This window comes from Streptomyces sp. CB02980 (assembly GCF_014451325.2).
Taxonomy (GTDB): domain Bacteria; phylum Actinomycetota; class Actinomycetes; order Streptomycetales; family Streptomycetaceae; genus Streptomyces.
This window is the reverse complement of sequence record NZ_JACSCH020000007.1, coordinates 236,215-291,582: the sequence shown is the minus strand read 5'-3', so window position 1 is coordinate 291,582 and position 55,368 is coordinate 236,215. Positions and strand designations below refer to the sequence as shown.

General features: G+C 72.6%; 52 protein-coding genes, 3 pseudogenes and 1 riboswitch (2 of these 56 cut by a window edge). Of the genes and pseudogenes, 27 read left to right on the top strand and 28 right to left on the bottom strand.

From position 1 onward, the window contains the following. Nucleotides 1–1,496, bottom strand: the 5' portion of a protein-coding gene (locus tag E0F75_RS17685) for a glycoside hydrolase family 20 protein (protein ID WP_187623464.1). It extends 127 nt beyond the left edge of the window; 1,496 of the gene's 1,623 nt are visible here — the first part of the coding sequence; its start codon is at nucleotides 1,494–1,496; the stop codon falls past the left edge of the window. Between the two features lie 228 nt (nucleotides 1,497–1,724). Here E0F75_RS17685 and E0F75_RS17680 point away from each other — a divergent pair, with 228 nt between their 5' ends. The 6 genes from E0F75_RS17680 to E0F75_RS17655 all read left to right on the top strand — a co-directional run bounded on the left by E0F75_RS17680 (nucleotide 1,725) and on the right by E0F75_RS17655 (nucleotide 6,517). Next, the gene (locus tag E0F75_RS17680) at nucleotides 1,725–2,294 is read left to right on the top strand and encodes a 2-oxo-4-hydroxy-4-carboxy-5-ureidoimidazoline decarboxylase (protein ID WP_187623547.1); all 570 of its coding nucleotides are present in this window, start codon (nucleotides 1,725–1,727) and stop codon (nucleotides 2,292–2,294) included. Between the two features lie 192 nt (nucleotides 2,295–2,486). Next, nucleotides 2,487–2,867 (top strand): succinate dehydrogenase, cytochrome b556 subunit, encoded by a 381-nt coding sequence (sdhC, locus tag E0F75_RS17675; protein ID WP_015035721.1) that lies wholly within the window; start codon nucleotides 2,487–2,489, stop codon nucleotides 2,865–2,867. Between the two features lie 8 nt (nucleotides 2,868–2,875). Next, nucleotides 2,876–3,355 carry a succinate dehydrogenase hydrophobic membrane anchor subunit gene (locus E0F75_RS17670; RefSeq protein WP_073910267.1) on the top strand — a complete coding sequence of 160 codons (480 nt, stop codon included), beginning with the start codon at nucleotides 2,876–2,878 and terminating at the stop codon, nucleotides 3,353–3,355. A 25-nt stretch (nucleotides 3,356–3,380) separates the two neighbouring features. After that, nucleotides 3,381–5,135: a succinate dehydrogenase flavoprotein subunit gene (sdhA, locus tag E0F75_RS17665; RefSeq protein ID WP_187623463.1), complete on the top strand. Its 1,755-nt coding sequence runs from the start codon at nucleotides 3,381–3,383 to the stop codon at nucleotides 5,133–5,135. Next, nucleotides 5,135–5,893 (top strand): succinate dehydrogenase iron-sulfur subunit, encoded by a 759-nt coding sequence (locus tag E0F75_RS17660; protein ID WP_187623462.1) that lies wholly within the window; start codon nucleotides 5,135–5,137, stop codon nucleotides 5,891–5,893. The genes sdhA and E0F75_RS17660 overlap by 1 nt, the downstream gene beginning before the upstream one ends. Nucleotides 5,894–6,004: 111 nt before the next feature. Beyond that, on the top strand, nucleotides 6,005–6,517 hold the full coding sequence (locus E0F75_RS17655) for a hypothetical protein (RefSeq protein ID WP_030318428.1): 513 nt from the start codon (nucleotides 6,005–6,007) through the stop codon (nucleotides 6,515–6,517). Between the two features lie 94 nt (nucleotides 6,518–6,611). Here E0F75_RS17655 and E0F75_RS17650 read toward each other — a convergent pair whose 3' ends face one another. Beyond that, on the bottom strand, nucleotides 6,612–7,217 hold the full coding sequence (locus E0F75_RS17650; RefSeq protein WP_229312714.1) for a MarR family winged helix-turn-helix transcriptional regulator: 606 nt from the start codon (nucleotides 7,215–7,217) through the stop codon (nucleotides 6,612–6,614). A gap of 85 nt (nucleotides 7,218–7,302) precedes the next feature. Here E0F75_RS17650 and E0F75_RS17645 point away from each other — a divergent pair, with 85 nt between their 5' ends. Continuing rightward, a complete protein-coding gene (locus tag E0F75_RS17645; RefSeq protein ID WP_187623461.1) occupies nucleotides 7,303–8,520 on the top strand; it encodes an MFS transporter in 1,218 nt (405 codons plus the stop codon). A gap of 3 nt (nucleotides 8,521–8,523) precedes the next feature. Here E0F75_RS17645 and E0F75_RS17640 read toward each other — a convergent pair whose 3' ends face one another. After that, nucleotides 8,524–9,291, bottom strand: a complete 768-nt coding sequence (locus tag E0F75_RS17640) for an alpha/beta fold hydrolase (protein WP_187623460.1) — start codon at nucleotides 9,289–9,291, stop codon at nucleotides 8,524–8,526. Nucleotides 9,292–9,427: 136 nt separating this feature from the next. Between E0F75_RS17640 and E0F75_RS17635 the strand changes: the two genes are divergently transcribed. From E0F75_RS17635 to E0F75_RS17625, 3 genes are read left to right on the top strand one after another with little or no spacing between them, the layout of a single operon-like run. Beyond that, nucleotides 9,428–9,862, top strand: a complete 435-nt coding sequence (locus E0F75_RS17635) for a hypothetical protein (RefSeq protein ID WP_187623459.1) — start codon at nucleotides 9,428–9,430, stop codon at nucleotides 9,860–9,862. 12 nt (nucleotides 9,863–9,874) lie between these two features. Next, the gene (locus tag E0F75_RS17630; protein ID WP_187623458.1) at nucleotides 9,875–10,309 is read left to right on the top strand and encodes a DCC1-like thiol-disulfide oxidoreductase family protein; all 435 of its coding nucleotides are present in this window, start codon (nucleotides 9,875–9,877) and stop codon (nucleotides 10,307–10,309) included. Nucleotides 10,310–10,319: 10 nt separating this feature from the next. Next, nucleotides 10,320–11,087, top strand: coding sequence for a TetR/AcrR family transcriptional regulator (locus tag E0F75_RS17625; protein WP_187623457.1), 768 nt, complete (start codon nucleotides 10,320–10,322; stop codon nucleotides 11,085–11,087). A gap of 22 nt (nucleotides 11,088–11,109) precedes the next feature. On the opposite strand, the gene E0F75_RS17620 is transcribed toward E0F75_RS17625, so the two are convergent. The 3 genes and pseudogenes from E0F75_RS17620 to E0F75_RS17610 form a co-directional block, all read right to left on the bottom strand. Next, a complete protein-coding gene (locus E0F75_RS17620) occupies nucleotides 11,110–12,663 on the bottom strand; it encodes an ABC transporter substrate-binding protein (RefSeq protein WP_187623456.1) in 1,554 nt (517 codons plus the stop codon). Nucleotides 12,664–12,855: 192 nt separating this feature from the next. Next, entirely contained in the window at nucleotides 12,856–14,133 is a 1,278-nt protein-coding gene (locus tag E0F75_RS17615) for a metallophosphoesterase (RefSeq protein ID WP_187623455.1), read from the bottom strand. A gap of 43 nt (nucleotides 14,134–14,176) precedes the next feature. Beyond that, a pseudogene (locus E0F75_RS17610) lies at nucleotides 14,177–14,349 on the bottom strand (SCO4848 family membrane protein); the annotation flags it as partial. A 100-nt stretch (nucleotides 14,350–14,449) separates the two neighbouring features. On the opposite strand from E0F75_RS17610, the gene E0F75_RS17605 reads away from it, so the two are divergent. Together E0F75_RS17605 and E0F75_RS17600 are read left to right on the top strand one after the other, a co-directional pair. Then, entirely contained in the window at nucleotides 14,450–14,686 is a 237-nt protein-coding gene (locus E0F75_RS17605; protein WP_229312713.1) for an SCO4848 family membrane protein, read from the top strand. Between the two features lie 405 nt (nucleotides 14,687–15,091). Beyond that, nucleotides 15,092–16,360, top strand: a complete 1,269-nt coding sequence (locus E0F75_RS17600) for a D-alanyl-D-alanine carboxypeptidase family protein (RefSeq protein ID WP_187623454.1) — start codon at nucleotides 15,092–15,094, stop codon at nucleotides 16,358–16,360. Here E0F75_RS17600 and E0F75_RS17595 read toward each other — a convergent pair. Beyond that, on the bottom strand, nucleotides 16,284–17,240 hold the full coding sequence (locus tag E0F75_RS17595) for a YihY/virulence factor BrkB family protein (RefSeq protein WP_187623453.1): 957 nt from the start codon (nucleotides 17,238–17,240) through the stop codon (nucleotides 16,284–16,286). The genes E0F75_RS17600 and E0F75_RS17595 overlap by 77 nt on opposite strands. Before the next feature lie 234 nt (nucleotides 17,241–17,474). On the opposite strand from E0F75_RS17595, the gene E0F75_RS17590 reads away from it, so the two are divergent. Both E0F75_RS17590 and E0F75_RS17585 read left to right on the top strand, forming a co-directional pair. Beyond that, the gene (locus E0F75_RS17590; protein WP_187623452.1) at nucleotides 17,475–17,612 is read left to right on the top strand and encodes a hypothetical protein; all 138 of its coding nucleotides are present in this window, start codon (nucleotides 17,475–17,477) and stop codon (nucleotides 17,610–17,612) included. Nucleotides 17,613–17,620: 8 nt separating this feature from the next. Further along, nucleotides 17,621–18,376 (top strand): decaprenylphospho-beta-D-erythro-pentofuranosid-2-ulose 2-reductase, encoded by a 756-nt coding sequence (locus E0F75_RS17585; RefSeq protein ID WP_187623451.1) that lies wholly within the window; start codon nucleotides 17,621–17,623, stop codon nucleotides 18,374–18,376. 106 nt (nucleotides 18,377–18,482) lie between these two features. Here the strand turns inward: E0F75_RS17585 and E0F75_RS17580 are convergent, their stop codons facing one another. Both E0F75_RS17580 and trpS read right to left on the bottom strand, forming a co-directional pair. Beyond that, complete coding sequence (locus E0F75_RS17580) at nucleotides 18,483–19,073, bottom strand: 2'-5' RNA ligase family protein (protein ID WP_187623450.1); 591 nt, start codon at nucleotides 19,071–19,073, stop codon at nucleotides 18,483–18,485. Nucleotides 19,074–19,164: 91 nt separating this feature from the next. Further along, complete coding sequence (gene trpS / locus E0F75_RS17575) at nucleotides 19,165–20,178, bottom strand: tryptophan--tRNA ligase (protein ID WP_187623449.1); 1,014 nt, start codon at nucleotides 20,176–20,178, stop codon at nucleotides 19,165–19,167. A 56-nt stretch (nucleotides 20,179–20,234) separates the two neighbouring features. Here trpS and E0F75_RS17570 point away from each other — a divergent pair, with 56 nt between their 5' ends. Together E0F75_RS17570 and E0F75_RS17565 are read left to right on the top strand one after the other, a co-directional pair. Beyond that, complete coding sequence (locus E0F75_RS17570) at nucleotides 20,235–20,843, top strand: RNA polymerase sigma factor (protein ID WP_187623448.1); 609 nt, start codon at nucleotides 20,235–20,237, stop codon at nucleotides 20,841–20,843. Next, nucleotides 20,836–21,633 carry a hypothetical protein gene (locus E0F75_RS17565; RefSeq protein WP_187623447.1) on the top strand — a complete coding sequence of 266 codons (798 nt, stop codon included), beginning with the start codon at nucleotides 20,836–20,838 and terminating at the stop codon, nucleotides 21,631–21,633. Before E0F75_RS17570 ends, E0F75_RS17565 begins: the two co-directional genes overlap by 8 nt. Before the next feature lie 22 nt (nucleotides 21,634–21,655). Here E0F75_RS17565 and glyA read toward each other — a convergent pair whose 3' ends face one another. After that, entirely contained in the window at nucleotides 21,656–22,933 is a 1,278-nt protein-coding gene (gene glyA, locus E0F75_RS17560) for a serine hydroxymethyltransferase (protein ID WP_187623446.1), read from the bottom strand. A gap of 73 nt (nucleotides 22,934–23,006) precedes the next feature. Continuing rightward, a riboswitch (ZMP/ZTP riboswitch) is annotated at nucleotides 23,007–23,097 on the bottom strand. Between the two features lie 254 nt (nucleotides 23,098–23,351). Between glyA and rocD the strand changes: the two genes are divergently transcribed. Together rocD and E0F75_RS17550 are read left to right on the top strand one after the other, a co-directional pair. Continuing rightward, entirely contained in the window at nucleotides 23,352–24,560 is a 1,209-nt protein-coding gene (gene rocD, locus E0F75_RS17555; protein ID WP_187623445.1) for an ornithine--oxo-acid transaminase, read from the top strand. A 91-nt stretch (nucleotides 24,561–24,651) separates the two neighbouring features. Continuing rightward, the gene (locus E0F75_RS17550) at nucleotides 24,652–25,347 is read left to right on the top strand and encodes a polysaccharide deacetylase family protein (protein WP_187623444.1); all 696 of its coding nucleotides are present in this window, start codon (nucleotides 24,652–24,654) and stop codon (nucleotides 25,345–25,347) included. Nucleotides 25,348–25,443: 96 nt separating this feature from the next. On the opposite strand, the gene E0F75_RS17545 is transcribed toward E0F75_RS17550, so the two are convergent. After that, the gene (locus tag E0F75_RS17545; RefSeq protein ID WP_187623443.1) at nucleotides 25,444–26,628 is read right to left on the bottom strand and encodes a glutathionylspermidine synthase family protein; all 1,185 of its coding nucleotides are present in this window, start codon (nucleotides 26,626–26,628) and stop codon (nucleotides 25,444–25,446) included. A gap of 14 nt (nucleotides 26,629–26,642) precedes the next feature. Then, entirely contained in the window at nucleotides 26,643–26,942 is a 300-nt protein-coding gene (locus E0F75_RS17540) for a hypothetical protein (RefSeq protein WP_187623442.1), read from the bottom strand. A 91-nt stretch (nucleotides 26,943–27,033) separates the two neighbouring features. On the opposite strand from E0F75_RS17540, the gene E0F75_RS17535 reads away from it, so the two are divergent. After that, nucleotides 27,034–27,954 carry a hypothetical protein gene (locus tag E0F75_RS17535; RefSeq protein ID WP_229312712.1) on the top strand — a complete coding sequence of 307 codons (921 nt, stop codon included), beginning with the start codon at nucleotides 27,034–27,036 and terminating at the stop codon, nucleotides 27,952–27,954. A gap of 158 nt (nucleotides 27,955–28,112) precedes the next feature. On the opposite strand, the pseudogene E0F75_RS17530 reads toward E0F75_RS17535, so the two are convergent. Beyond that, a pseudogene (locus E0F75_RS17530) lies at nucleotides 28,113–29,642 on the bottom strand (PLP-dependent aminotransferase family protein); the annotation flags it as partial. Nucleotides 29,643–29,688: 46 nt separating this feature from the next. On the opposite strand from E0F75_RS17530, the gene E0F75_RS17525 reads away from it, so the two are divergent. Together E0F75_RS17525 and E0F75_RS17520 are read left to right on the top strand one after the other, a co-directional pair. Next, complete coding sequence (locus E0F75_RS17525) at nucleotides 29,689–30,222, top strand: carboxymuconolactone decarboxylase family protein (RefSeq protein ID WP_187623440.1); 534 nt, start codon at nucleotides 29,689–29,691, stop codon at nucleotides 30,220–30,222. Then, nucleotides 30,219–30,998: an isocitrate lyase/phosphoenolpyruvate mutase family protein gene (locus E0F75_RS17520; protein WP_187623439.1), complete on the top strand. Its 780-nt coding sequence runs from the start codon at nucleotides 30,219–30,221 to the stop codon at nucleotides 30,996–30,998. Before E0F75_RS17525 ends, E0F75_RS17520 begins: the two co-directional genes overlap by 4 nt. A gap of 227 nt (nucleotides 30,999–31,225) precedes the next feature. On the opposite strand, the gene E0F75_RS17515 is transcribed toward E0F75_RS17520, so the two are convergent. The 5 genes from E0F75_RS17515 to E0F75_RS17495 form a co-directional block, all read right to left on the bottom strand. Next, nucleotides 31,226–31,600 (bottom strand): hypothetical protein, encoded by a 375-nt coding sequence (locus E0F75_RS17515; protein WP_187623438.1) that lies wholly within the window; start codon nucleotides 31,598–31,600, stop codon nucleotides 31,226–31,228. 167 nt (nucleotides 31,601–31,767) lie between these two features. After that, nucleotides 31,768–32,757, bottom strand: coding sequence for a malate dehydrogenase (locus E0F75_RS17510; RefSeq protein WP_187623437.1), 990 nt, complete (start codon nucleotides 32,755–32,757; stop codon nucleotides 31,768–31,770). Nucleotides 32,758–32,957: 200 nt separating this feature from the next. Continuing rightward, nucleotides 32,958–34,121 (bottom strand): XRE family transcriptional regulator, encoded by a 1,164-nt coding sequence (locus E0F75_RS17505; protein WP_187623436.1) that lies wholly within the window; start codon nucleotides 34,119–34,121, stop codon nucleotides 32,958–32,960. A gap of 255 nt (nucleotides 34,122–34,376) precedes the next feature. Then, the gene (locus tag E0F75_RS17500) at nucleotides 34,377–34,934 is read right to left on the bottom strand and encodes a DUF3017 domain-containing protein (protein ID WP_187623435.1); all 558 of its coding nucleotides are present in this window, start codon (nucleotides 34,932–34,934) and stop codon (nucleotides 34,377–34,379) included. Nucleotide 34,935: 1 nt separating this feature from the next. After that, entirely contained in the window at nucleotides 34,936–35,796 is an 861-nt protein-coding gene (locus E0F75_RS17495; RefSeq protein ID WP_187623434.1) for a bifunctional methylenetetrahydrofolate dehydrogenase/methenyltetrahydrofolate cyclohydrolase, read from the bottom strand. 250 nt (nucleotides 35,797–36,046) lie between these two features. Between E0F75_RS17495 and E0F75_RS17490 the strand changes: the two genes are divergently transcribed. Further along, a complete protein-coding gene (locus tag E0F75_RS17490; protein ID WP_187623433.1) occupies nucleotides 36,047–36,649 on the top strand; it encodes a hypothetical protein in 603 nt (200 codons plus the stop codon). 59 nt (nucleotides 36,650–36,708) lie between these two features. Here E0F75_RS17490 and E0F75_RS17485 read toward each other — a convergent pair whose 3' ends face one another. After that, nucleotides 36,709–38,163, bottom strand: a complete 1,455-nt coding sequence (locus E0F75_RS17485) for a DUF2079 domain-containing protein (protein WP_187623545.1) — start codon at nucleotides 38,161–38,163, stop codon at nucleotides 36,709–36,711. A 198-nt stretch (nucleotides 38,164–38,361) separates the two neighbouring features. Between E0F75_RS17485 and E0F75_RS17480 the strand changes: the two are divergent. Continuing rightward, nucleotides 38,362–38,751, top strand: a pseudogene (locus E0F75_RS17480) (FHA domain-containing protein); the annotation flags it as partial. A 176-nt stretch (nucleotides 38,752–38,927) separates the two neighbouring features. Here the strand turns inward: E0F75_RS17480 and purH are convergent. Next, nucleotides 38,928–40,493 carry a bifunctional phosphoribosylaminoimidazolecarboxamide formyltransferase/IMP cyclohydrolase gene (gene purH / locus E0F75_RS17475; protein WP_187623432.1) on the bottom strand — a complete coding sequence of 522 codons (1,566 nt, stop codon included), beginning with the start codon at nucleotides 40,491–40,493 and terminating at the stop codon, nucleotides 38,928–38,930. Next, a complete protein-coding gene (gene purN, locus E0F75_RS17470) occupies nucleotides 40,468–41,097 on the bottom strand; it encodes a phosphoribosylglycinamide formyltransferase (RefSeq protein WP_187623431.1) in 630 nt (209 codons plus the stop codon). Before purN ends, purH begins: the two co-directional genes overlap by 26 nt. Nucleotides 41,098–41,372: 275 nt before the next feature. On the opposite strand from purN, the gene E0F75_RS17465 reads away from it, so the two are divergent. Then, entirely contained in the window at nucleotides 41,373–42,146 is a 774-nt protein-coding gene (locus E0F75_RS17465; protein WP_187623430.1) for a hypothetical protein, read from the top strand. A gap of 16 nt (nucleotides 42,147–42,162) precedes the next feature. On the opposite strand, the gene E0F75_RS17460 is transcribed toward E0F75_RS17465, so the two are convergent. Beyond that, a complete protein-coding gene (locus E0F75_RS17460) occupies nucleotides 42,163–43,710 on the bottom strand; it encodes a DUF6350 family protein (protein ID WP_229312711.1) in 1,548 nt (515 codons plus the stop codon). Between the two features lie 119 nt (nucleotides 43,711–43,829). Between E0F75_RS17460 and E0F75_RS17455 the strand changes: the two genes are divergently transcribed. Then, nucleotides 43,830–45,188 carry a helix-turn-helix domain-containing protein gene (locus tag E0F75_RS17455; RefSeq protein WP_187623429.1) on the top strand — a complete coding sequence of 453 codons (1,359 nt, stop codon included), beginning with the start codon at nucleotides 43,830–43,832 and terminating at the stop codon, nucleotides 45,186–45,188. A 113-nt stretch (nucleotides 45,189–45,301) separates the two neighbouring features. On the opposite strand, the gene sucD is transcribed toward E0F75_RS17455, so the two are convergent. The 6 genes from sucD to E0F75_RS17425 all read right to left on the bottom strand — a co-directional run bounded on the left by sucD (nucleotide 45,302) and on the right by E0F75_RS17425 (nucleotide 53,277). Beyond that, a complete protein-coding gene (gene sucD / locus E0F75_RS17450; RefSeq protein WP_187623428.1) occupies nucleotides 45,302–46,186 on the bottom strand; it encodes a succinate--CoA ligase subunit alpha in 885 nt (294 codons plus the stop codon). Nucleotides 46,187–46,205: 19 nt separating this feature from the next. Further along, nucleotides 46,206–47,384: an ADP-forming succinate--CoA ligase subunit beta gene (gene sucC, locus E0F75_RS17445; protein WP_187623427.1), complete on the bottom strand. Its 1,179-nt coding sequence runs from the start codon at nucleotides 47,382–47,384 to the stop codon at nucleotides 46,206–46,208. 397 nt (nucleotides 47,385–47,781) lie between these two features. Next, nucleotides 47,782–48,945: a VWA domain-containing protein gene (locus tag E0F75_RS17440; protein WP_187623543.1), complete on the bottom strand. Its 1,164-nt coding sequence runs from the start codon at nucleotides 48,943–48,945 to the stop codon at nucleotides 47,782–47,784. Between the two features lie 152 nt (nucleotides 48,946–49,097). Further along, a complete protein-coding gene (locus E0F75_RS17435) occupies nucleotides 49,098–51,479 on the bottom strand; it encodes a DUF5682 family protein (RefSeq protein WP_229312709.1) in 2,382 nt (793 codons plus the stop codon). Continuing rightward, nucleotides 51,476–52,633: an AAA family ATPase gene (locus E0F75_RS17430; RefSeq protein ID WP_187623426.1), complete on the bottom strand. Its 1,158-nt coding sequence runs from the start codon at nucleotides 52,631–52,633 to the stop codon at nucleotides 51,476–51,478. Before E0F75_RS17430 ends, E0F75_RS17435 begins: the two co-directional genes overlap by 4 nt. A gap of 230 nt (nucleotides 52,634–52,863) precedes the next feature. Then, nucleotides 52,864–53,277 carry a hypothetical protein gene (locus tag E0F75_RS17425; protein WP_187623425.1) on the bottom strand — a complete coding sequence of 138 codons (414 nt, stop codon included), beginning with the start codon at nucleotides 53,275–53,277 and terminating at the stop codon, nucleotides 52,864–52,866. A gap of 159 nt (nucleotides 53,278–53,436) precedes the next feature. Here E0F75_RS17425 and E0F75_RS17420 point away from each other — a divergent pair, with 159 nt between their 5' ends. Further along, nucleotides 53,437–54,783: an SWIM zinc finger family protein gene (locus E0F75_RS17420; protein ID WP_187623424.1), complete on the top strand. Its 1,347-nt coding sequence runs from the start codon at nucleotides 53,437–53,439 to the stop codon at nucleotides 54,781–54,783. 38 nt (nucleotides 54,784–54,821) lie between these two features. Further along, nucleotides 54,822–55,368: the beginning of a DUF5691 domain-containing protein gene (locus E0F75_RS17415; RefSeq protein WP_229312708.1), read on the top strand. 1,142 nt of this gene lie beyond the right edge of the window; 547 of the gene's 1,689 nt are visible here — the first part of the coding sequence; the start codon lies at nucleotides 54,822–54,824; its stop codon lies off the right edge, out of view.

The following is a 55,368-nucleotide window of genomic DNA, read 5'->3' as shown; positions in this document are numbered from 1 at the left end:
TGGGCCGCCGACAGGTCGCACCAGACCGCGAGCCGGGCGCCCAGGATCTGGGGGGCGTACCGGGCGGCGACCGGGGTCGTGCCGCGCAGCACCAGGGGGGTCCACTGCTCGTAGATGCGGCGGCCCGTGGGGTACGTGAACTGGTTGGGCTCGCCGAGCACGTAGTACAGGTACTCGTCGTTGAGGTTGACGACCTTGCGGCCCTCGGCCAGGTACTCGGCGGGCGGGCGGGCGCCGAGCTCCTTGCCCGTCCAGTACTCGACCTCGATGCGCTGGTCCGCGGTGACGACGCCGCCGCGGAAGAAGCCGTCGTTCCAGGCCTTGGCCGTCTTCCCGGCCGCGCGCACGACGGCGGCACGGTCGTTCAGCCAGCCCTCCGCCAGGTCCTGGACGCCGGCCTGGGGCCCGTACTTCTGCCGGGCCGCCGCGGCCAGCTGCGGGTACGAGGCGGAGGGGCTGCGGACGGTCAGCGCCTGGTACTCGTCGGCGCCGACGTGGAACCAGCCGCCGGGGAAGAGCGCGGAGTACTCCCTCAGCAGGTCGTCAACGATCTGCGCCGACGCGGGCTTCGAGATGTCGATGGCGCCCTGCCGCGGGACTCCCTGGACGTTGCGCAGCTGGAGGTCCGGGTGGGCGCGCAGGACGGCGCCGAGGTGTCCGGGCGAGTCGATCTCGGGCACGACGGTGATGTGCAGGCTCTGCGCGAGGGCGAGGATCCGGCGCACCTCGGCCTTGCTGAGGTGCTGGGCGGAGACGATCTCGGGGTGGGAGTCCGAGGCGATCCGGAAGCCCTGGTCGTCGGAGAAGTGCAGACCGAACTGGTTGAGCTTGAGGTCGGCCATCTCGCGGAGCCGGTCCTCGATCCAGCCGGCGGTGAAGTACTTGCGGGCGATGTCGACGTTCAGTCCGCGCTGGGGCTTCGCGGGCGCGTCGGTGACGACGCCCTCGGGCATCGCGCCGGTGCCCTTCACCGACTGCTTGAGGGTGCGGGTGCCGTAGAAGACCCCGGCCTCGTCGGGGCCGGTGATCCGGACCCGGTTGTCACGGACGGTCAGGGTGTACGACTCGCGGGCTCCGGTCCCGCCGAGCGCCAGCTCGACGTCCCCGGGCCCGGCGGCGACGGTGCCGCGGTACGGGATGCCGAGCTCCCCGGCGAGGAGCCTGCCCTCGTCGGCGAGGCCCGCGCTGTTCGCCGCGACGACGACCCCGGCGGGGGCCGCGGGCTTCCAGCCGGGTCCGCGGGCGGCCTCGTGGTCGCGGACCGCGGGGATGGTGCGGGGCGCGGTGGAGAGCGGGTAGGTCCGGGTCGGCGTGGGCGTCGGGCTGGGCGGTGCGCTGGTGGGCGCCGCGCTCGCGGACGTACCGGAGGGGGCGGCGGCGGACGTGCCCGAGCCGGAAGGTGATCCGCCCGAGCAGGCCGCCACGGTGGCCAGTGCCACCGCCGTCGCCAGGAGTGCGGGGCCCTTGTGGGGCCCTCGTATGGAGTACCGCATCATTCGGAATCCTCCCGTACGGCGGGCGGTCCGGCCAATCGGGGGACACGACGGCCCCGCGACCGGAACGCATTCGTCCATCACCTGTTCCGAAACTCTCCCTTCCGGGTGAAATTCGCGCATCCGTCGGACACTTCCCTCGTCCCGTCGATAACGTTGCGTCACACCCACCCCATCGCGCCCGTCCCGCGCGCGAGCCGCCCCACCCGTCCCGGAGTACCGGAGCCCACGCTGACCAGCGACACCCACGTTCCCTGCCGCAAGCCGGGCTCCACGGACACGCCTGCCATACCCGCCCAGAACCAGGGCCCCTCCGTCCGCGGCCTCGCGGGCTTCAACGCCGCCTCGCCCGTCGAGGCCGAGGCCCTGCTCCTGTCCTGCTGCCACAGCCTCCGCTGGGCCGAGCGGGTGGCGGCGCACCGTCCGTACCCCACCGTCGACGCGCTGCTCGCCGCCGCCGACGAGGCCGGGTACGACCTGTCCCGCGCCGACCTCGACGAGGCCCTGGCCGCCGAGTCCTCGGCCCTGCCGCACCCCGACGCCCCACCGGCGGCGCGGACCGCGCTGCGGGCCGCCCACGCCGCGTACGAGAGCAGCTTCGGACACGCGTTCGTCATCAGCCTCGACGGAGTGCGGCCCGGAGAGCGCCTCGACCAGGTATTGGCAGGCATTCGGTCACGTCTCGGCAACGAACCGGAGGAGGAACGCGTGGTCGCCGCCGACGAACTGAGGCGGCTCGCCCGCGCCCGGCTTGCATTCCGACTCGCGGAGGCCCTCACGCCGCGACACTCCGGGCCGTGAATCCGTCCGGAATACGGCGATTCCGGCCTGTGCGATAGTCCGTCCGTGCCTGTTTGATCACACCGATGGACCCCGCGCGAGCGAACCGACAAGTCGTCGCTACGATGACCGGGGCCGGTGGACCGTACCCGGCCGGGTCAGACCGACAGAGAAGCCGGCCGACCCTGATCCCCGCTCCCGGAGGGTTTTTCCGTGCCGGCTGGAACGCTGTACCGCGGCCGGGAAGGAATGTGGAGCTGGGTGGCTCATCGAGTCACCGGCGTCCTCATCTTCTTCTTCCTGTTCGTACACGTGCTGGACACCGCTCTCGTCCGCGTCTCCCCCGAGGCGTACGACGAGGTCGTCGCGACCTACAAGACGCCGATCGTCGCTCTCCTCGAGTACGGCCTCGTCGCTGCCATCCTCTTCCACGCGCTGAACGGTCTCCGTGTCATCGCCGTGGACTTCTGGTCCAAGGGCCCGCGCTACCAGAAGCAGATGCTCTGGACCGTCGTGGGCATCTGGGTCGTGCTGATGGCGGGCTCGCTGTACCCCGTCCTCGGCCACGCCGCACGTGAACTGTTCGGGAGCTGACGCCAGATATGTCTGCTGACACCACCTCCACCACGATCGGTCCCGTCGAGGGCGGCGCCCACTACGACGTGGACAACCCCGCGCCGTACATCGAGGCCCCCCGCAAGCGCACCGGCAAGACCCCGCGCGCGACCCGCGGCAACTTCGAGATGGCCGCGTGGCTCTTCATGCGCCTCTCGGGCGTGGTCCTCGTCGTCCTGGTCCTCGGCCACCTGCTGATCCAGCTCTTCCTGGACGGCGGCGTCTCCAAGATCGGCTTCGCCTTCGTGGCCGGCCGCTGGGCGTCCCCGTTCTGGCAGGTCTGGGACCTGCTGATGCTCTGGCTCGCCATGCTGCACGGCGCCAACGGCCTCCGTACCGTCATCAACGACTACGCGGAGCGGGCCAACACGCGCCTGTGGCTCAAGGGCCTGCTGTACACCGCCACGGTGTTCACCATCCTTCTGGGCACGCTGGTGATCTTCACCTTCGACCCGAACATCCGCTAGGCACGGGGCTGAGGTAATCCACGACATGAAGATCCACAAGTACGACACCGTCATCGTCGGCGCCGGTGGCGCCGGCATGCGCGCCGCCATCGAGTCGACGAAGCGCAGCCGCACCGCCGTGCTGACGAAGCTCTACCCCACCCGGTCCCACACGGGCGCCGCGCAGGGCGGCATGGCCGCCGCGCTGGCGAACGTGGAGGAGGACAACTGGGAGTGGCACACCTTCGACACGGTCAAGGGCGGTGACTACCTGGTCGACCAGGACGCCGCCGAGATCCTGGCGAAGGAGGCCATCGACGCCGTCCTCGACCTGGAGAAGATGGGCCTGCCGTTCAACCGGACCCCGAACGGCACCATCGACCAGCGCCGCTTCGGCGGTCACTCCCGCAACCACGGCGAGGCGCCGGTCCGCCGGTCCTGCTACGCCGCGGACCGCACCGGCCACATGATCCTCCAGACGCTGTACCAGAACTGCGTCAAGGAGGGCGTGGAGTTCTTCAACGAGTTCTACGTCCTGGACCAGCTGCTGGTCGAGGAGGACGGCGTCAAGAAGTCCGCCGGTGTGGTCGCCTACGAGCTGGCCACCGGCGAGATCCACGTCTTCCAGGCCAAGTCCGTGATCTACGCGTCCGGCGGCACCGGCAAGTTCTTCAAGGTGACCTCCAACGCGCACACCCTGACCGGTGACGGCCAGGCCGCGTGCTACCGCCGCGGTCTGCCGCTGGAGGACATGGAGTTCTTCCAGTTCCACCCGACGGGCATCTGGCGCATGGGCATCCTGCTGACGGAGGGCGCCCGCGGTGAGGGCGGCATCCTCCGCAACAAGGACGGCGAGCGCTTCATGGAGAAGTACGCGCCGGTCATGAAGGACCTCGCGTCCCGTGACGTCGTCTCCCGCTCCATCTACACGGAGATCCGCGAGGGCCGCGGCTGCGGTCCCGAGGGCGACCACGTCTACCTGGACCTGACGCACCTTCCGCCGGAGCAGCTCGACGCCAAGCTCCCGGACATCACCGAGTTCGCCCGTACGTACCTCGGCATCGAGCCGTACACGGACCCGATCCCGATCCAGCCCACCGCGCACTACGCCATGGGCGGCATCCCGACCAACGTCGAGGGTGAGGTCCTGTCGGACAACACCACCGTCGTCCCGGGCCTGTACGCGGCCGGCGAGGTCGCCTGTGTCTCCGTGCACGGCGCCAACCGTCTGGGCACCAACTCGCTGCTCGACATCAACGTCTTCGGCAAGCGGTCCGGCATCGCCGCCGCCGAGTACTCCGCCAAGCACGACTTCGTCGAGCTTCCGGAGAACCCGGAGTCGCTGGTCGTCGCGCAGATCGAAAAGCTGCGCAACTCCACGGGCAACGAGCGGGTGGCCGACATCCGTCGCGAGCTCCAGGAGACGATGGACGCCAACGTGATGGTGTTCCGTACGGAGCAGACCATCAAGACGGCCGTCGAGAAGATCGCCGAGCTGCGCGAGCGCTACGAGAACGTGTCCATCCAGGACAAGGGCAAGCGCTTCAACACGGACCTCCTTGAGGCCATCGAGCTGGGCAACCTGCTCGAACTGGCCGAGGTCATGGCCGTCTCGGCCCTGGCGCGCAAGGAGTCCCGCGGCGGTCACTACCGCGAGGACTACCCCACCCGCGACGACGTCAACTTCATGCGCCACACCATGGCGTACCGCGAGGTCGGCGAGGACGGCTCCGAGACCGTCCGTCTCGACTACAAGCCGGTCGTCCAGACCCGCTACCAGCCGATGGAGCGTAAGTACTGATGGCTACCCCCGTACTGGACAAGGTCGAGGCGGAGTCCGCCGCCTCCCCGTACATCACGGTCACGATGCGGATCCGCCGCTTCAACCCCGAGGTGTCGGACGCGTCGGTCTGGGAGGACTTCCAGATCGAGATCGACCCGAAGGAGCGTGTGCTCGACGCCCTCCACAAGATCAAGTGGGACGTCGACGGCACGCTGACCTTCCGTCGCTCGTGCGCGCACGGCATCTGCGGCTCGGACGCGATGCGGATCAACGGCAAGAACAGGCTCGCCTGCAAGACGCTGATCAAGGACATCAACCCGGAGAAGCCGATCACGGTCGAGGCCATCAAGGGCCTCACGGTCCTCAAGGACCTCGTGGTCGACATGGAGCCGTTCTTCCAGGCGTACCGGGACGTCATGCCGTTCCTGATCACCAAGGGCAACGAGCCGACGCGCGAGCGTCTGCAGTCCGCCGAGGACCGCGAGCGCTTCGACGACACCACCAAGTGCATCCTGTGCGCCGCGTGCACGTCGTCCTGCCCGGTCTTCTGGAACGACGGCCAGTACTTCGGTCCGGCGGCGATCGTCAACGCGCACCGCTTCATCTTCGACTCGCGTGACGAGGCCGGCGAGCAGCGCCTGGAGATCCTGAACGACAAGGACGGCGTGTGGCGTTGCCGCACGACGTTCAACTGCACGGACGCCTGCCCGCGTGGCATCGAGGTCACGAAGGCGATCCAGGAAGTGAAGCGGGCGCTGATCACGCGTCGCTTCTGATCACTTGTTTCCAGGAGCCGGGTTTTCCGGCTCCTGGTTCGGTGTTTCGGCCCGCTTCTGTACGCTGCGGCGTGCAGGAGCGGGCTTTTTCTTCGTGAAGGACGGGGACTGATGAGCGAGCCGAACCCTTACCGGTCGGAGGAGTACGAGTGGGGCCCCGGGCAGCAGCAGCCGGGCCAGCCCGCCTACGGCTACCCGCACCCTCCGGCGTACCAGCCGACCCTGCCGGGCGGGGTGCCGGTGCCGCCGCAGCAGGTGCCCGGCGTGCCGCAGGGCGGCGGCACGCCACTGCTGAGCCTCGGTGACATCACCGTGGTGGGCGACCAGATCATCACGCCGGCCGGCGCGATGCCGCTCAAGGGCTCCGTGTGGAACGCGATGGACATGTCGCGGACCGAGGAGAAGATGCCGACGGTAGCGATCGTGCTCGCGGTCATCTTCTTCATCTTCTGCCTGCTGGGCCTGCTGTTCCTCCTGATGAAGGAGAAGACGACCACCGGCTTCATCCAGGTCACGGTGACCAGCGGCGGCAAGCACCACGCGACGATGATCCCGGCGCGCGGCCCGGACACCATCCACTGGGTGATGGGCCAGCTCAACTACGCGCGGTCGCTCAGCATGTGAGTGGCCGTCATCGGCGAGGGGGCGCCCGAGGGCGCCCCTTCGTCGTGTCCGGGACCGGCTCCGGCTCCGGGACCGGGACCGGGACCGGTGGGGCCTACCAGTGGCGGGTCGGCTCCGTGGACTCCGCCTCGACCATGACGCGCCGCAGCATGCCGTTGAGGAGGACGCGCTCCTCCGGGGAGAGGACGCCGAGCAGGCGGTACTCCTCGTGGCCGAGGACGTCCATCGCGCCGAGCCAGGTCTCGTGGCCGGCGGCGGTGAGTTCGACGACGACCCGGCGGCGGTCGGTGGTGGACTGGGTGCGGCGGACGAAGCCGCGCTTCTCCAGGGCGTCGAGGCGGCCGGAGACGGAGGCGGGGGCCAGGTCGAGGTCCTGGGCTAGTTCGGAGGGAGCGGCGCTGCCGCCCCGGCCGGCGATCTTGTGCAGGGTGTCGAACTCGTGGCGCTCCAGGTCGAAGTCGACGAGCGACTGCTCCCTGACCCGGCGCAGATGGACGGAGAGCTTCTTCATCCGGGTGACGGCGCCTTCGACGACGGGGTCGAGGTCGGGCAGGACGGGCTGCCAGCGGGCGACGTGCTCGTCGGTCCAGTCGCGCGCGGTACTCGCTCCGCGTGCAGCACTCGGCTCGCGCGCGACGTCACTCGCTCCGCGTGCGGCACTCGGCTCGCTCGGAGTACGCGGTTCCTCGGGTTGCGCCATGGGGTGATCGTACGTCGGCGGGCGGGGAACCACCCGAGAAGTATTTCGTTGACGAATTATTCGGCACCGAAATACTCTTCGGGTCATGACTGCTGTCACCACCACGGCACCACCGCCCGCCCCGCACCCCCTGCGCACCCGTTCCTTCCGGCTGCTCTTCACCGGCCGCGCCCTCTCCCTCCTGGGCGACGCCGCCATCCCCGCCGCCCTCGCCCTCGCCGTCCTGGAGGCCACCGGATCCACCTCGGCGCTCGCCCTGGTCCTCGGCTGCGCGATGGTGCCCAAGCTGCTCCTGCTGCCGCTCGGCGGCGTGGTCGGCGACCGGTTCGACGCCCGCACGGTCGCGCTCACCACGGATCTCGTGCGCTGCGTCACCCAGCTGGTCGTCGGGGTCCAACTCCTCGGCGGTGCGCCCAGCCTGGCCGTCCTCGCGGTCTCCGAGGCGCTCGGCGGCGCGGCCGGGGCCTTCGCCATGCCGACCATCTCACCACTGGTGAAGGGCACGGTGGCGGCCGAGTCGCTGCACCGGGCCAACGCCGCGATGAGCGTCGCCCGGAGCGCCTCCCGGCTCGGCGGCCCCGCGCTCGCCGGCACCCTCGTCCTGACCGTGGGGCCCGGCTGGGCGTTCGTCCTCGACGCGGCGACCTTCGCCGTCAGCGCGCTCATCCTGACGGCCGTGAAGGTGAAGCGGGTGCCGATCCCGCGCCGCTCCATCCGCGCCGATCTGGCGGAGGGCTGGCAGGAGGTACGGTCCCGCGACTGGTACTGGACCAGCCTGATCGGCCACAGCGCCTGGAACGGCGCCGCGGCCGTCCTGATGACCATCGGACCCGCCATCGCCGTGCAGCGGCTCGGCGGCGGCGCCACCTGGGTCGTGCTGCTCCAGGTCGGCGCCGTCGGCTTCCTCCTGGGAGCGCTGCTCGCCGACCGGGTCACGCCCCGGCGCCCGGTCCTCACGGCGAACCTCGGCCTCGCCACGTACGCGCTGCCGCTGGTCCTGCTCGCCGTCGCCGCGCCCGCGCCGCTGACGATCGCGGCCTACGGGATCGCGCAGGCCGGCCTCGGATTCCTCTCCCCCGTCTGGGAGACCGCCGTCCAACGGGCGGTGCCCGCCCACGCACTGGCCCGGGTCACCTCGTACGACTGGCTGCTCTCGCTGGCCGCGATGCCCCTGGGCTACGCGCTGGCGCCGCTCGCGGCCTCGGCCTGGGGCCCGGAGGTGCCGCTGCTCGTCGCGGCCGTCGCCGTGGGCGGCTGCTGCGCCGCGACGGCACTCGTGCCGGGGGTACGGCGCTTCCGCTGAGGCCTACCGCCCCGTCTCCGCCAGGAAGGCGGTGAGCAGCCGGGCCGTCTCGGCCGGGCGTTCCAGGGCGGGGAGGTGCCCGGCCCAGTCGAGGTCGACGCGGCGGGCGCCGGGCAGGAGGCGGGTGAGGTCGTCGGCGACCGCCCGGAAGTCGGGGAGGTCGTGGGCGCCCACGGCGACGAGGGCGGGGACCTCGATCCCGGCGAGGTCGTCGGCGGTGACCTCGGGGGTGACGGGGTGGAACTCCTCGGGGACGGCGAGCTGGACCTCGAAGGCGTGCCGCTGCATCTCCCGGACGAGCGCGCGGGCCTCGGGGCCGGCCTCGGGGCCGAGCCAGGTGTCGACGTTGAGCTCGACGGCCCCGTCGAGGTCGCCCGCTTCGAGCAGTTCGTCCTCACGGTCGTCCCAGGCGCGCAGTTCGTCGCCGGGCGCGAAGCCGGGGATGCCGGAGGCGAGCAGGGCGAGGGCGGAGACGTGTCCGGGGTGGCGGACGGCGAGTTCCAGGGCGACCTTGCCGCCGAAGGAGGAGCCGACGACGGCCGCCCGCTCGACGCCGAGGTGGTCGAGGAGCTCGCGCACGTCGTCGGCGTGGGTGTGCGCGGCGTCGACGGGGGTGTCGCCGAAGCCGCGGAGGTCACAGCGGACGACCCGGTGCCCGGCCTCCGCGAGGGCGTGGAACTGCCCGTCCCACATCCGGCGGTCACAGACCCCGGAGTGCAGCAGGAGAACGGTCGTGGGGCCCTGGCCCGCCAGGTCATGAGAGAGCGTCATCCGGCCGACCCTAGGCGGCGGGACCGGCGGCGGCCAGCGGGTTTCCATCCCACTCCACCAGCGACTTGAACACGTTCAAAGAGAGGTCTACAGTCATGACCAACAGCTTTTGAACGCGTTCAAGGGAGGGTGGGGCATGGACCTCACTGTCGTCGCGTACATCGTCTATCTGCTGATCAGCGTGGCTCTGACCATCTGGGTCGCACGCACGCTCAGCCGCAACGGAAGGATCTTCCTCGCGGACGTCCTGCACGGGAACGAGAAGCTCGCCGACGCCGTCAACCACCTCCTGGTGGTCGGCTTCTACCTCGTCAACTTCGGCTTCGTCGCCCTCTATCTGAGCCAGGACGCCGCCGTCCTCGACGCCCGCGCGCTCTTCGAGGCGCTCTCCGTGAAGCTCGGGGTCGTCCTGCTCGTCCTCGGCGTCATGCACCTCGGGAACGTCTACGTCCTCAACAAGATCCGGCGCCGCGGGGTCATGGAGCGCGAGCAGGTCCCGCCGGTCGGCCCGCAGGGCTGGACCCCGACCCCCAAGGGCGGCCCCTGGGCCCCGCCGGCGCCCCAGGGCTGAGAGGGGCGCGCCGTGCCGACCCCCGTGGGACGTCTGACCGTGCTGTACGACGCGGACTGCCCGCTCTGTGTGCACCTCAGGCACTGGCTGCTGCGCCAGCGGCAGCTCGTCCCGCTCGACCTCGTACCGGCCGGGTCGCAGGAGGCCCGGCGCCGCTTCCCGGAACTCGACCACACCGCGACCCTGCGGGAGATCACCGTGGTCGGGGACCGGGGCCAGGTCTACCGGGAGACCTCCGCCTGGATCGTCTGCCTCTGGGCACTCGCCGACCACCGGGCCAAGGCCCACTGGCTGGCCACCCCGGCCGGGCAGCCCTTCGCCCGGATGACCGTCCTGGCGGCGGCGAAGTGGCGCGAGGCCCTCAAGGGTCCGGACCACGAGGCCGGGCCGTCCGAGGCCGGCCGCTGCGAGGACGGGCGCTGCGAAGCGCCCGGCCCGCCCGACTAGGCTCGTCCGTGTGACGGACGTGAAGGAAGACAAGAAGGCCCCGAAGAGCGAGCAGACCCGCACGCTCATCCTCGAAACCGCGCTCCGGCTGTTCAAGGAGCGCGGTTACGACAAGACGACGATGCGGGCCATCGCCCAGGAGGCCGGGGTCTCCGTGGGGAACGCGTACTACTACTTCTCGTCCAAGGAACACCTCGTCCAGGGCTTCTACGACCGGATCGCCGAGGAGCACCAGGCCGCCGTCGAGCCCATCCTGACCGGTGGCGAGAAGGACCTCACGGCCCGGATCCGGGGGGTCTACCTCGGCTGGCTCGACATCGCGGAGCCGTACCACGAGTTCGCGTCGCAGTTCTTCAAGAACGCCGCCGACCCGGACAGCCCGCTCAGCCCCTTCTCGCCCGAGTCGGAGGGCCCGCGCGAGGCCGCGATCGAGGTCCACCGGCGGGTCATCTCCGGCGCCTCGGTGAAGGTCGACCCGGAACTCAGGGAAGCCCTCCCGCAGTTGCTGTGGCTCCAGCAGATGGGTCTGGTCCTCTTCTGGGTGTACGACCGCTCCGAGGGTGCGGCCAACAGCCGCCGGCTGGTCGAGCGGCTCGCGCCGGTCACCGCCCGCGCGATCTCGCTCTCCCGCTTCCGGATCCTGCGCCCGCTTGTCAAGGAGACGCACGAGCTGCTCTCCGACTTCATGCCCACCGCAGCGGGAATGGCGGCCTCGGGCAAGCCCAAGAAGAAGGCAGGCCCGAAGCCGCCGGAGCCGGACGGGACGCCGGAGTCGTAGACCCCGGCCCCCACCGCGAGTCCTAGATCCAGCTGAGCTCCCACAGGCGCCAGATGCCCGTACCGTCCGTCAGGTACTGGGAGCCGGCGACCGCCTCGGTGGCGAGGACGTAGTCCTTCTTCTGCCACAGCGGGACGAGCGGCACGGCGGTCGCGACCTCGCTCTGGATCTGCTTGAAGTCGGAGGTCGCCCGGGAGCGGTCGCTGAACTGCTGCGTCGAGGAGATCAGCTCGTCGATCCGCTTGCTGGAGAACCCGTTGTGCAGGGTGTTCTCGGTGCCGACGAGCGGCGCGGTGAAGCTGTCGGAGTCGGGGAAGTCGGGCAGCCAGCCGACCGTGTACGCGTCGAAGGTGCCCTTCGCGTACTGCTTCTGGAACTCCGTCCACTTGACCTCGACGGTCTCGACCTCGAAGAGGCCGGTCTCCTCCAGCTGCCGCTTGATCTCGGCGGTCTCGGCGCCGTAGGTGGCGTCCGCGCGGTAGCCGAAGGTGAACTTCACCGGGGTCTTGATGCCGGCGTCCTTGAGGAGCTTCTTCGCCCTCTTGGCGTTCGGCTCCGGGTCGATGTCATAGAACGCGGTGCTGTGCCCGACGAAGCCCTGCGGGATGAGCGAGTACAGCGGCTCGACCGTGCCCTTGTAGGCGCCGGTGGTGATCGCCGGGCGGTCGAGGACCGCGGCGACGGCCTGCCGCACGGCCTTGTCGGCCATGGGCGAGCCGGGCCGCACGTTGAAGTTGAGGTTGCGGATCTCGGCGCTCTCGGCCTCGGTGACCCGGGTCCCGTCCTCGGGCTCCAGGGCCGAGATGAACTCCGGCGGCAGCTGCCGGTGCGTCACCTCGATCTCCTTCGCCTTCCAGGCCTTGGCGAGTTCCGCGGACTGGCCGTAGTACTTCACGAGCACCGGACCGCCGCCCTTGGTGATGGCGCCGCGGTACTTCGGGTTCGGCTCCAGGAGCGCGGACTCGCCCGGCTTGTACTCCTTGAGGACGTACGGCCCCGAGCCGTCGACCGCCGAGTCCGCCCGCAGCGCGTTCGCCGGGTAGTGGTCCTTGTCGACGATCGAACCCGCGCCCGTGGCCACCTTCAGCGGGAACGTGGCGTCCCGGCTGCTCAGATGGAAGATGACCTGCCGGCCCTGGGCCGAGACGCTCTTCAGGGTCGGGAAGAGGGGCTGCGGACCGACGTCCGTCTTGATGCGCAGCATCCGCTCGAACGAGTACTTGACGTCCTCGGCCGTGATCTTGCGTCCATGGGCGAACGTGAGGTCGTCGCGGAGCGTGCACTGGTAGGTCGTGAGCTTCGAGCCCTCGAACTTGCAGCTCTCCGCCGCGTCGGGAACGGGGGTCGTGAACCCCGGCTTGAACGTCAGCAACGACTGGAAGACGTTGCTGTACATGGCCCAGGAACCGGCGTCGTACGCGCCGGCCGGGTCCAGTGAAGTGACCTCGTCGGTTGTGCCGACGCTGATCGGATCGGTCCGGCCGCCGTCGGAGGGCAGGAGTTGCCAGCCCCCCACTCCGGCGGCCACCAGTACTCCACAAGTGATGAGGATCCGCAGACGGACCGTCGACCGCATTGCCGTGCTTCCTTTATTCGTCCACCCCAGCTGCGACGGCCCCCGGAAACGTCGCGATGGCGTCATCCCATCACACGTATTTCACAAGTGGAAGAGAAAACTTTCACACCACAGGTATATGTCCGGGAAATGCGAATTTAAGTCGATGAGCAGCACGTATCGGGCTCGGTGCGGGGAGTGACCCCGTCCCGATTACGCCTGTTTCGAAGCGAGTTCGACGATGGTGATGTCCGAGGGCGCCCCGACCCGGACCGGCGGTCCCCAGGCGCCCGCGCCGCGCGAGACGTACAGCTGGGTGTCTCCGTACCGTTCGAGTCCGGCGACGGTCGGATTGGCCAGTTCGGCGAGGTAGTTGCCGGGCCAGAGCTGGCCGCCGTGGGTGTGGCCGGAGAGCTGGAGGTCCACGCCGTGGCGTACGGCGTCGTGGACGACGATCGGCTGGTGCGCGAGGAGCACCGCGGCGCGGGCCCGGTCGCGGTCGCCGAGCGCCCGTCCGAAGTCGGGGCCCTGTCCCTCGCTCTCCCCCGCGACGTCGTCGACGCCGGCGAGGTCGAAACCGGCCGCCACCTCCACGCGCTCGTTGCGCAGCGGGCGCAGTCCGAGCTCGCGGACGTGGTCGACCCACGCGTCGGCGCCCGAGAAGTACTCGTGGTTGCCGGTGACGAAGAAGGAGCCGTGCCGGGCGCGGAGCCGCGCGAGGGGCTCGGCGGCGGAGCCGAGGTTCTCGACGGTGCCGTCGACGAGGTCGCCGACGACCGCGATCAGATCGGGCTGGGCGGAGTTGATCGTGTCCACGATGCGCTGGGTGTGGGCGCGGCCGAGGATCGGCCCGAGGTGGATGTCGGAGACGACGGCGATCCGGTAGCCGTGGGCCGCGCGCGGGATCTTGGCGAGCGGGACGGTGACCCGCTTGATCCGGGGGCCGCGCAGCACGCCGTACGTGCCGTAGCCGACGGTCCCGACGGCGGCGGTGGCCGCGGCGCCGCCGACGACCCGGGAGACGAAGAGCCGCCGGGAGACCTCGGCGGGGGTCGCGGGGGCGGGCTGCGGGGGCGCTTCGGCCGGCTCCTCGGGGGCGGCCGAAGCGTGTTCCGGAACCGGCACCGGTACGGGCGCCGCCGCCGGCGCCGCCGCGGGCGCCTCGGCCCGCGCACGGCGGTCGAGCCGACGGAAGAGAAGGGGCCTGACCGCCTCGCCGACGGCCAGGGCGAGGGTCACGTACAGCAGCAGCGCGAGCCACAGGAAGCCGGGCCAGGCGACCACCTGCTGGAGCACGAACGGGGCTCCGGCGCGGGACGAGGCGAGGGCCGCGAACGACAGCAGCGGCAGCACCACGACGGCGGCCGTGCCCAGACGGCGCGGCAGGCTCCCCCGCGTCGTGACGTCACGTACGAGGCGCCGCCACACGTACCAGTGCACGGCGCCGAGCAGCGCGAGCACGACGACCAGAACCAGCAGGAAGACGACCACGCCCCGGAACCCCTCTTCTACCGCTCGCGCGGTTCTCACCGATGTCGCGGCGCGCGGCGCGCACCCCACGCAACCCGAGCACTCCGATCACGTCCCCAGGACGAAGGGCGTGACGGCAGGCAGCAGATGACCCCGGAAGTGGGCCGTCGGGTCGCCGGCGCCGTCCCGCGCGAGGCCGCTCCCGTCGTTCCACAGGTTCTTGACGAAAGTGATCCATGCGCAGCCGGCCACCAGCGTACAGAGACCCTGCCGCAAGAGCGCCGCAGGCCCGTTCGATACTGGCAGGGCACGGCCACCCCACTCCGAAGGACACCCCATGAAGCTCAGCCGCCGCGTCTCCTGGTTCCTGCTCGCGTTCGGCGTCTGGTCCTGGGTGATCTGGGTGACCTTCGCAAAGAACCTCTGGAAGGACGGGAGCGGTCTCGCCTTCGACGACGCCGGCGACCCGACTGCGTACTTCTGGGTCCACCTCGCCCTCGCTGTCACGTCGTTCATCCTGGGGACGGTCGTCGGCGCGATCGGCTTCCGGGGCGTCCGAGCGGGCAAGAAGTAGGACTCCGCCCGTGGCATGAGGGCAGCGTGCGCGTGCGCTGCCAGGTTGCCGATCCTCTCGGACACCGGGCGGATCGCATGTGGATCCCAATCGGACCTTCCGACGTCTTTGAAGGCGTGAACGAGCTCCCACCCCCGCCTCGCCGCCTGTGCCGCGCCGGGGTCAGGACCACTCACCTGCCTCTTTTCCGTCGTTGAAGCGCTACCGGTCAGCCAGATACAGAGAGTGATCCAGATGAACCAGCTCCACGCCCCGAACGCGAGCAGGATCAAGGAGACCCGACGGCTGAACTTCACGCCCCCACGATCACCGTCCGTCCCACCGGCTCCGCGGACGGGTGGACGAGCCCGGCCGCAGCGCCAGCCGGGGTTCGGATCCTTGTTCCGTACCTGTACGTTCACGACCGTGTCTGCTTCGAAGAAGACCGCTTGGGCGGTCACTGCTGCCGTGTTCCTGCCGCTCGTCGTCGCCGTGCCCGCGCATGCGGACACCAAGGACGAGAAGGACAAGCAGCCCAAGCCCCCGAACGCGATGTCCTCGCTCGGCGGCCCGCTGCTCGGCAACCCCGGTACCCAGGTGAAGCTGGGGCCCGGCGCCCCGGTGCTGCCGAAGGAGCTGTCCGGACGCTCCTGGATCGTCGCGGACGCCGAGAGCGGCCAGATCCTCGCCGCGCACAACGCGCACTGGCCGCTCGCCCCGGCCTCCACGCTCAAGATGCTCTTCGCGGACACCCTGCTGCCGAAGTTCCCCGACGCCAAGCTCAAGCACCTCGTCACCAACGCCGACCTGGCCGGGATAGGAGCGGGCTCCAGCCTCGTCGGCGTCAAGGAGAAGCAGACCTACACCGTCCACGACCTGTGGCTCGGGGTCTTCCTCCGTTCGGGCAACGACGCCGTGCACGTCCTGACCAGCATGAACAGCGGCCTGCGCCAGACCGTGAAGGAGATGAACGACCACGCGGCCGAGCTCCAGGCGCTCGACACGCACGTGGTCTCCCCGGACGGTTACGACGCCCCGGGCCAGGTCTCCTCCGCGTACGACCTGACGCTCATCGCCCGCAGCGGCATGCAGAAGCCGGCCTTCCGCGAGTACGCCGCCACGCCCCGCGCCGCCTTTCCCGGCGAGCAGAAGCCGGGCAAGAAGCGCGAGACCTTCGAGATCCAGAACACCAACCGGCTGCTCACCGGTGACCTCGGCGTCGCCCCGTACCAGGGCATCGCCGGCGTCAAGAACGGCAACACCACGCACGCGGGTGCCACCTTCACGGGCGTCGCGGAGCGCAACGGCAAGGTGCTGCTCGTCACCGTGATGAACCCCTCGTCGAAGGAGCAGCACGCGGTCTACCGCGAGACCGCCCGGCTGCTCGACTGGGGCTTCGCCGCGTCGGGGAAGGTGACCCCGGTCGGCGAGCTGGTGCCGCCGCGGTCCGCCCGTACCGGGACGACCGCCCCGGACGACGGTTCGGTCCCGGCGCCCGGCAAGAACGCCCCGGACGACACCGTCCAGGCGGCCGCCGAGGGGCGGTCCGGGGGCATCGGGACCGCGCTCGGCGTGGCCGGCGGGGTCCTCGTGCTCCTCGCCGGTGCCGTCTTCCTGGTCAACCGCCGCTGGCCGCTGGCCGGGGCGGCGGGACGTCGTCGCCGTTCCCGCCGGAACCCGGACGTGAACCCGTAGCGGACTCGGACCGGTCGTCGGCCACGGACTCCCGTCGGGAGTCGGTGGCCGTCCACGCGGCGCAGTACAGCAGCAGCTTCGCGGTGAAGTTGATCCAGAGCAGCAGGGCGACCGGCACGCCGAACGCCCCGTACATCGACTTCGCCGCGACGCCCCTCATGTAGCCGCCGAGCAGCAGCTTCAGGAGCTCGAAGCCGACCGCGCCCATCAGCGCCGCCACGACGAGCCGGCGGCGCGGCGGGTGCACACCGGGCAGCAGCGTCAGGACGTACAGCAGGATCAGGAAGTCGGCGACGACGGCGACCAGGACGGCGGCCGCCTGCAGGAAGTAGCCGCCCGCCCCCTCGCTGGAGATCCCGACCCGGTCGGCACTCCAGCCGACGGCGGTGGAGCCGAGCCAGGACGCGGCGAGCGAGGCGAGGGCCACGCCGCCGAGGCCGATGAGGATGAGCCCGTCCTTGCCCTTGAGCAGGATCGGGTTGCCCTCGATGTCGTCGAGCCCCCACACGGCGCGCAGGCAGTCCCGCATGGACCCGACCCAGCTGATGCCGGTGACCAGCAGGATCGCGCCGGCGACGAGCCCGACGGTGCCGGCGTTGGCGACAAGCCCGCTGATGTTGAGCTGGTCGGAGATGCCGGGCACCTGGTCGCTGATCTTGTCCTCGATCTTGTCGAGCTGGTCCTTGCTGAGCAGCGCGGCCCCGACCGCCGCGGCGACCGTGATCAGCGGGAAGAGGGCGAGGAAGGACACGAAGGTGATCGCGGCGGCGAGCCGGGTCCAGTGGGCCGCGTCGAGGGTCTCGTACGAGCGCCAGGCATGGGTCCGCATGAGCCGGGCGACCCAGGGGCCGATGACGGGGAGCTTGGTCAGCCAGTCCATGTCGTACGTCTGCCCCTCGATCCGTTCGGGTGCGCGGAGAGCGCAGTACGAGAATCCCCCGCCGGGGCCCGTGTACCCGCGAGCGACATCCCGCACCGCGCGAGCGGCATCCCGTACATCGCCGTCCTTCGGAGGCTTCGGGGATTCTTTCCCGACACTCCTTTAATCACCCATTTCGACGAACCGCTCTGCAATGCCGACATAAGCGACAGGCGCGGCTATACGGTCATCCTCGTGGCTGTCGAGACCCTCGTCCTGGACGACGACCGCGAAGCGATCACCGGCTGGACGCTCGCCCTCGACCTGCCCATCGGCCTGCCCGGACTCGGCGCCTTCCTCGCCTCGGACCTCTCCCGCCGCCTCGACCTCTAGGAGCCCCCATGAAGGACGCCTTCGGTGCCCCGCAGTCCCTGCTCGTCCTCGGCGGCACCTCCGAGATCGGGCTCGCCACCGCCCGCCGGCTGATCGTCCGCCGCACCCGTACCGTCTGGCTCGCCGGGCGCCCCTCCCCCGCGCTCACCGCCGCGGCGGACTCGCTGCGGGCGCTGGGCGCGGAGGTGCACACCGTCCCCTTCGACGCGCTCGACACCGAGTCGCACGAGGAGCGGCTGGGGAAGGTCTTCACCGAGGGCGACATCGACATGGTGCTGCTCGCCTTCGGGATCCTCGGCGACCAGGCGCGCGACGAGTCCGACCCGGTCGCCGCCGTTCGCGTCGCGCAGACCAACTACACGGGAGCGGTCTCGGCCGGCCTGGTGTGCGCGGCCGCGCTCCAGGCTCAGGGGCACGGCTCGCTGGTGGTGCTCTCGTCGGTGGCGGGCGAGCGGGCCCGCCGCGCCGACTTCATCTACGGCTCGTCGAAGGCGGGGCTCGACGCCTTCACCCAGGGCCTCGGGGACGCCCTGCACGGCACCGGGGTGCACGTCATGGTCGTACGGCCCGGGTTCGTCCGCTCGAAGATGACGGCCGGGCTCGCGGAGGCGCCGCTCGCGACCACGCCGGAGGCGGTCGCGGGCGCGATCGAGCTGGGGCTGCGGCGGCGCTCGGAGACGGTGTGGGTGCCGGGGGCGCTGCGGGTGGTGATGGCGGCGGTACGGCACGTGCCGAGGCCGCTGTTCCGGCGGCTTCCGGTGTGACGTACCGGCGTGACGGCGTGACGGCGTCCTGACGTGCCGGCGTGACCGCGTCCTGACGTGCCGGCGTGACCGCGTCCTGACGTGACCGCGTGCCGACGTGCCGGCTCTAAGCCGTGGGCGTCGGCGTGTCCACCGGGCTGCCGCCCTGCGCGGGGACCGCCGAGATGGGGCGGCCGCTGCCGAACTCGTAGTCGTAGAGCTTCCGCCAGACCCCGTCCGGGCCCTGCTCGTACAGCGCGAACGAGCGGCAGGTCCAGGCCGCCTCGTACCCGGCGAGCTCCTCGAACGCCCGGTCCATCCCCTCCTCGGAGATGCCGTGCGCCACGGTGACGTGCGGGTGGTACGGGAACTGGAGCTCGCGCGCGAGGGGGCCCGCCTCGTCCCGGATCCGGTGCTGGAGCCGGTTGCAGAGGGGCACGCCGTCCTTCAGCTTCACGAAGACGACCGGGGAGAGCGGGCGGAAGGTCCCGGTGCCCTTGAGGCGCACGGGGAACGGCTGGTGGTCGGCGGCGACACCCGCGAGGTGCGCCTCGATCTCCGGCAGCCGCTCCTCGGCGACCTCCGTCGGCGGGACCAGGGTGACGTGCGTGGGGATGCCGTACGCGGCAGGGTCCCCGAAGCCGGCGCGCCGCTCCTGGAGCAGGCTGCCGTAGGGCTCCGGGACCGCGATCGAAACGCCGAGCGTTACGGTCCCCACGTCGTTCTCCTCCGTCGTCGGTCGACTTGTGTCGAGTGGTGCAGCCGCCAGTGTGCGGCCTGCACCACCCTTTGGGCCAGGGTCCTTGGTCTCAGTGCTTGGCAGGCAGGAAGCCGATGCGCTCGTACGTCTGCGCCAGCGTCTCGGCGGCGACCGCGCGGGCCTTCTCGGCTCCCTTGGCCAGGACCGAGTCCAGCGTCTCCGGGTCGTCCAGGTATTCCTGGGTGCGGGTCCGGAACGGCGTGACGAAGTCCACCATGACCTCGGCGAGATCCGTCTTCAGCGCGCCGTACATCTTGCCCTCGTAGCTCTTCTCCAGGTCCTCGACGGAGGTGGAGGTGAGCGTGGACATGATGGTGAGCAGGTTGGAGACGCCGGCCTTGTTCTCCGGATCGAAACGGATCACCGTCTCGGTGTCCGTGACCGCGCTCTTGACCTTCTTCGCGCTGACCTTCGGGTCGTCCAGGAGGTTGATGAGCCCCTTCGGCGTCGACGCCGACTTGCTCATCTTGATCGCCGGGTCCTGGAGGTCGTAGATCTTCCCGGTCTCCTTGAGGATGTACGGCGCGGGGATCGTGAACGTCTCGCCGAAGCGGCCGTTGAAGCGCTCCGCGAGGTCGCGGGTCAGCTCGATGTGCTGACGCTGGTCCTCGCCGACCGGGACCTGGTCGGCCTGGTAGAGCAGGATGTCCGCGACCTGGAGGATCGGGTACGTGAAGAGGCCGACGGTGGCGCGGTCGGCGCCCTGCTTGGCGGACTTGTCCTTGAACTGGGTCATGCGGGAGGCCTCGCCGAAACCGGTGAGGCAGTTCATGACCCAGCCGAGCTGGGCGTGCTCGGGGACATGGCTCTGGACGAACAGGGTGCAGCGCTCGGGGTCGAGACCGGCGGCGAGCAGCTGGGCCGCGGCGAGCCGGGTGTTGGCGCGCAGCTCGGCGGGGTCCTGCGGGACGGTGATCGCGTGCAGGTCGACGACCATGTAGAAGGCGTCGTGGGTCTCCTGGAGGGCGACCCACTGGCGGACGGCGCCGAGGTAGTTGCCGAGGTGGAACGAGCCTGCCGTGGGCTGGATTCCGGAGAGCACGCGGGGACTGTCAGAGGCCATGCACATCATTCTCTCAGGTGTGGGAACCGATCCCGGACTGCCGGTGTATCAAGAGTGTGAGGACGCGGGAGGGGGGCCTGGTCGACGACGAGGCCGCGGTGATCGCACGGGTACGCGCCGGGGAGCCGGAGGCGTACGCGGCGTTGGTCCGCGCGCACACGGCGGTCGCGCTGAGAGCCGCGGTGGCGTGCGGCGCGGGCGCGGAGGCCGAGGACGTGGTGCAGCAGGCCTTCTTCAAGGCGTACCGCTCGCTCGGGCGCTTCAAGGAGGGCTCGGCGTTCCGGCCGTGGCTGCTGCGGATCGTCGTCAATGAGACCAGGAACACAGTGCGGTCGGCGGGTCGGCAGCGGGCCGTCGCCGACCGGGAGGCGGACCTGCTCGGGGGTGAGCCGCGGATACCGGAGTCGGCCGACCCGGCGGTCGCGGCGGTGGAGCAGGAGCGGAGCAGACGGCTCCTCGACGCGCTCGACGGACTGAGCGAGGACCACCGGCAGGTGGTGATCCACCGCTACCTCCTCGAGCTGGACGAGACGGAGACGGCCCAGGCGCTCGGCTGGCCGAGGGGGACGGTGAAGTCCCGGCTGAGCCGGGCGCTGAAGAAGCTGGGCCTTGTGCTCGGCGAGAGCCTGACGGAAGGACCGGAGGGAGGTGAGGGGCGTGGCTGACGAGGGTCTGCCGGACGAGCTGAGAGAGCTGGGACGGCGGCTGCGGGTGCCGGACGTGGACGGGGAGTCGATGGCCGAGCGGGTGCTCGCCCGGCTCCTCGCCGAGCAGGTGCCGACCCCGGTGCCGGTCCGCCGTCGACGGGACGGGTGGGCGTCGGTACGGGGCTGGGCGCGGGCGCGGTGGCGGGCGCTGGTGGCGGGCCTGACCGGGGTGCTGATCGTCCTGGTGCTCACTCCGCCGGTGCGGGCGACGGTGGCGGAGTGGTTCGGCTTCGGCGGGGTCGCCGTGCGGTACGACCCGGACGGGCGGCACGTCCCGGCCGGGGGCCCGGTGCCGGGGTGCCCGGAGCCGGTGCCGCCGGCGGAGGCCGGGCGGCTCGCGGGCTTCGAGCCGCTGATACCGAGGGCGCTCGGCGCGCCGGACGCGATGACGGTGACGGGCTCGGCCGAGCGGGGCCGGGCGGTGATCAGTCTGTGCTGGCGCGACGGGGAGCGGACGGTCCGGCTGGACGAGTTCCCGGCCCGGCTGGACATCGGCTTCGCCAAGCAGGTGCGGACGCAGCCGGAGTGGGTCGATCTCCCGGACGGCGCGCAGGGCTACTGGTTCGCGGCCCCGCATCTGCTGACGTTCCCGATGACGGACGGGACGGGCACGGCCTGGACCCATGAGGTCCGCACGGCGGGCCCCACGCTCCTCTGGACGAGGAACGGGGGCGCGCTCACCTTCCGCCTGGAGGGCATACCGGACCGTGAGCAGGCCCGGCGGACGGCGGAGTCCGTCGGCGGCTGACGGGCGGGGCCCGCCGCACGGGTCAGACCGGGAGGCCGGGGGCCGGGAAGGCGGTCAGCAGGTCGGCGACCTCCGCGCGGACGGCGGCGAGGGCCTGCTCGTCGCCCGCGCCGGCGGCCGCGACACCGCGGTCGATCCAGTCGGCCACCTGGTCCATGTGCTCCGTGGTGAGGCCTCGGGAGGTGAGGGAGGGGGTGCCGATGCGGATGCCCGAGGGGTCGAACGGCTTCCTGGGGTCGTAGGGGACGGTGTTGTAGTTGACGACGATGCCCGCCCGGTCGAGGGCCTTCGCGGCGATCTTGCCCGGGACCTGCTTGGGGGTGAGGTCCATCAGGATCAGGTGGTTGTCGGTGCCGCCGGAGACGAGGTCGAAGCCGCGGGCGAGGAGCGCTTCGGCGAGGGCCTTGGCATTGGCGACGACGGCGTGGGCGTAGTCACGGAAGGAGGGCAGGGACGCCTCGCGGAGGGCGACGGCGATGGCGGCGGTGGTCTGGTTGTGCGGACCGCCCTGGAGGCCGGGGAAGACGGCCTTGTCGAGGGCCTTGGCGTGCTCCTCGCGGGACATCAGCATGGCGCCGCGCGGGCCGCGCAGGGTCTTGTGGGTGGTCGTGGAGATGACGTCCGCGTGCGGGACCGGGGACGGGTGGGCGCCGCCCGCGATCAGGCCGGCGATGTGGGCGACGTCGGCGACGAGCACGGCACCGGCCTCGCGGGCGATCTCGCCGAAGGCGGCGAAGTCGATCGTGCGGGGCAGCGCGGTGCCACCGCAGAAGATCACCTTGGGGCGCTCCTTGAGGGCGAGCTCGCGGACCTCGTCGAAGTCGATGAGGCCCGTGTCCTGGCGGACGCCGTACTGGACGCCGCGGAACCACTTGCCGGTGGCGGAGACGCCCCAGCCGTGGGTGAGGTGGCCGCCCATGGGCAGGGCCATGCCCATGACGGTGTCGCCGGGCTCGGCGAAGGCGAGGTAGACGGCGAGGTTGGCCGGGGAGCCGGAGTAGGGCTGGACGTTGGCGTGGTCGACGCCGAAGACGGCCTTGGCGCGCTCGACGGCGAGGGTCTCGACCTGGTCGATGTTCTGCTGGCCCTCGTAGTAGCGGCGGCCGGGGTAGCCCTCGCTGTACTTGTTCTGGAGGACGGTGCCGGAGGCTTCGAGGACGGCGGCGGAGACGTAGTTCTCGCTGGGGATGAGGCGCAGGGTCTCGGCCTGGAGGAGTTCCTCGGCGCCGACGAGGGCTGCGAGCTCGGGGTCGGCGGCGGCGAGCGCGGGGTGGGTGTACTGGTGCTGCGGCGTGGTCATGGTGGTGTCCTCCGGGCGTCGGTGGGTCCCGGGGCACTGCGTGAGAGGCGCGGCGCCACGCGGGACTTCGGTCCCGTGACGCCCAGGCGGGCGGCGTCTCGTGTGGTCTGCCGCGCACGGCTCCCCCGGGGTCGCTTCCCCGTGCGCCAGTCGCCGTGCGTGTTTTCAGAGTAGCGGGTGCCTCGTCGGTCAGGCCGGATCAGGGAGCGGGGTCTCCGGATCAGGAAGCGGGGTCCGGCGCATGGGGTCCCTCCGGGCCCCTTGGGGCCGAGGGGACGCGCTGCAAGGCGGAGGAGCACCCGCGAAGGGCGCGCCGCGCGCGAGGTTTCCCGGTCCGGCATCCGAGCGACGATAGAAACAGGGGCCACATCCCCTCGTCGGGGGTCACCCCCCGAGCCGCAGGACGAACGGAGATCCCGTGTCGAGCACACAAGACGCGATCGCTTCGGCAGAGGCGCACAGCGCTCACAACTACCACCCCCTGCCGGTCGTCGTCGCCTCGGCGGACGGCGCCTGGATGACCGATGTCGAGGGGCGCCGCTATCTCGACATGCTCGCCGGCTACTCGGCGCTCAACTTCGGGCACGGCAACCGGCGTCTCATCGACGCGGCGAAGGCCCAGCTGGAGCGGGTGACGCTGACGTCGCGCGCCTTCCACCACGACCGGTTCGCCGAGTTCTGCACCCGGCTCGCCGAGCTGTGCGGGAAGGAGGCGGTGCTGCCGATGAACACCGGCGCGGAGGCGGTCGAGACGGCGGTGAAGACCGCCCGGAAGTGGGGGTACGAGGTGAAGGGCGTGCCGGACGGGCACGCGAAGATCGTGGTGGCGGCGAACAACTTCCACGGCAGGACGACGACGATCGTCAGCTTCTCCACGGATCACGAGGCGCGGGACCACTTCGGTCCGTACACGCCGGGGTTCGAGATCGTGCCGTACGGGGACCTGACGGCGATGGAGGCGGCGGTCACCGAGAACACGGTGGCGGTGCTGCTCGAACCGATCCAGGGCGAGGCGGGGGTCCTGGTCCCGCCGGCGGGCTATCTGGCAGGGGTGCGGGAGCTGACCCGCCGGCGGAACGTGCTGTTCATGGCGGACGAGATCCAGTCGGGTCTGGGCCGGACGGGCCGGACGTTCGCGTGCGAGCACGAGGGCGTGGTGCCGGACGTGTACATCCTGGGGAAGGCGCTGGGCGGCGGGGTGGTGCCGGTGTCGGCGGTGGTCGCCGACCGGGAGGTGCTCGGGGTGTTCCGGCCGGGTGAGCACGGGTCGACGTTCGGCGGGAACCCGCTGGCCTGCGCGGTGGCCCTGGAAGTGATCGCGATGCTGCGGACGGGCGAGTACCAGGAGCGGGCGGCGGAGCTGGGCGAGCACCTGCACGCGGAACTGGGGCTGCTCGTGGGCGGCGGGGCGGTGGAGGCGGTGCGCGGTCGCGGGCTGTGGGCCGGGGTGGACATCGCGCCGTCGCACGGCACGGGCCGGGAGATCTCGGAGAAGCTGATGGAGCGGGGCGTCCTGGTGAAGGACACCCACGGCTCGACGATCCGGATCGCGCCGCCGCTGGTCATCTCGAAGGAGGACCTGGACTGGGGTCTGGAGCAGCTGAGGGGCGTGCTGTCGGAGGAGTGACCGAATCCGTTTGAGGGGACGGCGACCGCGGGCCCGGACGGGGCAACTCGGACCATTGACACGACAGTTGGTCTAGGCCAATGATGCCGCCATGCCGAGACTCCGTCTGCGTCACGCCGTGCGTGCCGCGCTCGCCGCCGTCGTCCCCCTCGCGCTCCTCGGCGCGGTCACCGGACCCGCGCACGCCGCCCCGAGGGCGGCCTGGCCCGAGCCCGTCCCGGTGGTCTCGCACATCGAGACCACCGACCCGGTCGTCTTCATCACCATCGACGACGGCTGGTTCCACGACCCCGCCGCGGCGAAACTGCTGCTCGACCGCCGCGTGCCCGCCTCGCTCTTCCTGCTGCCCGGCGCCTACTCGTACGACTCCGGCTACTTCCACACCCTGTTGAACCAGGGCCCCTCCCGCGTCGAGAACCACACGGTCAACCACCCGGACCTGACCACCCTCGACGCCGCCGGCCAGAAGGCGGAGGTCTGCGGGGCGCGCGACCAGCACCTCGCACAGTTCGGCGACGGCCCGCGGCTGCTCCGCCCGCCGTACGGCGTGTACGACGCGACCACCCGGACCACGGCCCGCGCCTGCGGGGCGAAGGCGCTGGTGACATGGACGTACGACCTGACCACCTGGGGCCAGTGGACCCCGCCGACGCCGACCCTCAAGGCCGGCGACATCATCCTGCTGCACTTCAACGAGACCCTGGAGCAGGATCTGACGCGGGCCCTGGCGGCGGCCGAGGCCGCGGGCCTGAGGCCGGCGCCGCTCAGGGAGTACGTCCCCGAGTAGCGGGACCGGCCGGAGTAGCGGGAACGGCCGGAGTAGCAGGACCGGCCGGAGTAGCGGGACCAGCCGGAGTAGCGGGACCAGCCGGGGAAACAGGCCCTACAGGATCACGTGCGGGAGGAAGCGGGCGTACTCGTCGGTGACGAGGCTCGCCGACTCCCGGATGCCGAGTCCCGCCGCCTCGTCCTCGACGACCCACGCGCCGAGCACCACCCGGTTGCCGTCGAAGTCGGGCAACGGGGCCAGCTCCTGGTAGCAGCAGGGCTCCCCGTCCCGTACGAACGGCTCCGTGCCGGCCTCGTGCAGGGTGACGCCCGCGCCCTCGCGGCCGAGCAGCGGCTTGGCGACCCAGCCGGCGGTCGTGGCGAGTTCACGCGGTCCGTCGAGGTAGGCGGGCAGCAGATTGGGGTGGCCCGGGTACAGCTCCCACAGGATCGCCAGGAGCGCCTTGTTGGAGAGCAGCATCTTCCAGGCGGGCTCGATCCAGCAGGTGGTGCCGGTGCCGCCGCCGTTGTCCAGGGTGTCCAGGACGTGCCGGCCGAAGCGGTCGGTGGTCAGCCACTCCCACGGGTAGAGCTTGAAGCAGCTGCGGATGAACCGGAGCCGGTCGTCCACGAAGCGGCGCGAAAGCCGGTCCCAGCCGATCCGTTCGACGGAGAGCGCCTCGGTCTCGAGCCCGGCCTGCTGGGCGGTCTCGCGCAGATACGCGACCGTCATCAGGTCCTCGCCGAGCTCGTCGCCGTCCGAGTGCACGAAGTGGAGGGGGCCGGGAGGCAGCAGGGGGGCCTGCTTCCGCCACGCGTCGACGAGCCGTTCGTGGAGGGAGTTCCACTGGTCGGCGCCGGGGAACCGTTCCTCCATCCAGAACCACTGCGGGCTCGCGGCCTCCACGAGGGACGTGGGGGTGTCGGCGTTGTACTCCAGCATCTTGGCCGGGCCGGTGCCGTCGTAGCGCAGGTCGAACCGACCGTAGAGGGACGGGAGTTCGGCGCGCCGCCGCCAGGACTCGGCGACCAGGGAGGCGAGCTTGGGATCGGTGATCCCCAGCTCGGCGAACCGGTCGCGCTCGACGATGTGCGCCGCTGCCGCGAGGCACATCGCGTGCAGCTCTTCGACGACCTCCTCAAGGGCCTCGACCTCGGGCAGGCTGAAGGAGTAGTACGCGCTCTCGTCCCAGTACGGACGCAGCGAACCGTCCGGGTAGCGGGTCAGCGGGTAGACGAGCCCCTGCTCCTCCACCGTCTCCTGCCAGCCCGGCCGGGGCTCGATGGTGTGCCGTCGCATGTGCCGGACCTCTCTCAGCCGCCGCCGGAACCGGAGCAGCCGAAGCCGCCGGTGTCGACGGCCTTCTGGTCGAAGCTGCCGCCGCTCACGCGGTTGTCACGTATGGAGCCGCCGTAGTAGTACGAGCCCCGGTTGGTGCTGCCGCCGTTGTCGTCGTCGCTGCCGCCGCCGCTGTCGCACTCGTAGCTGGGCAGCGACTCCCGGGTCAGCGGGTCGACACACCGCTTGTCCGGCTCGGAGCCGCACGCGGTGATCGCCGCCGCGAGCACACCCATCCCGCCGAGCACCACCGTGCTCGACCTCAGCCTCCGCATGTCCCTGGCCCTCCCCTTCGCAGTCGCGACCGCACAGTGTAGGCCGGTCAATTCCAGCCGCAGCGCCTAGAGTCATTTCGTGCTACTCGGGATGATTTGTGCGCTCGCCTCGTCCGTCTGCTTCGGCGCGGCCTCCGTTCTCCAGGCGATGGCGGCCCGCGCCACGACACCGGGGACCGGGGGTGGAGTCGACATCGCGCTGATGTGGCGGGCGCTGCGGCAGTGGCGGTACATCGCCGGCCTCAGCCTGGACGGCCTCGGGTTCGTCCTGCAGATCGTGGCCCTGCGGACCCTGCCCATCTACGTGGTCGGCGCGGCCCTCGCCGCGAGCCTGGCGGTCACGGCGGTCATCGCCTCCCGGGTGCTGCGGGTGCGGCTCAGCCGGGTGGAGTGGACGGCGGTGGGCGTGGTCTGCGCGGGGCTCGCGCTGCTGGCCCTCGCCTCCGGCAAGGAGGGCCACAGGGACGGCCCGGAGTGGCTGCCCTGGGCGCTGCTCGCGAGCGCCTTCGGGGTGCTGCTGCTCGGTGTCGTGGGCGGGCGGCTGCCGGCGAAGCCGCGCGCCCTCGTCCTCGGTCTGGGGGCGGGCTTCGGCTTCGGGGTGGTGGAGGTGGCGGTCCGGCTGATCGACGGCATCGATTTCGCCGATCCGGTCTGGTACGCGCTCCTGGTGGGCGGCGGGGCCGCGTTCGTACTGCTGACCTCGGCGCTCCAGCGCGGCTCGGTGACGACGGCGACGGCGGGCGCGGTGCTCGGCGAGACGGTCGGCCCCGCGATCATCGGGGTGGCCTGGCTCGGCGACACCACCCGGGAGGGCCTGGGCTGGCTCGCGGTCACCGGCTTCGCGATCGCGGTGGCGGGCTCCCTGACCCTGGCCCGCTTCGGCGAACCGCCGGAGGTGGACGCGAGCGGGCGGACGGTGGAGGCGGGGGCGGCCGGATCGGGGGTGGGCGGGACCTCGGGGCCCGGCCCGGGGACCGGCCCCGGCCGTGGCCGTGGCCAAGACGCCTCCTAGGCACCTTCCGGCCCCGGCCCCGGCCCCGGCCCGGGCCCTGACGCGGGCGCGGGCCCCGGCCGTGGCCGAGACGCCTCCTCGGCACCTGGCTCCGGCGCGGGCCCCGACCCTGGCCAGGGCGGCTCCTCGGCACCTGTCCAAGCGCCCCCCGCCGCCTGGGGCAGCACCCGGCACAGGGCCTGGAGGGCGCTCTGCCAGGCGCTGTCCGGGGGTGTCGCGTAGCCGACGACGAGGCCGTCCAGGGTCGCCGGCACCGTCGGGCGGCGGAACTGGTTCACGCCCTGGACCGCGAGGCCGTTCCAGGCGGCGGCCCGCAGCACGTCCTGCTCCGTGCCGGGCGGCAGGGCCAGGACGGCGTGGAGACCGGCGGCGATCCCGCTGACCCTCGTCTCCGGCGAGTGCGCGGCCACCGCCGCCACCAGCTGGTCGCGGCGCCGCCGGTAGCGCAGCCGCATCGCCCGCACGTGCCGGTCGTACGCGCCCGAGCCCAGGAACTCCGCGAACGCCAGCTGGTCCGGCGCGCTGGACACCCAGTCCACGACCCCCTTCGCCGCCACCACCTCGCCGACCAGGCTCTCCGGCAGCACCATCCACGCGATCCGCAGCCCCGGGGCGAGGGACTTGCTCGCGGTGCCGAGGTAGACGACCCGCTCGGGATCGAGGCCCTGGAGGGCGCCCACCGGCTGCCGGTCGTACCGGAACTCCCCGTCGTAGTCGTCCTCCAGGACGAAGCCGCCGGAGGCCCGCGCCCAGTCGACGACCTCCGCACGCCGGTCCGGCGGCAGGGCGCCGCCCAGCGGGAACTGGTGGGCGGCCGTCATCAGGACGGCTCCGGCCGAACCGAGGGGCCCGGACTCCTCGACCCGGGTGCCGCGTTCGTCGAAGGGCAGGACCGGTGTGCCGAGGCCCGCGCCGGTGAGGAGACCCGCGTGGAGGCCGAGCCCGTACGACTCGATCGCGACGTCGCGGACGCCCCGGCTCCGCAGCACCTGCCCGATCAGCATCAGCCCGTGCACGAAGCCCGCGCAGACGACGATCCGTTCGGGCCGGGCGTACACGCCCCGCGCGCGGGCCAGGTACTCGGCGAGGACGGTGCGCAGTTCGATCCGGCCGCGCGGATCGCCGTACCCGAAGGCCTCGTTGGGGGCGGCGGTGAGCGCCCGCCGGTACGCCTTGAGCCACTCGGCGCGCGGGAAGGACGCCAGGTCGGGGGTGCCGGCCTTCAGGTTGTGCGCGGGCGTGGTCGGCCGGGGCAGGACGCGCGCGGAAGGGGCGGCGGCGGGCCCGGCCCCCGGTCGGGGCTCGGGGCGACGGGGCTCCGCCCGGCGGGGCTCGGAACGGCGAAGCTCCGCACGGCCAGGCTCGGCGCGGCCAGGCTCGGCGCGGCCAGGCTCGGCGCGGCGGGGCTCGGCGCGGCGGGGCTCGGCGCGGCGGGCGACCCGGGTGCCGGAGCCCTGCCGGGCCGTGAGCCAGCCCTCGGCGACGAGTTCGGCGTAGGCGTCGGCGACGGTGTTACGGGCCATGCCGAGGTCCGCGGCGAGCGACCGGGAGGACGGCAGCCGGGTGCCCGCCTCCAGGCGCCCGCTGCGCACCGCCTCGCGGAGCGCGTCCATGAGTCCGGCCCGCAGCCGCGGACCGCGCAGTTCCAGATGGAGATCGGCCCCGAAAGTGGCCCACTCGTTCGCCATGCGAATGGACCATACTCCTGAGCCACCTGGCTCGTACGGTGAAGACATGACCGCGCACACGCACACCATCGACACCCTGGACACCCTCGGCACCACCGCGCCGACCGAGTACGCCCACGAACACGCCCCGCGCCTCCCCCTCGCCGAGCGCGTCCCCGAGTTCTACCGGGCGATGCTGCGCCTGGAGACGGCGGCGGCGAAGGACATCGACCCGACCCTGTACCACCTGATCAAGATCCGGGCCTCGCAGATCAACCACTGCGCCTTCTGCATCGACATGCACTCCAAGGACGCGCTGGCCGAGGGCGAGACCGTCGAGCGGATCGTGCAGCTCTCCGCCTGGGAGGAGTCCCGGCACTTCTACACCGAGCGGGAGCTCGCCGCCCTCGCGCTGACCGAGTCCGTCACCGTCCTCACCGACGGCTTCGTCCCCGACGAGGTGTACGCCCGCGCCGCCGAGCAGTTCGACGAGACCGAGCTCGCCCGCGTCATCAGCGCGATCGTCGTCATCAACGCCTGGAACCGGATCGGCGTCACCACCCGGATGACGCCCGGCCACTACACCCCGCGCAGCGCATGAGCGGGTCCGGGGGCGGGGCCGGGAGCGGGGCCGGGGGCTCGGCGGCCCGGGTCCTGCGCGACCTCCACCGGGACCGGACGGCCGGCGATCCGCTGGTGCTGCCCGGTCCGTGGGACGCGGTGAGCGCCCGCGCGTTCGAGGCGGCCGGCTTCCCGGCGCTCGCGACGCCGAGCGCCGGGATCGCCGCCTCCCTCGGGTACGAGGACGGGGCGACCCCGGTGGCCGAGATGTTCGCCGCAGTGACGCGGATCGTCCGGGCCGTCTCCGTGCCCGTGACGGCGGACCTGGAGGGCGGCTACGGGCTGCCGGCGCCCGAACTGGTGGAGCGCGTACGGGAGTCGGGGGCCGTCGGCGTGAACCTGGAGGACACCGGGCCGAGCGGTGAGCTCAAGGACCCGCGGGCGCACGCCGCATGGCTGGCGGAGGTACGGGCCGCGGCGGGACCCGGACTCTTCGTCAACGCGCGCGTGGACGCGTACATCCGCGGGACGTCCGAACCGCTGGAGGCGGCGGTCGCCCGCGCCCGGCTCTACGCGGAGGCCGGGGCGGACTGCGTCTACCCGATCGCCGCCCCGCCCGCGGACCTCCCGGCCCTGCGCGCCGCCCTCGGCGACCTCCCGCTCAACGTGCTGGCCGCCCCGGACGGCGGCCCGTCCTTCGCGGAGCTGGGCCGGCTCGGCGCGACCCGGATCACCTTCGGCGACGGCCTGCTCCTGCGCGCGCGGGACGACCTGGCCGCGCTGGCGGCGAAGCTCCGTGGGAACACGGCGGGTTGAGGCACCCGCCGGCACCCCCGGCGCAGCACCCCGCTCGCCCCAGCGCCGCACGGCAGCCCGCTCGCCCCAGCGCCGCACGGCAGCCCGCTCGCCCCAGCCGCCGAGCAGCGCCCGCGCGGCCCCGGCCCCGCGTGGCAGCCCGCTCGCCCCAACCACCGAGCAGCGCCCGCGTGGCCCCAGCCCCGCCCGGCGCCCCGCCCGGCGCCCCGCCCGGCGCCCCGCTCGCCTCAGCCGCCGAGCAGCGCGCCGGCCGCCTGGCCGACGGCCACGCCCGAGGCGAGGATCCCGGTCACCGTGCCCGCGTCCGTGAGGGCGCGGCGCACCCGGGTGAGCCGGCCCGCGTCCGCGCGGCCCGTGCTCTCGATCTCCTCCTCGGCCTCGGAGAGTTCGCCGTCCAGGGCGGCCGTCCGCTCCGTGGGGACGACTCCGCCGAGGTCGGCACGGAGCCGCCGGATGGCCTGGAGGAGCTCCTCCTGCTGCGGGTCGCGGGCAGCCGGGACCCCGTGCCCCGTGCTGGTGACGGTGTTGTGGTCGCCGATGGTGACGTTGCCCCCGGTGTTGGTGACGTGGATGCCACCCGCCGTGTTCCCGGTCCCGGTCACGATTCCTCCGATGCAGCCGATGCCTCTGGCACCTCTGGCGCCTCTGACGCTCAACCAGCCCAGCCTACGGCCGACTTGGGGCCCTGTTCCGGAGCATGAAAAACGGCGCCCCCGAGCCGTACGGTCGGTCGTACGGTTCGGGGGCGCCGGGCGCGTGGAGCCTGGACTCAGATGAGGCCGAGCTCGCGGACCGCGTCGCGCTCCTCGGAGAGCTCCTTCACCGAGGCGTCGATGCGGCCGCGCGAGAAGTCGTTGATCTCCAGGCCCTGGACGATCTCGTACGTGCCGTCGGTGCAGGTGACGGGGAAGGAGGAGATGAGACCTTCCGGGACGCCGTACGAGCCGTCCGACGGGATGCCCATGGAGGTCCAGTTGCCCGCGGCGGTGCCGTTGACCCAGGTGTGGACGTGGTCGATGGCGGCGTTCGCGGCCGAGGCGGCGGAGGACGCGCCACGGGCCTCGATGATCGCGGCGCCGCGCTTGGCGACGGTCGGGATGAAGGTGTCGGCCAGCCACGCCTCGTCGTTGACGACCTCGGCGGCGTTCTTGCCGGCGATCTCCGCGTGGAAGATGTCCGGGTACTGGGTCGCCGAGTGGTTGCCCCAGATGGTGAGGCGCTTGATGTCCTCGACCGAGGCGCCGGTCTTCTGGGCCAGCTGCGTCAGCGCGCGGTTGTGGTCCAGGCGGGTCATGGCGGTGAAGCGCTCGGCCGGCACGTCCGGGGCGGACTGCTGGGCGATCAGCGCGTTGGTGTTGGCCGGGTTGCCGACGACGAGGACCTTGATGTCGTCCGCGGCGTGGGCGTTGATGGCCTGGCCCTGCGGCTTGAAGATGCCGCCGTTGGCGGCGAGCAGGTCGCCGCGCTCCATGCCCTGCGTACGCGGGCGGGCGCCGACGAGCAGCGCGACGTTGGCGCCCTCGAAGCCCTTGTTCGGGTCGTCGAAGATGTCGATGCCCTTGAGCAGCGGGAAGGCACAGTCGTCGAGCTCCATGGCGGTGCCCTCGGCGGCCTTCACGCCCTGCGGGATCTCGAGGAGGCGCAGCTTGACCGGCACGTCCGCGCCGAGCAGGTGGCCGGAGGCGATGCGGAAGAGCAGCGCGTAGCCGATCTGGCCGGCCGCGCCGGTCACGGTGACATTCACGGGAGTGCGGGTCATGGCGATCTCCGTAAGACAGCTGGCGGTGGGGGTCCCTGCCCCTGGTGCGGGATAGCTCTCTTGATCGATCGGTGTCTCGACATGAAGAGATATCCAGCGGTCAGGCTATCCGACCCGGGCCCCGGTGAATCCCCACCCCCTTGTGGTCCGGCTCACTGCCGCCCGTCCGCGCGGCCGCGGTCACCCGTCCGTGCAGGCGTTCACCGGCCGGTGGTGCAGCCTTCGCTGCCGTCGGCGAGCTGCCCGCAGGCCCGTGCGGCCGTGCCGGTGGCGACGGCGACCATCGGCGTGTACGCGTCGGTCTCCGTCGCCACCGTGTCGGTGCCGGCGGCGACGGTCGCGCGCCGCTCGGCGTCCCCGGCGCGGATCGTCACCGTGTCCCGGGGCGCGCCGCCGGTGAGCCGGGCCCAGGCCGCCCCGCAGGTCTCGCTGTAGCGGACCTCGACCTGTGCGGAGCCGACGACGGCACGGGCGACGGTGATGGCGAGGGGGCCGCCGCACCCCATGGCCTCCGGGTCCCGGCCCGTGCAGTCGGGTCCCGCGCACTGCACGCCCGGGGGCAGGTCGGCGGGCCTGGTGGTGGGCGGGGCGGTGGTGGTGGGCGGGGCGGCCGCCTTGTCGCCCTCGCCCGGGCCCTCGGAACCACCGAGGTCGACGAGGAGCAGGGCGGCGGTGACGACGAGCAGCGCACCGATGACGCCGGTGACGGTGAGCAGGACCTTGCGGCGGCCGGAGTCGGGGGTGCGCGCGGGAGGCGCGTCGGAGGCGGGGGCGGGGTTACGGGGCGGGGGCACGGCGGCGCCGGGGGCAGGGGTGCCGGGGGCGCGTACATCAGAGGCCGGTGAGCCGGCGGCGGGCGACCGGTGCGGCGGTGCGCCGGAGGCCGGGTGCGGCGCTGCCGGGCGGGGCCGGTCCAGGCGCCGGATCTCCATGGTGCGGTCGTCACCACCGGGACCGTGGCGGAAGCCGCCGTCGCCGTCCTCGGGCTCGGGCTCGGGCTCGGGCTCGGGCTCGGGCTCGGGCTCGGGCTCGGGCCGGCGCTCGCCGCCCCCGTCCCCATCCCCGTCCCTGCCCCCGCCCCCGACCGGCGCGGCGGCCCGGGCCCAGACGCGCTCCGCGCGCTCCCAGTCGGCCGCGAGGGCCGCCGGGTCGCTTCCGGTCACCTCGGCGAGCGCCACGACGGCGCCCCGGGGCACGGACTGACGGGCATTCAGATACGTGTCCCATGCGGACCGTTCGTGCCCGGTGCGCTCGGCGACGGCCGTGACGCCGAGGCCGCTGCGGTCGATGAGACGACGGAGTCGTTCCGTGAACGCTCGGACGTCCGGATCGAGTTCCTCCGGCAGCGCCTTCCAGCCAGGCATGGTGGTCCCCCTCGTCCCGCGCCTCCCGCGCCTCCCCTGCTCCACCGAAGGATGGCAGGTCCGGGGACGATGCGCGCCCCGGATGAGCAGCCGAGGTACCGGAATGGTCACTTCCGTGCCACAGCGGCCTGTCGGGCCTTGAACCAGCCTTGGCACGTACATGACCCTTAATCGCAGCGGCGCCCGCCCTCCCACGGGGGAGAGGGCGGGCGCCGCGCCACCTGCCGTCCGGGGCGTCCGGACGTCAGGCGACCGTCAGGTGACCGTCAGATGGAGGACGTCCTCCAGGAACGGGATCTTCAGCCAGGGCGCCGGCTGCACCATGAGCGCGAGCAGCACGATCAGGCCACCCATGACCCCGTACGTGATCATGTCCGTGAAGCGGGACCGTACGGCGAGCATGCCCACCGAGGGCAGTACCCGGCGCAGCACGGCCCCCACGAGGAGCGCCGCGCCGACCAGCATCGTGCCGATGCGGAACGACTGCCAGAAGGCGTCCGTCCCGACCACGAGCAGACCGAGCCCGGCGAGACCGAGCACGGTGAGCAGCGGCCACTGACGGGCGGGCGCCGGGGCGTCGCCGGGAGCCGCCCTGCCGCCGCCCTCGGGCCGCGCGGTGTCGGTGGTGAGGCTGGGCGCGGGCCGCTTCCAGGCCGTGGCACCACCGGTCGAGGCACCACCGTTCGAAGCGCCCCCGGCCGCGGCGCCGGAGCCCGAGGCACGCGAGCCCGAGGCGCGGGCGCTCCCGTTCTGCGACGGGCCGTCGGCCGCCCCGTCCGGGGTCCCGGCTGTGCCCGGGGTCCCGGGGGTCACGTCAGAGCGCCGCGGCCGCGCGCTCGGCGGCCTCGACGACGTTGACGAGGAGCTGGGCGCGGGTCATCGGGCCGACGCCGCCGGGGTTCGGGGAGATCCAGCCGGCCACCTCGGAGACGCCCGGGTCCACATCGCCGACGATCTTGCCCTCGCCGTTGCGGGAGACGCCGACGTCGAGGACGGCCGCGCCCGGCTTCACGTCCTCGGGCTTGATCAGGTGCGGCACACCGGCCGCCGCGACGATGATGTCGGCGTTCCGCAGGTGCGCCGACAGGTCCCGGGTGCCGGTGTGGCACTGGGTCACGGTCGCGTTCTCGGAGCGGCGGGTGAGGATGAGCGGCATCGGGCGGCCGATGGTGACACCGCGGCCGACGACCACGACCTCCGCGCCGTTGATCTCCACGCCGTGCGCGCGGAGCAGCGTGATGACGCCGTTCGGCGTGCAGGGCAGCGGGGCGGGCTCGTTGAGGACGAGCCGGCCGAGGTTGGTCGGGTGCAGTCCGTCGGCGTCCTTGGCCGGGTCCATCAGCTCCAGGATGCGGTTCTCGTCGATGCCCTTGGGGAGCGGGAGCTGCACGATGTAGCCCGTGCAGGCCGGGTCCTCGTTGAGCTCTCGTACGACCGCCTCGATCTCCTCCTGGGTGGCGGTGGCGGGCAGCGTGCGCTGGATCGAGGCGAGGCCGACCTGCGCGCAGTCGCGGTGCTTGCCGGCCACGTACTTGTGGCTCGCCGGGTCGTCGCCGACCAGGACGGTGCCGAGTCCGGGTGTGATGCCCTGCTCCTTGAGGGCCGCCACACGGACGGTCAGATCGGACTTGATCGCGGCTGCGGTGGCCTTGCCATCGAGAATCTGGGCGCTCATGGAGACATCCTCCCGGATGACCCCCGCCTTGTTCCAATTCGCTCGTGCCGGGCAGCCGATCACACGGAGCTACGGGTTGCACTTGCACAACTCCGATGCGTATCGACTGGACAAAAAGTCGACCAAGCGACCACGATGATCGGCGAAGTACCGCGGAAAGTGCCGGGGGGAATCCGCTCACATCCCGAGAAAGTCCTCCGCGCGGGCCGCGTCGTCCCCGCACAGAGAAAATTCACGGAGGAAACCCGCGATGAGCTTCGGTGACCCGAACAACCCGTACGGCCAGCCGCAGGGGCAGGGCCAGGGCCAGCAGCCCGGATACGGCTACCCGCAGCAGGCCCCCCAGGGCGTGCCGCCGCAGCAGGGCTACGGCTACCCGGCGGCTCCGCCGGTCTCCCCGTACGGCGGGGGCGGCTACCCGGGCATGGCCATGGAGATGCCCGGTGGTGTGAAGGCCGCGCGCGTGATGCTGTGGATCCTGGGCGCGTTCAACGTGCTCGGCGGCATCGCGGCGATCGGCCTCTCCTTCGCTGTCGACAGCGAGCTCGAGAAGTCGGGCGCCTCGTCCGCCGACGCCGAGGCGTTCGGCGACCTGGGTCAGGGCATCCTGATCGGCGCGGGCATCGTCTCGCTCATCTTCGCCGTGCTCGGCATGGTGCTCGCCGCCAAGTTCAAGTCCGGCGGCAGCGGCGTCCGGATCGGCACCATCGTCTGGGCCGCGTTCGCCGTGGTGTTCAGCCTCTTCTCGCTGCCGCTCGGCATCGTGAGCCTCGCCCTCGGCGTCCTGATCATCGTCTTCGTGGCGAAGTCGGACGGCTCGGCCTGGTTCAACCGCAACAAGCAGCAGTACTGATCCACACGTGGCTGGGGCCCGGTTCCGTACGGAACCGGGCCCCAGCCACGTCCAGCGCGTCAGACCCGCTTGAGGACCGCGAAGCCGTCCGAGCGGTGGGTGATCTCGTACCGCGCCTCCGGATGCAGTTGCGAAGCCAGCTGCTCGGGGTCCGTGACCTGCTGCGACCAGCCGCGCAGATCGAAGGCGAGATAGTCCGGGGTGGCGCCCTTCGACGTGCCGACCCAGTAGACCCGGTGGTCCGCCGTGAGGTGGGCGAGGAGCGAGACGTCCGCCTCCACGCTCGCGCCCTCCGGCACCGCGTCGACCGCCGCCCGCGCCTGCTCGGCCCGGATGTCCGTCCGGTACGTCTCCGGCTTCGTCAGCTCCCGCAGCGGCAGGTTCGCGGCGAGCACCAGCGCGACCGCCGTCGCCACCGGGATGACGACCTTCCCGTACGAGGCGAGCCACGCGCGCGGGGAGGTGCGCACGGACCGCACGCCGTCCACCAGGGCCAGGAAGACCACCGGCATGAGGATGGCGCTGTAGTGCCAGTGCATGCCCCAGTGGTTGGGGTCCTGGGAGAGGAAGCGCCAGCCGAGCGTGGGCAGCACGAGCAGGATCAGCGGGGAGCGCAGGGCGAGGAAGCCGGTGATCGCGAGCAGGAAGACCACCATCTCCCAGCGCTCGCCCGAGGTGAGCGCGTCGCCGATGACCTGCCCGAAGGAGGTCTCGGTGCCCTGCCCGGTCTTCTCGATCTTCGACCAGTAGTCGTACTCGCCGACCCGGCTCGCCGCCGGGATCAGGACGAGGACGGTCAGCGCGAACGCCGCCGCGCCGAAGCCGGCCAGGGCCGCGCCGAGTCGCTTCTGCCCCTTCAGGAAGAGGACGACGCCGACCATCGAGACGGTCAGGCCCATGTCCTCCTTGACGAGGGCGAGCGGGGCGGCCCAGGCGGCGGCCGCGGTCCAGCGCCCGAGGAGCAGGGCCCGGCAGGTCAGGGCGAGCATGGGGACGGCGAAGGCGATCTCGTGGAAGTCGGACTTGACGGCTTCCTGGAGCCCCCAGGAGAGCCCGTACGCGAGTGCGAGGCCGATGCCGGCGGCCCGGCTGCCGAGGATCTGCTGGGTGGTGCGGCCGACGACGACGGCGCCGAGGGCGAAGAGCGCGGCCTGGGCGAAGAGCAGCGAGACCGGCGAGGACCAGACCCAGTACAGCGGCGCGAGGAGCGCCGTGACGGGGCTGAAGTGGTCGCCGAGTATGTGGAAGCCGGGGCCCTTGATGTCGACGACCGGGGCCCGGAACTCGGCGTACGCCCTGACGGACTGCCCGAAGATCCCGAGGTCCCAGGACGGGGTGCGGAAGTGCGCGTACTGCACCCAGGAGTAGAGGAAGTACAGGCCGCACAGGACGCCCGCGAGGATCAGGTACGGGCGGAGGGGGGCCGGCGCGAGGCCGTCCGGCGACTCGGTGCCGGCGGCGCCCGGAGTGCCGGTGTCGGCCTCCTCGGCGGACCTGTTCTGTACGTCCAACACCACGCCCCCACTACCAGTGGTCGACAAAAGAGCAACCCATTAGACCAGAGTCCACTCGATCGGCGGATCCCCCGCCGCACGCGCCTTCCGGGCCTCCCTGGCCCGCTGTGGCGCCCCGGAAACCCTCGGTGACGTTCTTCATTCGTTGATCGGCCCTTCCTGGCCTGGCGGCGCAGACCTCGGGGAAAGGGAAGCGTCATGTACAGCATCATCGCGGTGCCCGCAGCGACCGCCGCCTCCGGAGACCAGGTCAGGCCGGCACCCGGCTAACGACTCCACTTCGGCCGTACCTCCCCCCACGCGGGCGCCGGCGGCGAACGGCGTCACCTGGGCATCCCGCACCCCGGGGTGTCGCGTACCGCCGGAGAGCTGAGAGCCACCGGGAACCACTGGACGCTGAGCAACTTCAGCCCGGCCTCGACGTACGTCGTGGAGAACCCGGAGGGCGCCGGGGAGCACATCAAGATCGCTCCGGGCCGGGTCGAAGCGCCCGTGCCGTTCGAGTTCTCCCGGGTCGTGCTGCCCGCCGGAAACGACCTGGTCGACTTCTGCGTGTGGGCTCCCCGCCACGACTACGTGACGCACGCGCACGCCGCCGACCTCTGGGACAACAAGCTCAGCGACAACGGCCCCGCGGCCAACAGCTTCAGCTCCCACAATGGAAACGCCGACGGGCGGCCCGCCGACACCCCCGGAGGGGGGTCGGCGGGCCGCCCGTCGCCGGCACGGCTCAGTCGCTGTGACGGCTCAGTGGCCGCCACGACTCAGTGGAAGAAGTGGCGCGTCCCCGTGAGGTACATCGTCACGCCCGCCTTCTTCGCGGCCTCGACCACCAGCTCGTCCCGCATCGAGCCGCCCGGCTGCACGACCGCCTTCACGCCGGCCGCGGTGAGGATCTCCAGGCCGTCCGGGAAGGGGAAGAAGGCGTCCGAGGCGGCGTAGGAGCCGCGCGCACGCTCCTCGCCCGCCCGCTCGACCGCGAGCTTCGCGGAGTCGACGCGGTTGACCTGACCCATGCCGACGCCGACCGAGGCGCCGTCCTTGGAGAGCAGGATCGCGTTGGACTTGACCGCGCGGCAGGCCTTCCAGGCGAAGGCGAGCTCGGCGAGCTCCTCCGCGGACAGGGCCTCGCCCGTCGCCAGGGTCCAGTTCGCCGGGTCGTCGCCCTCGGCCTGGAGGCGGTCGGTGACCTGGAGCAGCGCGCCGCCGTCGATCGGCTTGACCTCGACCGGGTTGCTCGGGGCGCCGTCCGCCTTGAGCACACGGATGTTCTTCTTCTTGGCGAGGACCTCGACGGCCCCGTCCTCGTACGCCGGGGCGACGATGACCTCGGTGAAGATCTCCGCGACCTGCTCGGCCATCGCGACCGAGACGGGGCGGTTGACGGCGATGACGCCGCCGAACGCGGACAGCGGGTCACAGGCGTGCGCCTTGCGGTGGGCCTCGGCGACGTCGGCGCCGATCGCGATGCCGCACGGGTTGGCGTGCTTGATGATCGCGACGCAGGGCTCGGTGTGGTCGTACGCGGCCCGGCGCGCGGCGTCGGTGTCCGTGTAGTTGTTGTACGACATCTCCTTGCCGTGCAGCTGCTCGGCCTCGGCGAGGCCGCCCGTGCCGTCGACGTACAGCGCGGCGCCCTGGTGGGGGTTCTCGCCGTAGCGCAGGACGTTGTTCCGCTCGTACGTGGCGCCCAGGAAGTCGGGGAGGCCCGACTCGTCGGCGGCCGCGTAGTCGTCGGCGAACCAGGAGGCGACGGCCACGTCGTACGCGGCGGTGTGCCGGAAGGCCTCGGCCGCCAGCCGCTTGCGCGCGGTCAGGTCGAAGCCGCCGCTCTTGACGGCCGCGAGGACGTCGGCGTACCGCTCGGGGCTGGTGACGATCGCCACGGACGGGTGGTTCTTGGCCGCGGCGCGAACCATCGACGGGCCGCCGATGTCGATCTGCTCGACGCACTCGTCGGGAGTGGCGCCGGAGGCGACGGTCTCCTTGAACGGGTAGAGGTTCACGACGACCAGGTCGAAGGGTTCCACGCCGAGCTCGGCGAGCTGCTCGCGGTGCGACTCCAGGCGCAGGTCGGCGAGGATGCCGGCGTGCACGCGCGGGTGGAGGGTCTTGACGCGGCCGTCCAGGCACTCGGGGAAGCCGGTCAGCTCCTCGACCTTGGTGACCGGCACACCGGCGGCGGCGATCTTCCCGGCCGTGGAGCCGGTGGAGACGAGCTCGACACCGGCCTCGTGCAGACCGCGGGCCAGCTCCTCGAGCCCCGTCTTGTCGTAGACGCTGACCAGCGCGCGGCGGATGGGCTTAACCGTGTCCGTTTTCACCGACATGAACCTTTCGTCCCTCAATGCGATAGCCGTGCCGGGCGAGGCGCCCCACGACGTCGACGAGCAGTGAGCGCTCGACTTCCTTGATGCGCTCGTGCAGAGCGGCTTCATCGTCCTCGTCCCGCACCTCGACCACGCCCTGGGCGATGATCGGGCCGGTGTCGACACCGTCGTCGACGAAGTGGACGGTGCACCCGGTGACCTTCGCGCCGTAGGCGAGGGCGTCACGCACCCCGTGGGCACCGGGAAAACTGGGCAGCAGAGCCGGGTGGGTGTTGACGACCCGGCCACCGAAGCGGGCGAGGAACTCCTTGCCGACGATCTTCATGAAGCCGGCCGAGACGACGAGATCCGGCTCGTACGCGGCGGTGGCCTCGGTGAGGGCGCGGTCCCACTCCTCGCGGGTGGCGTGGTCCTTGACCCGGCAGACGAAGGTCGGCAGTCCGGCGCGCTCGGCGCGCTCCAGACCTGCGATGCCGTCGCGGTCGGCGCCGACGGCGACGATCTCCGCGCCGTAGCCCTCGGGGTCCGCGGCGATGCCGTCGAGGAGGGCCTGCAGATTGGTACCGGAACCGGAGACCAGGACGACGAGGCGGGCGGCAGCCACTGGGTCACTCTTTCCGTGGTGTTTGTACGGTCGTACGAACGAATCGTGCCGCTCGATACGGGGAACCCTACGAATGGCTCGACCGTCAGCAACGATACCGGCACACCGGACGGCCCCCACGGGACGGGGGCGGAGCAGGGCGGTAGCGTCAAGGTCCGACGCCGGACGCGCACCCGACCAGCACCGGTCGAGAACACGAACGGCAGCGGACGAGACAGCAGCGGAGACCACGGGTGCGGCCGTGGTCGCGACGACAGAGGGAAGACGTTCAGCAGATGCCGGAACGCCAGTCCACCGACGACAACAACCCGTTCGCGCCGCCGCCCGAGGGCCGGCCGGATCAGCCGTGGCAGCCGCGGCGACCGGAGGGCTCGGACGACGAATCGTCCGGGGACTCCGGGTCGTCGGGGCCGTCCGACGGCCGCTGGAGCCCGCGCCAGCCGGGCCGCTCGAACGACGGCTTCGGCCGTGGGCCCGAGCGCCAGGGCGGCGGCCAGGGAGGACCGGAGGGCGGACCCGGACAGGGTGGGCCCGGCCAGGGCGGCACCGGAGGACGGGGGCTCCGCTGGGACCCGACGGACCCGGCGCAGCGCCGCGCGCGGTACGCGATCCTCGCCGGCATGTGGGCCTTCTTCTTCGCCATCTTCGAGATCCCGGAACTGGCGCTGCTGCTCGGCGCCCTGGGCGTCTACTGGGCGATCAGCTCGCTGCGCGCCAAGCCGAAGCCGGCCGAGGGGCTGTCGCCGACATCACAGTCGGCGGCCGGGCCGGCGTCCCAGCCCTCGGGACAGGTCGCGGGGCAGCCCGCGGGCCGGCCTTCGGGGCAGGGCGCCACGGCGGCCCCGCTCCGCTCGATGCGGACGGCCGCGATCAGCGGTCTGGTCGCGGCGAGCGTGGCCCTGATGATCGTCGCCGTGGGCTTCACGATGCAGCTCGTCTACAGCGACTTCTACGAGTGCCGTGACGACGCCCTCACCCACGCCGGCCAGCTGGCCTGCAACGACCTCCTGCCGAAGCCGCTGCGCGCGGGCTTCGGGGTCCGGGAGTAGCGCGGCGGACAAGCCCCTAGTCGGCGGACGGCGCCGGGGGCGGGGGCGGCCCGGGTTCCCAGGCTGCCGGAAGGTAGTCGTAGGGCTCGAAGGCGGAGTCGCCGTACGGGTCGTAGCTGTCGTAGCTGTCGTACGGCGGGTCGTCGTCGAGCCGGAGGTCGGCGACGCTCGTCTTCGCCCCGGCCGTTCTCCCGGCGGGGGCCGTCGGGGGCGTGTTCGGCTGCGCCCCCTCGCCTTCCGTCCCGTCCGGGGTGGACGGGGCCGGCGGGGGTACGGGACCGGCAGCGGCCACGGGGCGGGTCACGGGCCCCGTGGGCGCGGCCGCCACCGCCCGCACCGTCACGCCCGAGGCCTCCGCCGGCAGGCGCTTCGGGCGCGGGACGCGCCGGCCCCAGGCCCGTACCCCCAGGGCCACCGGCACCCCGACGCAGGCACCCCACAGGACCGTCGCCGCACCGGTCTGCCACCACACCGGGCCGAACGCCGACAGCCTGGCCGTGCCGAGCGGGCCGCCCGCCGCGGCCGAGAGCACGGCGGCCACCGCACCGCAGCCCCAGGCCGCGCCCAGCGCCGTCAGCGCCGTGTCCCGGGTCGTCCAGGTCCGCGCCGAGCGGCCCACCCGGCCCCCCTGGAGCAGCACGGCGGCGAGCGGCACCGCCGCGGCCGCCCCGTGCATCCAGCCGCCGCGCCCGTCGTCGGGCAGCGCGGCGAGCAGTGGGAAGGGCGGCACGGCCGGGTCGCCGACGAGGCCCAGCGGGGTCGCGAACGCGCCCGTGCCGAGGCTGAAGCCCGGCCCGAGCCCGTACGCCGCTCCCCAGACGGCCATGTTCGGCAGCAGCGCGAGGACCAGCAGCAGCACCGCCACCCGCCCCGACCACTCCCCCGTGAGACCCGCGTACGCGGCCTGCGCCTCGCCCGCGTGCCAGGCCAGCGAGACCGCCGCGACGACCGCGCCGCCGCCGAGCAGCGTGACGAGCCCGAGCCCGGCCGCCCGCAGGGCGGCGGCCGCCTGGCGCTGTTCGGGGAGGGGGCGTCCGAACGCCGTCCAGACGCCCGCCCCGGCCGCGCCCACCACGACGGCGGGCAGCCAGAACCCGGCGCTGAGCCGCTCGGCGGGAAGCGGGCCGCTCTCGCTGTAGACCACGACCGCGGCGGCGACCAGCAGGTATCCGCCGGCCACGGCGCCGACGGCGCCGCTCGCGGAGGGGGGCCGCCGGTCGCCGCCGTCGGCCACGTCGAGGGTGTCGCGGGCAGCCCGGTGGACGAGCCAGACGGGCAGGACGGCCAGGAACATCGGCACGATGCCGAGGGGCGCGGGCAGTCCGGACAGGGTGTCCGTACGGACGAGGTCCACGCCGTGCGCGAGCAGCCAGAGCCCGGCGGCCAGGTGCAGGGCGCCGCCGGGGCCGCTGTCGGGGTACGGGGAGCTGATCCAGCCGGCGATCACCAGGACCGCGAGGGCGCCGAGTCCGAGCCCGGCGGCGACCCCGCCCCGGACGCAGGCGGTGGCGAGCGCGGCGGAACGGCCGCCCTGGACCAGGGGGTGCTCGGTCACATGGGTCACGGGGTCATGCTGCCAACGACACGCGCTTTTGCCGCGTAACAGGCAAACCTCCGTTGTGTCGCTCAAGATACGTTTATGTACTTTTCCGCCCACAGCAGCTCTGCGGGAGGTCGACACCGATGAGCCGGAGCACCGCGGATTCCGCATCCTCCGTCACCCTGCCGCCCCCGAAGGAGCGGCGCAGGTTGCGTGAGGCCCTCGCCCTGAGCGAGGAGCAGGTCGCCGAGGCCATGGGCGTCACGAAGGCCACGGTCAAGGCATGGGAGACCGGGCGTTCGGCACCACGGGGCCGCAAGCGCGAGGCGTACGCGAAGCTGCTCGGCACGTACGGGCCCGGCGACGCGCCGGGCTCCGCGGACTCGTCGACCGCTTCCCCGTCGGCCCCTTCGCCCGCTGCGGAGAAGGAGGCGGAGCCCCTGTCCTGGCCACCGTCACCCGTACGGCCGCAGGCCCCGGCGAAACCGCAGGCACAGGCGCCCGACCCCACGGCGAACGTCCGGCCCAAGGCCGCGGCCAAGCGGGCCGCCAAGCCGCCGAAGGCCCCCTCCCCGTCCCCGGTCATCGCCGCGGGCCCGGCCCGCAAAGGCGCCCCGAGGCCGCAGGAACGGCTGAAACCGGTCGCGGCCGAGGCCCCGCGGTTCGCGGAGGAGAGGCCCGTCGGGCCCCCCGCCGTACCGGGGCTCACCCCCGAGGAGGCGTTCGACGCGCTGTACGCGCACGCGGCACCCGGTCTCGTCCACCAGACGTATCTGCTGACCGGCCGGCGGCGGCTCTCCCGGGAGTCCGTCGAGCAGGCCTTCCACCGGGCCTGGGAGCACTGGCCCGAGGTCGCCGTCGACGCGGACCCGGTGGGCTGGGTGCGGGCGACGGCGTACGAGTACGCCCTCTCCCCCTGGCACCGGCTGCGTCGTACCCACAAGCACCCCGACGCCCCGCCCACCGAGGCGGGCCGGCGGGCGCTGCTCACCGCACTCCTCGAACTGCCGGCTCCGTACCGTCGTACCGTCCTGCTCTACGACGGGCTCGGGCTCGACCTGCCGGAGACGGCCGCCGAGACCGAGGCGAGCACCCCCGCCGCGGCCAACCGGCTGATGCACGCCCGTACGGTCCTCGCGAAGCGGGTCCCGGAGCTCGCCGATCCCGACGCCCTGCACGAGCGGCTCGGCGCGCTGGTCACGGAGGCGCCGACGACGACCCTCCCGGCGGCCCGCACGATCCGGGGCGGCAGCGAGCACCGGATGCGGACGTGGACGCGCGCGGTGCTGGGGGTGACGGCGGTCCTCATCGGTGTCACGGGCTTCACGGCGGCGACCGCGCCGACCCGCTACATCCCGGTGAACGCCCCCGGCGAGACCGTCAACGGCGTCCCGGTCCGCGGCGGCCCGCAGAAGCTCCGCCCGGAGGACCTGGAGCTCCGCGACAGGCTGCGCTCCGAACCGAACCCGGGCCCGGAGCGGCTGATCCCGGCCGCCGAATGACCACCGGCGGGCAGCCGCCGCATACGAGAGGGCCCCGCCCCTCGCCCGGGTGACCGGGCGGGGGCGGGGCCCTCTCGTACAGCTACCGCGGCATCCCGCGGCTACCGGCTGCTTCAGCCCGCGAGGATCGCGCGCGCCAGCTTGGCCGTCTCGGTCGGCGTCTTGCCGACCTTGACGCCGGCGGCCTCAAGGGCCTCCTGCTTCGCCTGGGCGGTGCCGGAGGAGCCGGAGACGATGGCGCCGGCGTGGCCCATGGTCTTGCCCTCGGGCGCGGTGAAGCCCGCGACGTAGCCGACGACCGGCTTGGTGACGTTGGCCTTGATGAAGTCGGCCGCACGCTCCTCGGCGTCGCCGCCGATCTCACCGATCATGACGATCAGGTCGGTGTCGGGGTCCGCCTCGAACGCCGCGAGGGCGTCGATGTGCGTGGTGCCGATGACCGGGTCGCCACCGATGCCGACGGCGGACGAGAAGCCGATGTCACGGAGCTCGTACATCATCTGGTACGTCAGCGTGCCGGACTTCGAGACCAGGCCGATGCGGCCCGGCTTCGTGATGTCGCCCGGGATGATGCCGGCGTTGGACTGGCCCGGGGTGATGAGACCGGGGCAGTTCGGGCCGATGATGCGGGTCTTGTTGCCCTTCGCCTGCGCGTACGCCCAGAAGGCGGCGGAGTCGTGGACCGCGATGCCCTCGGTGATGACGACGGCCAGCGGGATCTCGGCGTCGATCGCCTCGACCACGGCGGCCTTCGCGAACGCCGGCGGGACGAAGAGGACCGAGACGTTGGCGCCGGTCTCCTTCATCGCCTCGGCGACGGAGCCGAAGACCGGGACCTCGGTGCCGTCGAAGTCGACGGTCGTGCCGGCCTTGCGCGGGTTCACGCCACCGACGATGTTGGTGCCGTCACCCAGCATGAGCTTGGTGTGCTTCATGCCCGTGGCACCGGTCATGCCCTGGACGATGACCTTGCTGTCCTTGGTCAGGAAGATAGCCATGGTGTTCTGACCTCGTCCCTTACTTCGCAGCCGCGAGCTCGGCGGCCTTGTCGGCCGCGCCGTCCATGGTGTCCACGCGCTGCACGAGCGGGTGGTTCGCGTCCGACAGGATCTTGCGACCCAGCTCCGCGTTGTTGCCGTCGAGGCGCACGACCAGCGGCTTGGTGACCTCTTCGCCCTTGGAGGCGAGAAGCTCCAGGGCCTGGACGATGCCGTTGGCGACCTCGTCACAGGCGGTGATGCCACCGAAGACGTTGACGAACACGGACTTGACGTCCGGGTCGCCCAGGATGATCTCCAGGCCGTTCGCCATGACCTCGGCGGAGGCGCCGCCACCGATGTCGAGGAAGTTGGCCGGCTTCACGCCGCCGTGGTTCTCACCGGCGTACGCGACGACGTCCAGGGTCGACATGACCAGACCGGCACCGTTACCGATGATGCCGACCTCGCCCTCGAGCTTGACGTAGTTGAGGTTCTTGGCCTTGGCAGCAGCCTCGAGCGGGTTGGCTGCGGCCTTGTCCTCGAGCGCCTCGTGGCCGGGCTGACGGAAGTCGGCGTTCTCGTCGAGAGACACCTTGCCGTCCAGGGCCAGAATGCGGCCGTCCTTGGTCTTCACCAGCGGGTTCACCTCGACGAGGAGCGCGTCCTCGGCGACGAAGGTGTCCCACAGGGTCACCATGGCCTCGGCGACGCCCTCGGCCACATCGGCCGGGAACTTCGCCAGGGCCACGATCTCGCGGGCCTTCTCGATGTTCACGCCTTCGACGGCGTTGACCGGGACCTTCGCGAGGGCCTCGGGGGTCTTCTCCGCGACCTCCTCGATGTCCATGCCGCCCTGCACCGACGCCATGGCGAGGAAGGTGCGGTTGGTGCGGTCGAGGAGGTACGAGACGTAGTACTCCGCCTCGATCTCCGGGGACAGCTCGGCAATCATCACCTTGTGGACCGTGTGGCCCTTGATGTCCATCCCGAGGATGTCCGTCGCGCGGGCGACGGCCTCGTCCGGGGTGGCGGCCAGCTTGACGCCGCCGGCCTTGCCGCGGCCACCGACCTTCACCTGCGCCTTGACGACCGACTTGCCGCCAAGACGCTCGGTGGCCTCGCGCGCCGCCTCAGGCGTGTCGATGACTTCACCGGCCAGCACCGGTACACCGTGCTTGGCGAAGAGGTCCCTCGCCTGGTACTCGAACAGGTCCACGCGCGTCCGTCCCTTTTCTGATGATCGCGGTTCGTTGTCTGCGTGGGCGTGCCGCGAAGGGCAACGTGACTGCACTGTCACAAGGGAGGCGTACACGGTGACCGTGGACGCGGCATGTCCGTCTCGCAGGTTATCGCCGAGGGACGTAGGTCCCTAAATCACAGATCCCAACAGAGCGGTGATACGGGTCACAGGCTGTAGGGGCCACGGGGTCTGCCGTAGGGGGTGCTCGGCGGCGGCGCGCGGCACGGGCGGCAGGCGGGGCTTGGCCTCCCGGCCCCTCACGACGCGCCGGAAACACGGGTGAGGGCCGTTCGGAGAGGTGTGTGATATGGGACTCAGTGAGGCCCGGGACACCCGTGCGGGTGGTCCCGCGACGACGAATTCCGTCGTCGGGTCAGGCCGCGGGCATCGGTAGCGGGCGCTTCTCCAGGGCGGCGGCCATGATCTCCGGAAACAGGTCGGGGGTGCAGGCGAAGGCCGGGGCGCCGAGCGCGGCGAGCGCCGCCGCGTGGTCGCGGTCGTACGCCGGGGCGCCCTCGTCGGAGAGGGCCAGCAGTGCGACGAACTGGACGCCGGAGGCCTTCATCGCCGCGACCCGCTTCAGCATCTCGTCGCGGATGCCTCCCTCGTACAGATCGCTGATGAGGACGACGACGGTGTCGGCGGGGCGGGTGATCTTCGACTGGCAGTGGGCGAGGGCGCGGTTGATGTCGGTGCCGCCGCCGAGCTGGGTGCCGAAGAGGACGTCGACGGGGTCGTCGAGCCGGTCGGTCAGATCCACGACGGCGGTGTCGAAGACGACGAGCCGGGTGGCGATCGACCGCATGGAGGCGAGTACGGCGCCGAAGACGGAGGCGTAGACGACGGAGGCGGCCATGGAGCCGGACTGGTCGATGCAGAGCACGACCTCCTTCCGTATCGCCTGCGAGGCACGCCCGTGGCCGATCAGCCGCTCGGGGACGACCGTGCGGTGCTCGGGCAGATAGTTCTTGAGGTTGGCGCGGATCGTCCGGTCCCAGTCGATGTCCCGGTGGCGGGGGCGGCTGATCCGGGCGGAGCGGTCGAGGGCGCCGGTGAGGGTCGCGCGGGTGCGGGTGGCGAGGCGCTTCTCCAGGTCGTCGACGACCTTGCGCACGACCGCCCGCGCGGTCTCCCTGGTCGTCTCGGGCATGGCCTTGTGGAGGGAGAGCAGGGTGCCGACGAGGTGGACGTCCGCCTCGACGGCCTCCAGCATCTCCGGCTCCAGGAGCAGGGTGGCGAGGCCGAGGCGGTCGATCGCGTCGCGCTGCATGACCTGGACGACGGAGCTGGGGAAGTACGTACGGATGTCGCCGAGCCAGCGGGCGACGGAGGGCGCGGAGGCCCCGAGCCCGGCCGAGCGGTCCCGCCCGGTGCGGTCGCCGCCCTGGTTCCTGCGGCCGTAGAGCGCGGTGAGGGCTCCGTCCATGGCGGCGTCGGTGCCGGTGAGCGCGCGGCCGGTGCCGTCGGCCTCCCCGCCGCCGAGGACGAGCCGCCAGCGGCGCAGCCGCTCGTCGTCCGCCGCCGCACCCGTGGTCACGTCGGTGGTCGCGCCGGAGGTCGCGCCGGAGGTCGCGTCGGAGGTCGCGTCGGAGGTCGCGTCGGAGGTCGCGTCGGAGGTCGCGTCGGTGGTCGCGTCGACGGCCGGGCCTGTGGTCACGTCGGTGGTCGGGCCGGTGGTCGTTCCGGTGCTCATACGAGGGCCTCCGTGCCGAGGACGAGGTGGAGGAGGGGCAGGACGGCGTCCGCCCGGTCCCGGTCGGGGGCGGGCGCGAAACCGGGGACGCCGGGGGTGGTGTGCCCGGGGCCGCCGGCCTGCGGGCCGCGGGCGACCAGCTCGCCGAGAGTGCGGCGGACGCCCGGCTCGTATCCGGAGAAGGTGCGCCGCAGCAGCGGCAGGACATCGGTGAACGCCTCCGCCGGGACGCCCGTCAGCCAGTCGTCGACCAGTCCGAGGAGCCGCTCGTCGTGGACCAGGAGGAGTCCGCCGCCCGAGGCTCCGCCGACGAAGCCGTCGATCCAGGCGGCGGCGTCGGGCGGCGGGGTGCCGGGCGAGAGGGCGCGGCTCATGAGGAGGGCGGCCTCGTCCTCGGCGAGCCGGCCCTCGTCCAGGAGGAGCCGGGCGGCGCGGCCCCTGAGGATGCCCGGGATCCGGTCGCGGTCGGCGAGCCGGCGCAGGACGCCGGCCCAGCGGTCGGCCAGCCCGTCCGCTCCGGGGAGCAGTCCGAGGGCCTGGTGCACCTCGTCGATCCGCTCGCGCATGGCGTCGGCCGCGTCGGTGTCGAGTCCCGTGCAGGCGGGCGGCAGGCCCACGCAGATCCGTTCGGCGAGGCCGGCGGCGACCTCGGCGAGGGCCGCCGTGTCGGTGCCCCGGACGTCGCCGTAGCGCAGGGAGCGGGCGAGGGCGGGGAGGGCCTGGGCGAGACGGGCGACGTCGGTGTCGAGCGCGGCCCGGTCGGCGAGCGCCCGCATGACGACGGGGAGCGCGTCGGTGAGCCCGGCGAGCAGGCACTGCTCGGCGAGGGCGGTGATGTCGGCGAGGGCCTTCGCCCCCAGGGCCCGGGACCTGGCGCGGGCGGTGGCGGCGGCCTCGACGGTGGTGCCCCAGACGCCGGCCTCGGCGACCTGGACGTGCAGCTCGGGCTCCCAGCGCAGCCGCCAGGTCTCCCGGAAGGTGCCGGTGCCGGAACGGCCGGCGGCCGGTTCGCCCCAGCCGACGCCGAGGAGCCGCAGCCGGTGCAGCAGCCGACTGCGCTCCCCGTCCATGTCCTTGCGGAGGTCGAGATCGAGGTCGCGCTCGGCGGCCTCGGGCTTGAGGCGCAGGGTGCGCTGACGGCGGGCCAGATCGCGCTGGAGGGGGACGGCGGGGGCGCCGGCCGGGACCTCGCCGAGGACGTCGCCGACGACGAGGCGGTCCCGGACGAGGTCGAGCGGCACGTCGGAGCCCTCGCAGAGCACGGCGCGGACCGCGTCGGTCGTCTCGTCGAGGCCGGGGAACGGGCGGCCGCGCAGCGCGGCGAGGGTCTCGGCGAGCCGGACGGCCTCGATGACATGGGCGGAGGAGACGAGGTGGTCCTCGGCCCTGAGGAGTCCGGCGACCTTGGTCATCCACCGCTCGACGGGCCGGTCGGGGGCGGCGAAGAGATGTGCGTACCAGCCGGGCGCCTCGATCCCGGCGCCGTACCCCGAGCGGCGGGCGAGCCTGCGGTGGGTCCAGGGGACCCAGGTCATCTCGGTCTTCACCTTGGGCAGCCCCTTGAGCAGGGCCCGGTCGGCGGCGACGGTGGTCTTCCGGGTGAGGGCGGGGACGTGCCAGGCGCCGCAGACGACGGCGACGGCATCGCCGAACTCCTTGCGGGCGGCGCGCAGCCGGATCCGCATATGGGCCTCGCGGACGAGGTCGCGGGGATGCCCGCCGTGGCCGTAGGCCTCGCGGAGCGCTCCCATCGCCTCGGCGAGGGCCTCGAAGGGGGCGGTGGGGTCGTCGTCGCCGCGCAGTTCGACGACGTCCTCCCACCAGCGCTCGGCGTCCTCGTACCCGGCGACCCGGGCGAGTTCGGCGACCGGGTCGATCCGCAGGCCGCTGCCGGAGACCTCTTCCTCCCCGTCGTCCCAGGTGGGGTCGGCGGCGGCCAGGCTGTACGCGGCGGGCAGGTCGATGAATCGGACGGCGGCGCCCCGGTCGAGGGCCCAGCGGATCGCGACCCACTCGGGCGAGAACGCGGCCATCGGCCAGAACGAGGCCCGCCCGGGGTCGTCCACGGCGTGGGCGAGCAGTGCGACCGGCGGCCGCATGTCGGGATCCCCGGCGAGCTCCACGAGCGCGTCGGCCTCGGCGGGGCCTTCGACGAGCACGACGGCGGGCTGCGCCGCCTCCAGCGCGGCCCGCACCCCCCGCGCGGACCCGGGCCCGTGGTGCCGCACCCCGAGCAGGAGCGGCCCGCCGGGAAGACCACGGCCGGAAGCGGAGGCGGAAGTGGAGGTCGAGGTGGAGGTGGCTGTGGAGGTGGAGGTGGCTGCTGTGGAGGTGGAAGTGGAAATGGAGGCGGCCCCGGCCGTGGACGGGGACGTCATCCGCTCACCTCGCGGCAGGCGCGGTAGAAGTCCTTCCAGCCGTCTCTCTCCCTGACCACCGTCTCCAGGTACTCCTGCCAGACGACCCGGTCGGCCGCCGGATCGCGGACGACCGCGCCGAGGATGCCCGCCGCGATGTCCGCCGGGCGCAGGACCCCGTCGCCGAAGTGGGCGGCGAGCGCCAGGCCGCCGGTGACGACGGAGATCGCCTCGGCCGTGGAGAGCGTCCCCGAGGGGGACTTGACCCGCGTCCGGCCGTCGGTGGTGACGCCGTCCCGCAGTTCGCGGAAGACGGTGACGACCCGGCGGATCTCGTCGACGCCGTCCGGGACGGACGGCAGGGCGAGGGAGCGCCCGAGCTGCTCGACGCGGCGGGCGACGATGTCGACCTCGGCCTCGGGGGTCGCGGGCAGTGGCAGGACCACCGTGTTGAAGCGGCGGCGCAGCGCGCTGGAGAGTTCGTTGACGCCCCGGTCCCGGTCGTTGGCCGTGGCGATCAGGTTGAAGCCGGGGACGGCCTGCACCTCCTGGCCCAGCTCGGGGAGGGGAAGGGTCTTCTCGGACAGGATCGTGATGAGCGTGTCCTGCACATCGGCGGGGATACGGGTGAGCTCCTCCACGCGCGCGGTCATGCCCTGCGCCATCGCCCGCATCACGGGGCTCGGCACCAGGGCGTCCCGGCTGGGGCCGTGGGCGAGGAGCCGGGCGTAGTTCCAGCCGTACCGGACGGCCTCCTCGGGAGTGCCGGCGGTGCCCTGGACGAGGAGGGTCGAGTCGCCGCTGACGGCGGCGGCGAGGTGCTCGGAGACCCAGGTCTTGGCGGTGCCGGGCACGCCGAGCAGGAGCAGCGCCCGGTCGGTGGCGAGGGTGGTGACGGCGACCTCGACGATGCGGCGCGGGCCCACGTACTTGGGCGTGATCACCGTCCCGTCGGGGAGGGTGCCGCCGAGGAGATAGGTGGCGACGGCCCACGGCGAGAGGCGCCAGCGGGCGGGTCGGGGCCGGTCGTCGGCGGCGGCGAGCGCGGCGAGTTCGTCGGCGAAGGCGTGCTCGGCGTGCGGCCGCAGGACCTCGGTCACGGTCTGCGGCCGCCCCGGTCCGGTGTCCGTCTCGACACCGGAACGGGGCTGCGCGATGGTTTCGGGCACGGGCATGGATCCCCCTCCAGATCGTTCGATCTGCTGTGGGATCCACCGTGCACCATGCCACTGACAGTCGGATGTCACCGCTGGTCAGGGGCTGTTGGAGGGGTGAGGGAGAGTCAGCCCGCGAAGGCCGGCTCGGAGGGCGGTCCGGAGGCCGGCTCGGAAGGCGGTTCGGAGGCCGGCTCGGAGGGCGGTCCGGAGGCCGGTCCGGAAGGCGGTTCGGAAGGCGACCCGGAGGGTCAGCCCACGATCGGGGAGACGGCGACGCAGCCGCCGGCCATGGCCTGCTCGGCCTTGGCCTCCTTGATGACCTTGCCCTGGTAGATGACCTTGCAGGTGAGGTCGGCGGGTGTGAGCGAGACCGGCATGACGGCCGGCGGCATGATGCCCTTCAGCTTCACGGTCTTCTTCCACGGCGTGGCCGGCTTCTTCTCCGACTCGACCTTCGGCGCCATCGCGGTGCCGTCGCCCGCGTGGTAGTCGATGGACTCGATGCCCTTGCCGGTGACCTCGTACGTGACCTCGTAGGTCTCGGTCACGGACTTGTCGACCTGGTCGACCGCCTTCTCGGCGGCCTCGGAGCAGGCGCCGAGGCCGAGGGCGAGGCCGGCGACGGCGAGGGCCGAGACGGCAGTGCGGGCGGTGCGCTTCATACGGGTTCCCCCTGGACGGTTCGTGCGAGTCGTGCGAGTCGGCTGATCCCGCGAGAAGAATGGTAAAGGAAGAGTAAAGCGCTCTCTCCTCCCACCCTCCCCCGAGCCCGGACTCCCGGGCCACAGGCGTTGTCAGTGGCGGCCTCTACCGTCGAGGACATGAATGCCATGGGGGTGCGCTGGACGGCTGAGCAGGTGCTGGCACTGGCTCCTGACGACGCCTCGCGCAGAGCGGGAAGCAAGCTCGGCACGGCCGGACCGTGGTCGGGCAGGGGCAGCGGCGGGGGCGCGGTCTGGGGTCTGTGCAAGGGCAGCGGCCGCGTGCCGTACCGGACGGTGGTCGACACGACGGGGCCCGCCTACCTGTGCGAGTGCCCCAGCCGCAAGTTCCCGTGCAAGCACGCGCTCGGCCTGCTGCTGCTCCAGGCCTCGGACGGGACGGAGAGCGAGGAGACCGCCGCGCCCGACTGGGCCGGGCAGTGGCTCGCGGCGCGCCGCGCGCGGGCCGGGAGCGCGGCCCGGGGGACCGAGGGCGGCGGCGCCGGCGGCCCGGCGGATCCCGAGGCGGCGCGCCGCAGGGCCGAGCGCAGAGCCGCCCGGATCACTTCGGGCGCCGAGGAGTTGGAGCAGCGGCTCGCCGACCTGCTGCGCGGCGGCCTGGCGGCGGCCGAGCAGCGGGGGTACGGACTGTGGGAGGAGACGGCGGCCCGGATGGTCGACGCGCAGGCACCGGGACTCGCGGGCCGGGTCAGGGAGTTGGGGGCGATACCGGGCTCGGGACCCGGCTGGCCGGTGCGGCTCCTGGAGGAGTGCGCACTGACCCACCTCCTCGACCGCGCCTGGCTCACCGCCGACCGGCTGCCCGCGCCGTTCGCGACGACCGTGCGGACCCGGGTCGGCCTCCCCGCCCCGGTCGACGGCCTGCCGGTGCGCGACCACTGGCTCGTGCTCGCGCAGTACGACGCGGCCGACGCCCGGCTGACCACCCGGCGCATCTGGCTGCACGGCACGGCGAGCGGACGCACGGCGCTCCTGCTGTCCTTCGGCGCGGCGGGGAGGGCTCCCCGGCTGGCGCTCCCCGTGGGCACGGTGCTCGACGGCGAGCTGACCCCGCACGCGGGCTCCGGCCAACTGCGCGCGGAGCCGGGCGAGCAGTTCGTCCCGGTCGAGGGCCCCGCCGTCCCGCCGCCGGGCGGACCGGTGGGCGCGGCCCTCGACGCGTACGGCCGCGCGCTGCGCGAGGACCCGTGGCTGGAGTCCTGGCCCGTGACGCTCAGCGGGGTCGTCCCCGCGCGCGCGGAGTACGGCTGGCAGCTCGCCGACGCGGACGGTCGCGAGGCGCTGCCGCTGACCCCCGCCGCCCAGTCCCGTCCCGGGCTCTGGCGCCTGGTCGCCCTGTCCGGCGGGGCCCCGGTGACGGTCTTCGGGGAGTGCGGGCACCGGGGGTTCACCCCGCTCGCCGCCTGGTCCCCGGAGACCCCGGGAGAAACGGTCCCTCTCATATGACCCCCGCCCACGGAACACCGTCCGACCGGAGGACCCCGATGGAGACGGACACGACGATCCCGACGGCCTGCGCGCTTCTCACGGAGGACGGCACCCGTGGCCACGACGCCGGCACGGACGGAGGCGGAGAGGACGGCGGCTGGGAGGAGCTCGTCACCTCGGCCCTGCTCGGTACGGACCGCCGGGTGCCCGCCCGGCTCGCCGGGCTGCCGGGCGGTGACCTGCCGGGCGCGCTGCTCGACGCCGCCGCGCTGCACACCGTACGGCGCAGGGCGGGACTGCGCCCCGGGCCCGCCGCGCCACCGCCGGAGCCCGCGCCCGAGGACCACCGCCGGCCGCTGCCCGGGGCCGCGCGGCGGCGCCTCGACCAGCTGCTCGCGGGCCGGGCCGCACCCTCGCCCGCAGGGCGGCGCGGGGCCGCGCCCGACCTGGCAGAGCTCCTCCCGCAGTGGCTCGCCCTCGCCAACGAGCGCGGGTACAAGGCACCGGCCGCCACCCTGCCCGCCCTCCTCGACGCGGCCCGGGCCCGCACCGATCTGCGGCCCCAGGCCCTGCTGCTGGCCGGCCCGCGCGGCCTGTGGCTGG

Bases quoted from the DNA above. Each gene is read 5' to 3' on its own strand.
- E0F75_RS17670 (WP_073910267.1), top strand. From the start codon at position 2,876: ATGTCTGCTGACACCACCTCCACCACGATCGGTCCCGTCGAGGGCGGC.
- sdhA (WP_187623463.1), top strand. From the start codon at position 3,381: ATGAAGATCCACAAGTACGACACCGTCATCGTCGGCGCCGGTGGCGCC.
- E0F75_RS17660 (WP_187623462.1), top strand. From the start codon at position 5,135: ATGGCTACCCCCGTACTGGACAAGGTCGAGGCGGAGTCCGCCGCCTCC.
- E0F75_RS17655 (WP_030318428.1), top strand. From the start codon at position 6,005: ATGAGCGAGCCGAACCCTTACCGGTCGGAGGAGTACGAGTGGGGCCCC.
- E0F75_RS17650 (WP_229312714.1), bottom strand. From the start codon at position 7,217: ATGGCGCAACCCGAGGAACCGCGTACTCCGAGCGAGCCGAGTGCCGCA.
- E0F75_RS17645 (WP_187623461.1), top strand. From the start codon at position 7,303: ATGACTGCTGTCACCACCACGGCACCACCGCCCGCCCCGCACCCCCTG.
- E0F75_RS17640 (WP_187623460.1), bottom strand. From the start codon at position 9,291: ATGACGCTCTCTCATGACCTGGCGGGCCAGGGCCCCACGACCGTTCTC.
- E0F75_RS17635 (WP_187623459.1), top strand. From the start codon at position 9,428: ATGGACCTCACTGTCGTCGCGTACATCGTCTATCTGCTGATCAGCGTG.
- E0F75_RS17620 (WP_187623456.1), bottom strand. From the start codon at position 12,663: ATGCGGTCGACGGTCCGTCTGCGGATCCTCATCACTTGTGGAGTACTG.
- E0F75_RS17605 (WP_229312713.1), top strand. From the start codon at position 14,450: ATGAAGCTCAGCCGCCGCGTCTCCTGGTTCCTGCTCGCGTTCGGCGTC.
- E0F75_RS17595 (WP_187623453.1), bottom strand. From the start codon at position 17,240: ATGGACTGGCTGACCAAGCTCCCCGTCATCGGCCCCTGGGTCGCCCGG.
- E0F75_RS17585 (WP_187623451.1), top strand. From the start codon at position 17,621: ATGAAGGACGCCTTCGGTGCCCCGCAGTCCCTGCTCGTCCTCGGCGGC.
- trpS (WP_187623449.1), bottom strand. From the start codon at position 20,178: ATGGCCTCTGACAGTCCCCGCGTGCTCTCCGGAATCCAGCCCACGGCA.
- glyA (WP_187623446.1), bottom strand. From the start codon at position 22,933: ATGACCACGCCGCAGCACCAGTACACCCACCCCGCGCTCGCCGCCGCC.
- E0F75_RS17550 (WP_187623444.1), top strand. From the start codon at position 24,652: ATGCCGAGACTCCGTCTGCGTCACGCCGTGCGTGCCGCGCTCGCCGCC.
- E0F75_RS17545 (WP_187623443.1), bottom strand. From the start codon at position 26,628: ATGCGACGGCACACCATCGAGCCCCGGCCGGGCTGGCAGGAGACGGTG.
- E0F75_RS17540 (WP_187623442.1), bottom strand. From the start codon at position 26,942: ATGCGGAGGCTGAGGTCGAGCACGGTGGTGCTCGGCGGGATGGGTGTG.
- E0F75_RS17535 (WP_229312712.1), top strand. From the start codon at position 27,034: ATGATTTGTGCGCTCGCCTCGTCCGTCTGCTTCGGCGCGGCCTCCGTT.
- E0F75_RS17525 (WP_187623440.1), top strand. From the start codon at position 29,689: ATGACCGCGCACACGCACACCATCGACACCCTGGACACCCTCGGCACC.
- E0F75_RS17520 (WP_187623439.1), top strand. From the start codon at position 30,219: ATGAGCGGGTCCGGGGGCGGGGCCGGGAGCGGGGCCGGGGGCTCGGCG.
- E0F75_RS17510 (WP_187623437.1), bottom strand. From the start codon at position 32,757: ATGACCCGCACTCCCGTGAATGTCACCGTGACCGGCGCGGCCGGCCAG.
- E0F75_RS17505 (WP_187623436.1), bottom strand. From the start codon at position 34,121: ATGCCTGGCTGGAAGGCGCTGCCGGAGGAACTCGATCCGGACGTCCGA.
- E0F75_RS17495 (WP_187623434.1), bottom strand. From the start codon at position 35,796: ATGAGCGCCCAGATTCTCGATGGCAAGGCCACCGCAGCCGCGATCAAG.
- E0F75_RS17490 (WP_187623433.1), top strand. From the start codon at position 36,047: ATGAGCTTCGGTGACCCGAACAACCCGTACGGCCAGCCGCAGGGGCAG.
- purH (WP_187623432.1), bottom strand. From the start codon at position 40,493: ATGTCGGTGAAAACGGACACGGTTAAGCCCATCCGCCGCGCGCTGGTC.
- E0F75_RS17465 (WP_187623430.1), top strand. From the start codon at position 41,373: ATGCCGGAACGCCAGTCCACCGACGACAACAACCCGTTCGCGCCGCCG.
- E0F75_RS17455 (WP_187623429.1), top strand. From the start codon at position 43,830: ATGAGCCGGAGCACCGCGGATTCCGCATCCTCCGTCACCCTGCCGCCC.
- sucD (WP_187623428.1), bottom strand. From the start codon at position 46,186: ATGGCTATCTTCCTGACCAAGGACAGCAAGGTCATCGTCCAGGGCATG.
- E0F75_RS17435 (WP_229312709.1), bottom strand. From the start codon at position 51,479: ATGACGTCCCCGTCCACGGCCGGGGCCGCCTCCATTTCCACTTCCACC.
- E0F75_RS17430 (WP_187623426.1), bottom strand. From the start codon at position 52,633: ATGCCCGTGCCCGAAACCATCGCGCAGCCCCGTTCCGGTGTCGAGACG.
- E0F75_RS17425 (WP_187623425.1), bottom strand. From the start codon at position 53,277: ATGAAGCGCACCGCCCGCACTGCCGTCTCGGCCCTCGCCGTCGCCGGC.
- E0F75_RS17420 (WP_187623424.1), top strand. From the start codon at position 53,437: ATGAATGCCATGGGGGTGCGCTGGACGGCTGAGCAGGTGCTGGCACTG.